Raw genomic sequence first — 57671 nt, 5'->3', positions numbered from 1 at the left:
TTGTCATGCAAAAGCAATCGTTACTTGATGAAAAAGTAGAAAAGGCTAATGAATCTTTTGCAGCAACGAAAGAAAATGTAATGGCTGTAAAGGAAAATTATCACTTAAAAGACGAAAAGTATGAAGAACAGTATGAGCTTGAAAAAAGTCTCGACCAATTAAGTAAGAAGGCAACGAGATTGAAGTCAATGATTACGCATGAAGACCAACCTTACTCTACAATTAGACTAGACCTAGAGGAATGGCAAAAGGATTTTGAAGCATGGGAAGAAAAGCAATCTAAATTCGACGCTCACCTTTATAATTTAAGGAAAGATGAGTTGAATGCTAGGGAGCAAATTAATGATTTAAAACAGAAAATAATCAATGTTCGTCAAAAATTACAAAAAAGTAATTTACCTGGAATACCAAATTATATTATTGATTTAGTTAACCAAGCCCGTGATTTAATTGAGCAGTCTAATGAAAAAGTGAATGAGCAACCATTAGATGTAGATGAAGTATCTAAAGTGTTGGAAGAAGCAGATAAATGTGTCGCAAGGGCAGTAGAACAAACTAATCTAATCTTAGAGCAAGCAGAATTTGCTGAATACGTGATTCAATATGCAAACCGTTATAGAAGTAGTTATCCTGTATTAGCTGCAAAGATTGCAGAAGCTGAGAATCACTTTAGAAAAAATGATTATGAAACAGCTTTGGAACAGGCTAGCCAAGCATTAGAAGAAGTGGAACCTGGTGCTCTTAAAAAGATTGAGGATCAGCTGAAGTTAACTGCATCATAAAATAGGAGTGATGTAGATGGAACGCGTAATTGTCGTATTAAGTGGTGTCTTATTTTTGGCAACTTGGGCGGTTGTTATTCTAGTGTGGGTCGATGTTAATCAGCCGACATATACTGCTAAAAATCATCATATTTCCAAGGAAATAACGTTGAACTATAAATTAAACGATCAAGCAATGGTGTTAAACACTAATTTAAGTACTTATGAAAAAAGTTCTTCAACCGAGAGTGAACAACGTAGTACATCCAATGATGAAATAAAGCATGAGTTAGAATTAATTGATGATTCATCTCTAGACCCTTGGAGAGATTATTTCAGTAATGAAGAACAAAATGTGTCAATTGATGATTTACTTCACATATTTGAAGAAGTTGATGAAGCTGTCTCAGAATCTTAAGAGGTGGCTTCATCTTTTTATCACCGGCCAATCAATTGAATATTGATCCTTTATTGTGGTATGATTACTCGATGGATACTGACTAAAAGGGGTTTATAGAACCAATGATATATTTAGATAATAGTGCTACTACAAAACCTCATGAAGATGTTTTAAAGACGTTTCATACCGTGTCTTCGAAATATTTTGCAAACCCTTCATCAATTCATAGAATGGGTGGACAAGTAGAAGACTTGTTAACAAAATCCCGTCAACAAATAGCTGACTTATTAGGGGTTAGACTACAAGAAGTCGTCTTTACTTCAGGGGGCACAGAAAGCAATAATTTAGCGATCAAAGGTGTAGCAGAGCAATACAAAAATCGTGGTAAACACATTATTACTACTGAAATTGAACACCCTTCAGTTTTAGAAACGTGTCGCCACCTTGAGGAAACTGGCTATGAAATCACTTATTTGCCAGTAAACGACAAAGGTGAGGTGTCAGTAGATGATGTTAAAGAGGCAATTCGTCCAGACACTATTTTGATTACAATTATGCATGTGAATAACGAAATAGGAAGTGTTCAACCAATTGAGGAATTGGCTAATATAGTTGAACATTATCCTACTGTGTTATTTCACGTTGACCATGTTCAAGGTTTTGGTAAAATCACGGTTCCTTATGATCATAAAGGAATTGATTTAATAACGATCTCAGGTCACAAAATCCATGGACTTAAAGGGTCTGCGTGCTTAATAAAAAAACAACACATCAATTTAACACCATTACAACATGGTGGCGCACAAGAAGAACGAGTTCGTCCAGGGACGGAAAATGTAGCTAATGCGGTTTCTTTAGCAAAGGCAATCCGTTTAGCATTGGAAGAACAAAAAAACTATCATCAACTTCAACAATTAAATCAAACTATAAGAGAAGAGCTTAAGTATTATCAGCAAATTACAATTAATTCTCCACAAAACGGAGCGCATCACATTTTAAACTTTTCTGTTCAAAACTTTAAACCAGAAGTGTTAATCCATGCTTTCAGTGATGAAGGAGTAGTTGTTTCTACGAAGTCAGCTTGTTCATCGCGTCAAAGTGAAGCAAGCCATGTATTGAAAGCATGTGGGAAAACTGATGAGGATGCTTCAGCAGCAGTTAGGGTAAGCATGAATGTTCATCAAAGCCAAGATGATATTAATGCCTTTATCTCTGCTTTTAAAAAGATTATGTCAAAGTATGAAAAAGTAATGGGGTAATGTTATGAAATACGATCATATTTTAATTAGATACGGTGAACTAGCGTTAAAAGGAAAGAATCAAAAGTTCTTTATCAATACGTTACGTTCTAATGTTCAACGAGCTTTAAAAGACTATCCGGATTTATCAATTAAAGGAAAACGCGATCATATGTATATTTTGTTGGATGGGCGTGATCCTGACCCAATAGTTGATAAGTGTAAAGATATATTTGGAATTCAATCGTTTAGTCTTGCTATGAAGGTAGAGAACGATGAAGAAAAAATAAAAGAAGCTGCTCTAGAAGCTTTGAGGTTAGAAAATGGTCAAACATTTAAAATTACTTGTAAGAGACCAAATAAAAGTTTCGCAGTTCGCTCTCAAGAAATGAATCAAATTTTAGGCGGGCATCTATTAAGAAACACAGAGGGCTGGACAGTAAATGTGCGTGAACCTGATGTAGAAATAAGAGTGGAAATTCGTCATGATGCTACTTATATTACAGCTCGTAATATTCCAGGTATGGGTGGTTTACCTGTAGGTTCTACTGGTAAATCATTATTATTAATGTCAGGTGGTATCGATAGTCCAGTAGCAGGTTATTTAACGATGAAACGTGGAGTGAAAATTGAAGCAATCCATTTTCATTCACCACCGTTTACGTCTGAGCGGGCTAAGCAAAAAGTGGAAGATTTAGCTCAAACGTTAACTAAATTCGGTGGAGAAGTGAAGCTACACTTAGTACCATTTACTGAAGTGCAACAAAAAATCTTTAAAGAGGCTCCTGAAAACTATGGTATGACTATTATGAGACGTCTTATGTTGCGTATTAGTGAACAAATCGCTCAAAAAGAGGAGATCTTATCGCTAACAACAGGAGAAAGTTTAGGTCAAGTTGCCAGTCAGACGATGGAAAGTATGCACACAATCAATGAAGTAACGAACTATCCAATTATTAGGCCGTTAGTCGCCATGGATAAATCGGATATTATCGATATATCAAAAGAAATTGAAACGTATGAGATTTCTATTCGTCCTTATGAGGATTGTTGTACGATTTTTGTACCTAAACAACCAAAAACAAGACCAAAGCGTGACAAAGTAAATCAATTCGAAGCCCCTATTGATTTTACTGAAGATATAGCAAAAGCTGTTGAAGGTACAGAAACGGTTGTGTTTAGTCCTTCGAAACCAAGTCATGAAAGTGAATTTGACGACTTATTATAGGCTTGTAAAACTTCCATGATTTGCATTGTATGAATCACCCCTAGTTATCTCAAAATAGTTAACGAGGAGGTGAAAGAAATGGCTAACAACAACTCTAACAACTTAGTAGTACCAGGCGTACAAGCAGCATTAGACCAAATGAAGACTGAGATCGCTCAAGAATTTGGTGTACAACTAGGACCAGATTCTACATCTCGTTCTAACGGTTCTGTAGGTGGCGAGATTACAAAGCGTTTAGTACAACAAGCGCAACAGCAAATGCACTAAGTAGAAAACAATAAATAGTGAATTGAAGCTTTATAACATTCTAATCAGTTGTAAAAACGATGATCACAACTTTTAAACTTAAAAGTGTATGTTTTTACAGCCGTATAGAATGGTGGAGGGGGCAGTTAATTAAGCTGCCCTTTTCATATGTTTAAAATGGGAGTTATGGGAGGATTTAATATGGGGAAAATGTGGTATGGTGGAACAATATACACAATGGATCGTGAAGGAGAAACAGTAGAAGCGATTTATGAAGTTGATGGAAAGATTGCCGATATGGGCGCTGTTGATCAATTAATGGAGCGTTATAATGAAGAGATTATAGAAAAAGTTGTTTTTGATGGTGTCATGTTGCCTGGTTTTATAGATAGTCACTTACATATTATAGGTCACGGTGAGCGTTTAATTAGATTAGATATAACATATGCTCACTCTAGAGAAGACCTTTTGAACAAAGTTTCAGATTATGCAAATTCATTAGACCATGGTAAGTGGTTAATTGCTGAGGGGTTCAACGAAAATCATTGGGATGAGCCAGAAGTGATCCATCGTGATGAATTAGATGCTATTTGTCCAAACCATCCAGTTATTTTAACACGTGTTTGCCGGCATGCAATGGTCGCTAACAGTAAAGCAATGGAGCTTGCAGGAATTGATGAACTAACTGAAGAACCTGATGGTGGTGTTATTGAAAAAGATGATCAAGGACGGTTAACAGGGTATTTTCATGACCAAGCTCAAGAATTGTTAAAAGAAGCAATGCCTGAACCAAACCAAGCCTATTTGGAACGTGCTATTAATGCCTCAATTGATGACTTATTATCATATGGTTTAGTCAGTGGTCATAGTGAGGACTTAAGTTATTATGGTGGGTATGGAAAGACAGTACAGGCTTTTCATAATACGATTAAAAAGGATCAGCGTTTCCGTGCTCATTTATTAGTTCACCATGAAATTGTAGAGGATTATGTGGAAGACCAAGGGAAAGGTCATACTACTGACGATTGGTTAGAATTTGGGGCCATGAAGTTGTTTGTTGATGGAGCGTTAGGAGGAAGGACTGCACTTTTATCCCAAGCTTATCATGATGATCAAACAACAAATGGGGTAGCAATTCACACTGATGAAGAATTAGAGAATTTAATCCAACAAGCAAGAAGTTATGATATGGCTGTAGCTGTTCATGTTATTGGAGATTTAGCAACAGAGAAAGTGTTAAATACAATTGAAGCAAATCCTCCTAAACAAGGCTTGAAAGATCGTATCATTCACGCACAAATTATGCGTTCAGATATTATTGAACGTATGAAACAACTACCGATTATTATTGATATTCAACCAACATTTGTTTCTTCCGATTTTCCGTGGGCTATTGAAAGAGTCGGCTACTCATTAATAAAGACTTCATATCCATGGAAAACATACTTAGAAGAAGGAATATTGTGCGCAGGCGGCTCTGATGCTCCTATTGAAGAGGTAAGTCCGATTAACGGAATTGCTGCATCCGTTAATCGTCGTTCAATGTTTGATGGCAATATTTATTTAAAAGATGAGTCATTATCTGTTTATGAAGCGATTAAACTTTATACTGTGAATCCAGCCCAGGTGATTAATAAACAAGATGTACAAGGAAAAATTAATCCAGGGTATCTTGCGGATTTCGTAATCTTAGACAATGATCCGTTTAAAGTTGAGGAATCAAAACTTGAAACATTAAAAGTCCTTCAAACGATTGTAAATGGAAAAGTGGTATATGACGATCAAGCAGTAAATGTATAATAAAATAACTTAAGTGCTTTTACCCTTTTAGCGACGTGTAGTTAAAAGGGTTTTTTATTTAGGTTAGGCAGTTACTAAATTTATTTTATATGTATAATTTACCAATTTAAGTTGAATATATAAGCAGAAGGTAGGTGAATTTTGTTGGTTATTGTTGGGGGTATACTAGCCATTTTATTAATTACGATTATTTTCATTATGTTTAGCAAAGTAACCGTTGAATTAATGGCTACATATGCAAATAAACAAAATGACATCTTTATTACGGTGAAATGGATGAATATAAAGGTGTTTCGCAGATCTATACCTGTTATAGATCTTAAAAGTGATTTATCTGTTGATATTGTAGAAAAAGATGAAATGTTGAATCATGAAATACCAGATAAAGAAAAGCATTACACCCCTCAATACATTGAAGAACAATATCACATTATACAAAAAGTAGTCGATACAACAAGAGATGTTATACCACATGTGTTAAATGTTGTTCGAGCCTTCCGATTACATCACTTTAAGTGGGTGAGTGAATTAGGTGTTAAAGCAGCTAATCAAACAGCTGTTCTAGTAGGGACAGCTTATTCATTAAAAAGTATGGGGTGTCATTGGATGGTTGTTTTAATGCAAAGTGACTATAATCCTGAATTTGAAGTTAGACCAAATTACCAAAAACCGACCCTTCAGTCCGAGCTAGAATGCATATTATCAATCAGAATCGGTCAAATTATGCGTAATGCGTTATCTATAGCGTGGCAATATCAAAAATTAAAGAGGTGGAATGGAAATGAGCGAGCATCCAATTCATAATATGATGGAAACAGCAATGGAGAACTTAAAAGAAATGATTGATGTCAATACAATCATAGGAGATCCAATTGAAACACCAGACAAATCTGCGGTTATTTTGACCGTCTCTAAAGTAGGTTTCGGTTTTGCTTCTGGTGGTAGTGAATTTAATAATTCAGGAGGGAACCATGACGACTCTTCACAGTCTAATATGCCTTACGGTGGAGGTGCTGGCGGTGGTGTATCTATTACACCAATTGCTTTTTTAATTGTCAGATCACACGATGTAAAAATGGTGCATTTAGATGAGGGAACTCATATTGTTGAGAAGTTAATTGACTTAGCTCCTCAAGCAGTCGAGAAAATTCAGCATATGGTTCAACAGAATAAGCATACAAACCATTATGGTACGACAAATACGCCTGACTAAAACGCTTAAACTATCATAGTCCCTTCAAGTTTGCTAAAATAAATAATGTATAAAATAGTGACGGAGGGACTTTAATGGAGCAACAAATAAATGAGTTGTTCAATTGGTTAGATGAAACAAGTTCAATCATTGAGCAAGAAGAGAACACACCATATATTGAAGCATTAATAGCGAGTAGTAATTTATTATTTGAACAACAGGTCCCTGAAGACCTTGAACCGACTTATCACAAGCAGTTAACAGATAAGGTCAATCAAATACAGTTTAATCAGTATGATCGTGAATCTAGACGTAAAGCGATGCAGCTAGCTATTTTGAAAGGAATGAAAGGTGCTACTCAACAGCATCACTATATTACTCCTGATACAATTGGCGTATTTGTTGGCTATCTTATTAATAAGTTTTTAGAAGGGGAACAGTCATATCGTTTATTTGACCCAGCATGTGGTTCGAGTAATTTGTTACTGACCATACTAAACCAACAAGAACACTTAACTGTAGATTCTTACGGAAGTGAAGTTGACCCTACCTTAATTCGCCTAGCTTTTAATAATACGAATTTGCAAGAACGTAAGATTGAGTATTTCCACCAAGACAGCTTAAAGCCGATTCTTCTAGAGCCAGTAGATGTTGTGACATCTGATTTACCAGTGGGTTATTATCCTGATGATGAAACGGCTAGTTCTTATGAGTTAAAAGCAGAGGAAGGACATTCTTTTGCACACCATTTATTTATAGAGCAAAGTGTTAAGTATACTAAAGAAGGAGGGTACTTATTTTTTGTTGTACCTAGCTTTCTTTTTGAAAGTGAACAGAAAGAGCAACTACAAGCTTTCTTAAAAGATCAAGTTCATATTGTTGGTGTGTTAGAATTACCGAAGACGATGTTTAAAGATGAAAAGTTTTCAAGAAGCATATTAGTTTTACAAAAGAAAGGTGAAAATACAAAAGACCCGAAAAAGGTCATGTTAGCACAATTACCTTCATTTAAAGATGTTCATGCAACGAACAATGTCATTAAACAAATCGATCACTGGTTCAAGAATGACCGATAAAGGAGCCGTGTTTTAATGGGAGAGGAACGCGTCTTACAGGAGATTAAACGTTGGGAAAATGAAGTGTCTTCTTATGTGTCGAATGATTTTGAGAAAGTGTATGAACTGTGGGTACAAGATCAGTTTGATAAGCTACCAAAGCCAGTCCAACGTAAGTTTTTTGAAAGTATTGATCAATGGATTTTGTATACGTATACGTTTTTACAAGGGACAAATGCACAAGCAGAAGCTTATAACCGTATTATGCAAGTCGCCAGAACATATGATGAGAATGTTCAACAAGTTGAAGATTTAAAAAAGTTATCAATTGAGAAGTTGACATACTTAGCGGATCAACAAGTCGCTCGTAATCGTGTCTATTCATTTGTTCAAGGTGGAGCAACTGGAGCTGGTGGCTGGTTATTACTAGGTGTTGATTTACCTATGATGATCGGGTTAAATTTGAGAACAGTTCAATTAATAGGAACAAGTTACGGGTATAACATGCATAATCCCATTGAGATGGTAATAGCACTTAAAGTGTTTCATGCAGGTGCTTTACCAAAACGACTTCAGTATGAAGCATGGGTAGAGTTAAAAGAGGATATTGACCAATATGATCGATTAATGTCACAAGAAAAACAACTAACGAACACGACTTGGATTGAACAACCATTAAGAAATGTGTTTAAGACAATAGCCATTTTAATGTTCCGCAAAAAGTTATTCCAAGGTGTACCAATCATTAGTGTTGGGATTGGTGCAACGGTCAATTACAAAACGGCTAAAAATGTAAGTGACTTTGCTAAACGATTTTATCAATATCGAGCTATTCAAGAACGTCATGATTAAAAATTGGGGGTGTCTCACCCCCAATTTTTTATTTAGAATCTTCTGGGCGTATAACTAACACATCAACTTTTGAGTAGCGAGTAATGTGTTCAGAGACACTGCCAATAAAAAAACGTTCAACGGTGTTCATTCCTGTAGCACCGCAAATAATTAAATCGGCATTATGTCGCGGAGCAACTTCTTTAGCAATTTTGACTTTTGGAGAACCATGTTCAAGGTCAGTCACCACATTTTCAACTCCAGCTTCTTCAGCTCGTGTTTGATAAGTTCGTAAAAGTTCAAGAGCATCATTTTGCACACGGTCAGAAACGCTTCGATCATATGCTTCAATCGTGGAGTAGACTCGAGTGTCGACTACGTGTGAAATAATGAGTTTGGCATGATTTCTTTTGGCAATGTCGATTGCTTTTAAGAAAGCATATTCTGACGCTTTAGACCCATCTACCGCAATGACAATGTCATGATATTCAAATGCCATCAAGACACCTCCTTGTCTAATTAATTGTATTGTACCATTATTATCTGAATATTCATACTAATATTAATATAGACTTTGAAGTTGTTTCGTTCATTTTCCAAAACAATCATGGTAAAATATATGTTGGTAGGTCAAAGAATGATTGGAGGCCTTTAAATGAGACATGCAATTGTAACTGCTGGAACAAAAGGCTTAGGTAAAAAAATGACAGAAACCTTATTAAAAAAAGGTTATAGTGTAACGGCTACATATAGAAGTGACCGAAACAAAGCAGAAGCTTTATTAGAGGAATTTAATGTGGAGCATGACCGTTTACACGTTATTCAGTTAGATACGATGGACGTATCATCCATTAATAATGCGGTGGATCAAGCATACGAACAGTTTGGACGTGTGGATTGTTTAATCAGTAATGCAGGTCCATATATATTTGAGCGCAAAAAATTGTTCGATTATACAGAACATGAGTGGAATGAGATGGTGAGGGGGAACCTCGATGCTTCATTTTATTTATTGAAGCGTTGCTTACCAATTATGAGGAAACAACAGTATGGTAGAATCGTCTTCTTAGGATTCCAAGGCGTTGACCATAGTTCTGGCTGGATTTACCGTTCAGCTTTTGCATCAGCTAAAGTTGGACTAGCTTCGCTAATGAAGACAGTAGCATTAGAAGAAGCGGAGAATAGAATTACCGCAAATATGGTCGCTCCAGGCAAAATTGTTGATGAGATGAAGGAAGCAGATATTGTAAATGCTAGAGAAATTACTGAAACAGAAACACCGATCGGAAGGCCTGGTACAGGTGAAGATATCGCAAGAGTTGTATCTCATCTAAGTGATGAAGACTCAGATATGATTACAGGTACGGTTGTTGAAGTTACTGGGGGCCTAGATGTGATTCACCGTCATTTGTAGATGTAGTTTCCACTTTTTATATATCATGTTATAGTTAAAGCGGTTACATAAATTTTATAACTTTTAGCATAGGAGGATTAATTATGAAAATAGGTGTACCAAAGGAAATTAAAAATAATGAAAACCGTGTTGCATTAACCCCTGCTGGTGTTATGTCCTTAATAAAAGCTGGACATGAACTGTTTGTAGAAACAAATGCAGGAGAAGGTTCAAACTTCACGGATGAACAATATAAGGAAGCTGGCGCGACGATCGTTTCCACAGCTAAGGAAGCATGGAGTCAGCAGATGGTTATGAAGGTTAAAGAACCATTGCCTGAGGAATTTGATTACTTCTATGAAGGTCAAATTTTATTTACATACCTTCATCTTGCAGCAGAGCCTGAGTTAACTAAAGCATTAACAGAAAAGAAAGTGATCGGGATTGCATATGAGACGGTTGAGTCTAATCAAGGTACATTACCGTTGTTAACGCCTATGAGTGAAGTAGCTGGACGAATGGCTTCACAAATTGGTGCTCAATTTTTAGAGAAATCTCGTGGTGGAAAAGGCATTTTATTAGGTGGAATTCCTGGTGTTACACGAGGCAAAGTTACGATTATTGGTGGTGGCGTAGTTGGAACTAATGCAGCAAAGATTGCAGTCGGTTTAGGTGCGGATGTTACAATAATCGACTTAAGTCCAGAGCGTATGCGTGAACTTGATGATATCTTCGGTAAACAAATTAAAACAGTTATGTCTAATCCATTAAATATTGAAGAGCATGTGAGAGAGTCTGATCTGTTAATTGGTGCTGTTTTAATCCCAGGAGCTAAAGCACCAAAGTTAGTAACAGATGAAATGATTCAACAAATGAAACATGGATCAGTCGTTGTTGATGTAGCCATTGACCAAGGTGGAATTGTTGAGACAAGTGATCGTATTACAACACACGATAACCCAACATATGAAAAGCACGGCGTTCTCCATTATGCTGTAGCAAACATGCCAGGTGCAGTTCCAAGAACGTCAACAATTGGCTTAACGAACGTAACGGTACCTTATGCCTTACAACTAGCGAACAAAGGGTACAAGCAAGCTGTTCTAGACAACGCTAGCTTGTCTAAAGGTGTAAACACACTTGACGGATATGTGACATACAAAGCAGTAGCCGATGCACATGAGTTAGAGTATAAAGATTTAAACGACTTACTATAAAATCGAATTTCAAAAGTACTAAGTAAGAAGTGATCTCATTTATGAGGTCACTTTTTTTATGTTTATAAAGGGTCTCTTTCAACTAACTACAAAAAAATTATCACATTCTATTGAATTTTTATACATTAATATGTATTATTATAAATTATCGAAAGACGAATTACTAAAGGTTTAGGAGGATCTATATGCACCAAGATCAAAGTTGGGTTAAGTTAACAGAATCAATCGGGGATTATTTAGCACCAGGGATGGCTAAAGACCACCCCAATCTTCCAGTTGAAAAGGCTGAAGGTTGCTATTATTACGGAATAGATGGAAAGAAATATTTAGATTTCACCTCAGGAATTGCTGTTGAAAATGTTGGACACAGGCATCCAAAAGTAGTTCAAGCCATTAAAGATTCAGCAGATCATTTAGTTCATGGACCATCAGGGGTCATTATATATGAACCAATTCTTAAACTAGCAGAACAATTACAATCCGTACTACCTGATCCATTAGATAATTTCTTCTTTGGAAACAGTGGAACTGAAGCTATTGAAGGTGCGATAAAGTTAGCAAAACATGTAACAGAACGTCCTTATGTCATATCGTTTACAGGGGGCTTTCACGGTCGTACAGTAGGCGCTTTAAGTGTTTCAACATCTAATAGCAAGTACCGTAAATTTCTCCAACCATCGTGGTTAACATATCAGTTACCATATGCTGATCCAAGTAGTTGTCCTGATGGTGCAGATCCAGATGTTTATTTTGCCAATCAACTAGAAGAAGCAGCTGAGAGCTTATTTAATCACCAAGTTGAAGCGGAAGAAGTCGCATGTATGATTGTTGAACCTGTACTAGGTGAAGGTGGTTATGTCATTCCGCCTAAAGGTTGGCTACAAAAAATGAGAGAAATTTGTGACCGTCATGGGATTTTACTTATCTTTGATGAGGTTCAAACAGGTTTTGGACGTACAGGTGAATGGTTTGCAGCTCAAACATTTGGAGTAACACCTGACATTATGGCAATTGCTAAAGGAATCGCTGCTGGCATGCCATTAAGCGCTACAGTTGCTTCAAAAGAATTAATGTCTAAGTGGCCATTAGGCTCTCATGCGACAACTTTTGGTGGTAACCCAATTGCTTGTGCAGCATCAATCGCATCATTAGATGTAATTAAAGAAGAGAATTTATTAGAGAACACGAAAGACGTCGGTCAATATGCATTTGAACAGTTGCAAAAGTTAGCTGAAAAGCATGATGTCATTAAGGATGTCCGTGGTGTGGGATTAATGATAGGGATCGAAATACAATCTCAAGGTGAACAAGACGTAGGCGATCTCGTTATGGATATATTAAATAGTTGTTTACAAAAAGGTGTCCTATATTACTTGTGTGGTCAAAAAGGCCAAGTAATCCGTATGATTCCACCGTTAGTCGTAACGAAAGAAGAGATTGATTTTGGACTTAATGTATTAGATGAAGTGTTGACTGAATTAACGAAATAAGGGGAGAAGTTTTATGGGGGAATTACAACAAACGTATGATGTTGAAGAGAATATTAAAGGATCAAATTCATTAAAAGTAAAGCTGACGTTTCTTATACCATCATTAATCGGTATTTTACTATTTTTAGTTCCAATCTCTGTTGATGGACAGTACACAATTGGGATTGGGCTATTAGCAGACTATTTGCTAGAGACATTTAGTGACCATATGCCGTATTTTGTCGTCGGGCTTTTAGGGACATCCTTTATCTTGTCGTTAATAGCTACATTTATGAAGGTAGAATTTATAGAGAAGAACGACTTTTTAACTAGCTTGTTTAAAGTAACACCACTCGGTTTGCTAGTAAGAGGCTTTGGTTTTTTAGTTGGTTTATTAACAATTATGGCCTGGGGTCCGACGATTATCACCTCACCTGGTACTGGTGGCGTTGTGCTTTTTGATTTAGCCCCTGTCTTATTAACATGGTTTTTATTTGCGGGTTTGTTTTTGCCATTACTTATGCAATTTGGTTTAATGGAATTTATCGGTTCATTATTAAATAAAGTGATGCGTCCGTTATTTACTTTACCAGGCCGTTCATCAATCGATAGTATGGCTTCTTGGATGGGTGCAGGTCCAGTAGGTGTATTAGTAACATCCAAGCAATTCGATGAAGGGTATTATAATCGTAGAGAAGCAGCCGTTATTGCGACAACATTTTCAGTAGCTTCGATCGCCTTTAGTTTAGTAATTGCAAATGTTATCGGAGTCGGTCATTTATTTATACCTTTCTATTTAACAGTTGTAGCGGCTAGTTTAGTTGCGGCAATGATTATGCCTAGAATTCCACCACTATCAAGAAAGGAAAACACTTATAGAGAAGAGGTTGGAAAGCAAATAAATGATGCAAGTCCTGAGGGTGTTTCAGCACTAAAATGGGGTTGGATTCAAGCGATACAAAAAGCAGGTCAAGCTAAAGGATTCATTCACCAATTGAAAAGTGGTTTAAAGACTGTAGCAGATATTTGGTTTGGGTTAATTCCGCTAGTGATGAGTCTAGGTGTCATAGCCCTTATACTAGTAGAATTCACACCAGTTTTTAATATTTTATCGTACCCATTTGTTCCTTTATTGGAATTGTTGAGAATTCCAGAAGCAAGTGCAGCAGCTCCAGCGATGCTCGTTGGTTTTGCGGATATGTTTTTACCAGCTGTAGTCGGTAGTGGTATTGAAAGTGAGCTAACACGATTCGTCATTGGTGCATTGTCAGTTGCTCAAATTATTTATATGTCTGAAATTGGTGTGTTGATTTTAAAATCTAATATTCCAGTTAAATTACACGAACTATTTATTATTTTCTTGCAGCGTACGTTAATTACATTGCCGATCATTGCGTTAATTGCACACTTATTAATATTCTCTTAAATAAAGCCCCTTTCCCAATAGGAAGGGGCTTTAAGCTTATTAAACTTTCTGTAATGATTTTGGGAATTGTGTTAGAGTTTTTGGACCGTTCTCTGTCATTAATACATCATCTTCAATGCGAACGCCTCCAACTCCTGAAACGTATATGCCAGGTTCAATAGTAAAAGCCATTCCAGGTTTTAATGGATCTTCGTTATTTGAAGCCATCGATGGAAACTCATGAACATCAATGCCAATGCCATGACCGATCCGGTGAGTGAAGTATTCGCCGTAACCAGCGTCTTCGATCACACTACGTGCAGCACGATCAATTTGTCCTAACGGTGTACCAACTTCACAAACATTAAGTGCTTTTTGTTGTGCAGCAAGGACAGTATTATAAACTTTTTCTTGTTCTTCATTAACTTCCCCAACAGCTACTGTACGTGTAATATCCGAACAATACCCTTTGAAAACAACACCTAAGTCCATTAAGACAAAGTCTCCATCTTCTATTGGCTTCATGCTCGGTGTTCCGTGGGGAGCAGCTGTTTTTGCACCTGAAAGAACTAACGTTGAAAAGGACATGTGACGAATACCTTTTTCTTTAAGGGCATATTCAACTTCTGCGATAATTTCTAGTTCTGTTTTCCCCGGTTTTATATGTTTAACTGCCGTTTCAATTCCGTAATCAGCGAAGCGAGCTGCTTCTTGTAAAATTTTAACTTCATCGTCGTCCTTAATGACACGTAGTTCGTTTAAAAGTCTCTGACCGTACTGAATATCTCCGTTTTTAGTAAGTGTTTGGAGTTGTTGGAAACGTTCAACGTTTAAGTTCTCCTCTTCAATTGCTAGATTACTTGGTAAGCCACCTGAGTGTGATAACCATTTCTCGAATTTTGCCCATGGGTTTTCATGGTCGAAGTATGTAATGATTTCGCTTGTCCATCCAGCATTTTTAATATCTTCTAATTCTAAAGCAGGAGCAATAATTGTCTTTCTGCCTTGTACGTCTATGTATAAAGCAATGAGGCGTTCATGTGCTTCAGCGTACAGATTACTAAAATAAAAGACATTAGCTTTTGATGTGATGAAAATACTTTCTAAGTTATTATTTTGTAAACTTTCAATTAACTGATTGATTCTTTTCTCCATATAATTCACCTCTAAATTTTTTTGCCTTTATGTGTTATCTTAACGGATAAAGGGAAATAAATGAATGATGACGAAGTAATTATTTAAGAAAAATTTCAAAAATTCAGGAGGTTGATTGTGATGAAAGTATCTTTTCACGGTCATTCAGTAGTTAAAGTTGAAACATCAAACCACACTATTTTAATTGATCCATTTATTTCTGGTAATGATCACTGTGACTTACAAGCAGAAGGTTTAAAAGCAGATGTGATTTTGTTAACCCACGGGCATAATGACCACGTCGGTGACACAGAAAAGATTGCAAAAGACAATGACGCGTTAGTTGTTGCACCATTTGAGCTGGCCACTTATTTAGGGAATAAAGGTTTAAACACTCACCCAATGCATATTGGTGGCGGTCATAACTTTGAATTTGGACATGTTAAGTTAACTCAAGCATTTCATGGTTCAGCCTACACAGAAGATGACGGAACGATTGTTTATACAGGTATGCCTGCTGGTCTTCTATTAACAGTGGAAGGAAAAACAATTTATCACGCTGGTGATACCGCGTTATTCTCTGATATGAAATTAATTGGTGACTTAAATGAGATTAATTTAGCCTTTTTACCAATAGGTGATAATTTCACAATGGGACCTAAAGATGCGAAGTTAGCAGCTGAATGGATTAAGGCTGACCGAGTGGTACCGATGCATTATGATACATTCCCATTAATTGAACAAGATGGTGAAGCTTTTGCTAACTCCTTGCAATCAGGTGTTGGACACGCTATGAAACCTGGTGATGAAATCGACTTATAGGGAGTTTAATGAGGATGGAACAAAAGGGGCGAAGTGTTGTGAAAACACGAACATTTGATATTCCATCCTAGTTAAGCGTAATTAGCGGAATCAAATGCGCAGACTCCAGCGGGAACAGCACGAGTCTCGAGACCCCACAGGCCCCGTCTTTTGGGCCGAGGAGGCTCGAACCGTGCCCGCGGAAAGCGAAGCATTTTGATGTAGCGCTGATAAAAGATAAACCCGAACGAAGTCAAAACATGATCTCGTTCGGGTTTTGTGTATTAGTACTTAGTTTTGTCCCAGCCTCTTCTCGTCTATACAGCAATTGCTGAACAGCTTAACTCAAGGTATAATGTTAAACATATATGAATGCGGAAGAAATTGGGTGAGGTGTATGAGTACAAAGCATGAACAAATATTAAATTACATAGAATCGTTGCCAGTTGGCGCGAAAATCTCAGTTCGAGCTGTCGCAAAAGAGTTAGATGTTAGTGAAGGAACAGCCTATCGTGCTATTAAAGAGGCTGAAAACATCGGATATGTTAGTACGATTGAACGAGTAGGTACGATCAGAATTGAACAGAAGCGTAAAGAAAATATCGAAAAACTAACATTCGCAGAAGTCATTAATATCATTGATGGTCAAGTATTAGGTGGACGAAGTGGCTTACACAAAACTTTAAATAAGTTTGTAATCGGTGCAATGAAACTTGAAGCGATGATGAAATATACTGAAAAAAGCTCTCTTTTAATTGTCGGTAACCGTGTCAAAGCACAAGAGAAGGCATTAAATGCAGGTGCAGCCATTTTAATTACAGGTGGTTTTGATACGACTGATTATGTAAAAAGCTTAGCTGATCGTTATGAACTTCCTGTTATTTCATGTTCATACGACACTTTTACTGTCGCAGCTATGATTAATAGAGCCATTTATGACCAATTAATTAAAAAAGAAATTGTCATTGTTGATGATATTTACACGTCGATTGATGAGACACATGTGTTGTATGAAGATGATTTAGTGTCTACTTGGCATGCCTTAAACGAACAAACCAAACATAGTAGATATCCAGTGTTAAATAGACAAAATCAAGTCGTTGGAATTGTAACGTCAAAAGATATTATTAATAAGCGGATCGATCTAAAAATTGAAAAAGTGATGGCAAAAAAGCCAATCGTAACGAAGGCGACAACATCGTTAGCTAGTGCTGCGCACACAATGGTTTGGCAAGGTATTGAGCTAATGCCAGTTGTCGATGAGGACTACACGTTCTTAGGCGTTATTAGTCGTCAAGATGTCATTAAAGGGTTGCAAAGCAGTCAAAGACAGCCGCAAATCGGCGAGACAATTGATGATTTAATTCATAAGCAACTCGTTTCAAATGATGAATTTAGTGGCTTTTCTACAGAAATAACACCTCAAATGACGAATCAGTTAGGGACACTATCATACGGCGTGTTTGCTTCATTTGTAGCGGAGGCTTGTAACCAAACGTTGAAAAAAGAAAAGACAGGAGACATGGTGATTGAAAATTTATCAATCTTTTTCATGAAACCTGTCCAGATTGGAAGTCAACTTAGAATTGTTCCACAAATACTTGAACTAGGTAGAAAGTTTGCTAAGATCGATGTTCAAGTATTATCAGACGAAGAACTTGTAGGCAAAGCGATGGTTATGACTCAATTTATTAATCGTTAATTAGCCATTTGCTCAGCTTTTAAAATTTCTTGACGGTAATGTTTAAAAATCTTAAAACCGAACACAATTTGTGCAATCCCAACAGCTAAGAAAATAATGGTTAAATATAATACGATTTGTGTTGGGAAGGCAACGTATTGGTTCATACCAAATGTAGCCATAAAAACACCTAAAGCAATGCGTGCCTTACCGTTTGTATAATGCATATATAGTGGATTTTTGTAATTTAATATTCTTACTTTAAAATATAAGTACAATACAATTGATATAACAAAGATGCTAATTAAAATTGGCAATGTTAACTCTCCTTTTTCACTTCAAGTCGATGTCTATTGTAACGATTTTTGAGTAAAATTGCTAGTGTATTGTGATGAAAGGGTGCTTAAAATGAAATCAGAAATTATTAAAGCAATTAGTGAATACAACACCATTATTATCCACCGTCACGTTAGACCTGACCCTGATGCATACGGGTCACAGGTAGGTTTAGCCAAAATCATTCAAGAAACCTATCCTAATAAAGACGTCTATGTTGTAGGAGAAGAAGATTCTTCTTTGAATTACTTAGCACGCTTAGATGATATTGAGGATGATAAATATAAAGATGCCTTAGTCATTGTATGTGACACGGCCAATGAAGAACGTATATGTGATCAAAGATACAATCAAGGTCAAAAATTAATAAAAATTGATCATCACCCTAATAGAGAACCATATGGTGATATAATGTGGGTTGATCCAGATGCCTCATCTACGAGTGAAATGATTTATGAACTGTACTTAGAAGGCAAATCTGACGGTTGGACTTTAAATCAAGACTCTGCAAAGCTTTTATATGCTGGAATTGTCGGCGATACTGGCAGGTTTTTGTTTCCGAGTACAACAGAACGCACTTTTAATGCAGCGCAAGAGTTAGTCACTCATAATTTCGACCGAAAAGCCTTGTACGACAATATGTATCAAGTTCCTATTAATATAGCTAAATTTAAAGGTGAATTATTAAGTTCACTTGAGCCTCGTGAAAGTGGTTTAGCAGTATTTAAATTACCTAAAGAGTTATTAAATGAGTATGGTGTATCAGCGGATGAAACACATACTTTTGTTGGTATAGCAGGTGATATTAAAGGTATTCATGCTTGGGTGTTTTTTGTTGAAGAAGATGATGTAATTAGAGTGCGTCTAAGGTCTAAAGGTCCAGTCATCAATGAAGTTGCAGCACAATTTAACGGTGGAGGCCATCCAATGGCTTCTGGGGCGAAAGTGTTTAGTTGGGAAGAAGCGGATCAGTTAATAGAGGCTTTAGATCAAGTCTGTCATGCGTTTGAAGGCTAATTTTAAAAAGCTGCTCTTAAGTTAAGAGCAGCCTTTATTAAAAATATTGACTTCTAGGAATAAACCAGCAACCAATATCCGTTTGGTCTTCATAAATATCAAGGTTGTTTGAATTAATTCTACGTTTCATTAGTCGGATGAGTTCTTCAGTTTCTGCATAAGCGGAGTAACCGTTTCTTAGAGTGTTGACCTTCTCATTAGCCATGCGTCTTCTACATACAACAAACATACATCACTCACCTCTTTTTGACATTTGTCCCTCAATTGGTGTTAGTTTTTAAGGGGTCCTACTATATATTGTACCCCAAAACTTAAGAAAAATAGCTTTTCTTACAAAAACTTCATAAAAAAGTCAAATAAGTAAGTGATCTATGAACTTGTTATATGGACTTTAATGGTAATAATTAGCGTTGTAGAAATCGTAATGTGGTGAACTTCTAGTTGATAACGAATGTCTCGAATATTATAAAGTTTATTCTCAATTGTTCTAATAAGTAATTCCCTTTGGTCAGACACAGACTGAATGTTTCGACCCATTACAGTTTGCAGTTCTTGTAACACGTTTTCGTTTAATTCATGTAAAGTGAATCGGTCAAGGTCTAACTCATCAGCATTATGCCAATCAAGCTCAATATCTTGAACGGTTAACCTTTCTTCATTGGCGCGATTTAAATCATCTTTATCTTGTTTTAATAGTTCATTTTCTTGTTTAACCTGATTTAATTCATTTCGCAGCGTCAGGTTCTCCTCAATCCATCTTTCAGTATGCTGTCCATATACATATAAGAAAAACATATAACCAATGACAACACCTGTTAAAATCCCAATAAAAAATGCTTGCCATGTTGTTTTCTTATAAAATGGGGGTATGTGCATGTTAAAGGTCCCCTTGTGTAATCCAGCTAATTAACATAAGGGCTGACTTGACCCCTCCCATAGCTGAAATGATTAATAAGATTTGTTTAATTAAATCGACTGTAGATGCTTCAAAGATCCCTTTTTCAAAAGTTGAAATCGCATCAAAGGTACCACCGATCGCTGCTACAATAGCCCAAATTCTTAATTTATTTGCCGCTAACATCATTTCAGAGATTGGTGGTTGTCCAGTTAAATAAGCACTTAAACTACCAAATAAAGCTCCGCCAGTTAATACGCCAAAAGCAATAAAGAAACACTTTATAATTGATGCAATAAATCGTTCTTCCATATAATCTACGACCTTTCAGTGTAGAAGTTGTCTTATAAACTATATGATTTCTAAGGCTTTTATATGTGAATGAATTCAATAGGAATGTATAATAAGAAGTGAATGAAATAGATTCACATGATTGAAGGTGAATAATTTATGGACTTTGTTCATTTACAAGTGCACTCTAGCTATACATTAATGAAAAGTGCTATTCATATAGAACAATTAGTCAAGAGGGCTTCTGAACTGGGCTTTGAAGCCATTGCTTTAACTGATGAAGAAGTGTTACATGGGTCTTATCAGTTTATTAATGTTTGCCAGCGTTACAACATTAAACCTATTACTGGTATGACTTGTCACGTTTATTTACCCGAAGAGCAACGACCGACTAAGTTGATTCTTATAGCCAAAGATGAAGTTGGTTATCAGTCACTCGTTAAGCTATCAAATGCTATACATATAAATGAAGAGCAGCCCACTTTGTCACAATTAATGGAATTAGAAGGTATTATACCGATTGTGTCTTTTTATCAAAACTTCATGGAAGAGTTAATTTATTTAAATGATTTTACTAGACTGCACCAACTTGTTCATCACATTAATGAATCATTTGATCAGTGGTATATCAATGTCCAACCAAACCAACAAGGACACGTTATAAATTGGCTGCAAAATGAAGGAAAACAGTATTTGGAAAGAGCAGTTGTTACCGATGATGTCCGTTATGTCAATGAAAAAGATCGAGTTGGCTATGAAGCTTTAAGGGCTATGGAACATGGTGCTACGATTAACCAAAGGTCTTCAAAAGAGGATACAGCAACTTACTTAAAACGTGTTTCTGATTTTGATCCATCGTTCGTTAAACAATGGGAAGGGGCAATTAGTAGAACTAAATTTATTGCTCAACAATGTGATGTCCCAATCACAAATAAGTGGTTTACATTGCCTACTTTCCCAAATGACAAGGATCAATCATCAGAACAATTGTTAAGTGAATTGTGCTATAAAGCTTTATATGTAAAATACAGTGACGACCAAGAGCAAAAAGCAAAAGATCGTCTCGAACATGAGCTATCTGTTATTAATAGTATGAAGTTCGCTGATTACTTTTTGATTGTTTGGGATTTAGTTAAATTCGCGAAGCAATCAAACATATTAACTGGTCCAGGCCGTGGTTCGGCAGCGGGTTCAATTGTAGCTTATTTATTAAACATTACAGAAGTTGATCCAATAAAACATAACTTACTGTTTGAGCGATTTTTAAACCCTGAAAGAAAAACGATGCCTGATATTGATATCGATTTTTCAGATTATCGACGAGATGAAGTTTTACATTATGTCAAAAATAAATATGGCGAAGATTATGTTGCACAAATCATTACGTTTGGTACGTTTCAGGCCAAATCAACCATACGTGAATTAAGTAAAGTATTCCAGCTTAGTCGTGAGCAATTAACTTACTTGTTAAAACAGTTGCCACAACAAATGTCATCACTGAAAGAAGTCATTTTAAACAATGATTCATTGAAACAATATATAAAGCAATCACAACAACTAATAGAAATGTTCCAAGCGGCTTTTGTTATTGAAGGGTTACCTAGACACCATTCTGTTCATGCTGCCGGGGTCATTATTAGTAACCGCCCAATGCTTGAAAAAATTCCGATGTTCAAAGGTACAGAAGGTGTACTATTAACTCAAATGCCGATGAATGAGTTAGAGTCATTAGGTCTGCTTAAAATGGACTTTCTCGGATTACGTAATTTAACATTAATTGAACGCATAATTAAACAAATTGAAGAGCGAGAAGGTAAAAAGATTTCTGTAGAGCAGATTCCTAAACAGGATGAGAAAACATTCCGCCTATTACAAACCGGATATACAACAGGTGTATTCCAATTAGAATCAGACGGGATGAAAAACGCATTTAAGTCGATTAAACCAACAAAATTTGACGATATCGTAGCGGTTATTTCACTTTACAGACCAGGTCCAATGCAATTCATAGAGACTTTCTCAGATCGTAAACATGGCAAGACACCTGTAGAGTATATCCATACTGATTTAAAACCCGTTTTAAATGAGACGTATGGGGTATTAATATACCAAGAACAAATCATGCAAATTGCAAGTAGGCAGGCAGGTTTTTCACTTGCGCAAGCCGACCTTTTAAGAAGAGCTATTAGTAAAAAAGATCGTGAAGCTATTGAACAACTTAAAGCTGCATTTATTAACGGTTCATTAGAGAATGGCTATGACCAAAATGTTGCAGAACAAGTTTTTGATTGGATTGAGCGCTTTGCAGATTATGGCTTTAATAAAAGTCACGCGGTAGCTTACTCGATAATCTCTTATCAAATTGCTTATTTTAAAGCCAATTATCCTGCTTACTTTTATGCTGAACTGTTAACATCGATGATGCATGATTCAAATAAATTAGAACGTTATTTAAAAGAAGCAAGGCAAGTAGGATTAAGAGTACTTCCGCCTTCTGTAAATGAAAGTTTTGGAAAGTTTACCGTAAAAGATCAACAAACAATCCGTTTTGGCTTGTTAGCAGTGAAAGGTTTTGGAAAACAAGCTTTAGATGAAATTATTCGCGCACGGAGGCAAAAGCCGTTTAAAAGCCTTTTTGACTTTTGTATGCGCGTTTCATTACAAGTGGTTAATCGTCCTATACTTGAATCATTAATTATCGTAGGAGCCTTTGATGACATTCATCCTAATCGTGCTCAATTACTTGCTTCAATTGTCCAGGCCATGGATCAAGGCGAATTATTCTCATCTATGGATGATCAACTAAATTGGGAAGATGATTTATTTAATATGGAAGTTGAGTACACTAAGGTTGATGCCTTCCCGGTCTTAAAAGAATTGAGTATGGAAAAAGAAGTAATGGGCTTTAGAATTAGTGAACATCCAATTAGTCAAATAAGACGCGCGCTTGTAAGAAATCGTTTTAGTTCAATTAATGAACTGTTAAAACAGCCAATCAAAAGTAACCACACGATTGTTGCGTCCATAAGTCGAATGAAAGATATTAGAACGAAGCGTGGGGAGCAAATGGCCTTTGTTACTTTAGAAGATGAAACGAATGAAATAGAAAGCGTTGTCTTTCCTAAGATGTACCGACAATTTGGTCGTGAACTAAAAGAAGAGCAAATGGTGAACGTTTATGGTCAATTGGATGAAAGGCAAGGGTCAAAGCAATTGATTGTTGAAAAAATAAAGCCTTTTGATTATGAATCTGTACCTAAAGATTGTAATGAACAACTATACATCAAGTTGTATTCTGACGACGAAGAAGAGCAGTTGTCCTATATTAAGAAAGTTCGTGATCAATTCCCAGGTTCAGTTCCCATTGCTGTGTATTCTTTAAAGTATAAAAAGGTTTATCAATTATCACCTTATTATGATATTGATGTATCGGAGGAAAGTTTGAGTGAATTAAGAAGTTTCTTTCATGAGGAACATGTCGTCTTAAAATAGGAGCATGTAAAGTGTTACTAGTGGATACAAATTAATTAGGTGATTTTAAATAACACTTTACATGCATTCACTATTTGTTATAATAAATTCGATTAGTGGTCAGACCATTTTTGAAATTAAAGGAGCGGTATAAGTGGCTAACTTAAAAGCAGAAGCATTACACATTCATAAGGCAAACCAAGGAAAACTAGCAACACACTCTAAAGTTCCAATCAAGAACGCTAGGGATTTAAGTTTAGCTTACTCACCAGGAGTCGCTGAACCTTGTAAAGCTATATATGACAATAAAGAATCAGTTTATGATTATACAATGAAAGGTAATATGGTAGGTGTTGTGACTGACGGTTCTGCCGTATTAGGACTGGGCAACATTGGAGCAGAAGCTTCACTACCTGTTATGGAAGGTAAATCCGCATTGTTTAAAGGGTTTGCTGGTGTTGATTCTTTTCCAATTGCATTAAATACTCATGATGTTGACGAATTTGTACAAGCGGTTAAATTAATGGAGCCTACTTTCGGCGGTATTAACTTAGAAGATATTGCAGCACCAAACTGCTTTATAATTGAAGAACGTTTGAAGAAAGAAACCAATATACCTATTTTCCATGACGACCAACATGGAACGGCAATTGTTACAGTTGCAGGTTTAATCAATGCACTGAAATTATCAGGTAAGAGCTTTTCTGAAACTAAAGTGGTCGCTAATGGTGCAGGAGCAGCAGGGATTGCAATTATTAAGTTACTTTATAATTTTGGTGTTCGAGATATGATCATGTGTGATTCAAAAGGTGCGATATTTGAAGGTCGTACATATGGAATGAACGAAGTAAAAGATGAGATTGCCCGTATGACGAATAAAGATCGTAAAGAAGGCACTTTAGAAGAAGTGATGGAAGACACTGATGTATTTATCGGTGTATCAGTTGGTGGATTACTATCTAAAGAAATGGTAGAGAGCATGAATGACAATCCAGTTATTTTTGCGATGGCTAACCCTGATCCTGAAATTATGCCAGAGGATGCAAAAGAAGCTGGAGCTAGTGTGATTGGTACAGGGCGTTCTGACTTCCCTAACCAAGTTAATAACGTATTAGCTTTCCCAGGGATCTTCCGTGGTGCGTTAGATGTTCGAGCAACTCGTATTAACGAAAAAATGAAAGTTGCAGCTGCTGAAGCAATTGCTTCACTAGTAAGTGATGATGAATTATCAGCGGATTATGTTATACCAGAACCATTTGATTCACGTGTTGCACCTGCTGTAGCCGGAGCTGTAGCTAGAGCTGCAATGGAATCAGGTGTTGCAAGAGTTCATGTCGACCCAGAGGATGTTGTAAGACATACTGAACAGTTAACTAACCAAGATTAATTATAATATTTATGAGGTGCGTAAAATGACGAATCAATCCAAGATGAAAGTATATCAAGAAGTGCTTAACCAAATTCGTCAATTCATTGAAGAGCAAGAGCTTAAAGATGGAGACCGATTACCTTCTGAGCGTGAATTATCAGAGCAATTAAACGCAAGTCGTGCATCTATTAGAGAAGCATTACGAGCAATTGAACTACTTGGTTTAATTGAAACACGTCACGGTGAAGGAACGTTTTTACGCACTTATAAACCTTACCATTCTGTAGAATTATTATCGACATTTGTTTTACGAGAAGTTAAAACGAAAGACGAATTACTTGAAGTGAAATTTCTGTTAGAACAAGTTTGTTTAAATCAATTGTTTGCTGATGAACAGTGGGATTATTCACAAGTTAAAAATTTATTGTTTGAGTCTAATGATATACATACAGAATTGTTTTTAAGGTTATTTGAGGAATATGGCAATCGACTGTTGTTAAAAATTTGGCATTTGGTTACAGGTTTTGTAGAAACAGTTGATCCAAAGGGAGCAAGTCAAGTTCAGTATGAAGAGCTTCTTAAACTAATTAGTCAACGTCAATATAATCAAGCATTAGATTATCACGCATCACTTTATGAGAAACAATGTAGTTAAATTATTTATGCTTGTCTAAAATACGACAGTTTTTTTATTTTTACTAAGTTATGATGTTTTGAGAGTGTCAGGGCTAAAAGGAGGAATCAGCTTGATTAAGGATATGTTTAATAAGAAAAGAAAATATGCCACCATTACCAAACAAGAAGAGCATGAAGATGTTCCAGAAGGATTAATGATAAAGTGCCCTTCTTGTCGAAAAATTTATTACCGAAAAGAAATCGAAAAGAACCTATTAACGTGCCCAAATTGTGATCACCATCATCAAATGTCTGCACCTGAACGTATTAATTACTTGCTAGATGATGGGTCATTCCAAGAGTGGGATGCAGACATGGTGTCAGAAAACCCTTTAGAGTTTCCTGATTACCTCAAAAAAATTGAAAAAGACCAAAAGAAGACAGGAATTAATGAAGGTGTCGTAACAGGTCAAGGAACGATTAACGGATACCCTACTGCAATAGCTGTTATGGATGCACGATTCCGTATGGGAAGTATGGGATCTGTAGTTGGCGAAAAAATAGCTCGAGCGATTGAGAAAGCAAACGAGTTGAACATACCATTAATTTTATTCACTGCTTCTGGCGGAGCTAGAATGCAAGAAGGCGTCTTAAGTTTAATGCAGATGACAAAAACGTCTGTAGCGTTGGAACGATTTGATCGTGCAGGAGGGCTATTCATTTCTTATATGACTAACCCTACTACTGGTGGTGTTTCCGCTAGTTTTGCATCTTTAGGTGACTATAACTTTGCAGAGCCACAAGCTCTTATTGGTTTTGCGGGCAGAAGAATCATTGAACAAACAATTAGAGAAAAGCTACCTGATGACTTCCAAACGGCAGAATTTTTATTTAAACATGGGCAACTAGACCGTGTCGTCCCTCGTCATGAGATGAAAGACACACTCTCAACCATTTTAGAAATCCACCATATTGGAGGTGGACAGTAATGAAACATGTATTACCATTTGAGAAACCAGTTGTCGAGTTAAGACAGAAAATCGCCGAATTAAAGAGTTTTACGAGTGAGAGTGACGTCGACTTAACTGAAGAAATCGCGACTTTAGAAAATCGTCTGGAGCGTTTAGAACAAGAAGTATATGGAAATATGACTCCTTGGGACCGAGTACAAATGGCTCGCCATGCTCAACGCCCTACAACACTTGATTATATTAATCATATTTTCACTGATTTTATTGAGATGCATGGTGATCGTTATTACGGTGATGATGAAGCAATTGTTGGAGGTATTGCCAAGTTCGGCAATCAACCGATTACGATTATTGGACATCAACGTGGTAAGGATACTAAAGATAATTTGAGAAGAAACTTCGGTATGCCTCACCCAGAAGGCTACCGTAAAGCGTTACGCTTAATGAAACAAGCTGAAAAATTCAATCGTCCAATCGTAACGTTTATAGATACGAAGGGCGCTTATCCTGGTAAGGCAGCAGAGGAACGTGGCCAAAGTGAAGCAATCGCTAAAAACTTGCGTGAGATGGCAGGTTTAACTGTACCGGTTATTTGTATCGTGATTGGTGAAGGTGGTAGTGGTGGCGCGTTAGGCATTAGTGTAGGGGACAAACTATATATGCTTGAAAACTCTACTTACTCTGTCATTTCACCAGAAGGCGCCGCTGCACTACTTTGGAAAGATTCAAACTTGGCACAAAAAGCCGCTGAATCAATGAAGATCACATCATACGACTTGAAAGAACTTAACATTATAGATGATGTTATTGAAGAAATTCAAGGTGGTGCACATCGTGACTTAGAGAACCAATCAAACTTTATTTCTAAGTGTATTGAAGACGGTTTAAAGCAACTAAAAACCTTACCGACTGAAGAATTGCTAGAAAAACGTTGGGAAAAGTATAAAAAGATTGGTGCTGTTACAACAGTTGTACAATCTTAATAAAACATGGAGCTGTTAATCAGCTCCGTTTTTATTTCTTAAATTAATACTACAAGCATTTTGAATGAATTTTCATAAAATTTATTCAATAAATATGTAATTCCTTATGCATGGCATTTCGAGAAATTTTAATTTACAATATGATATACAATTGATCGATAGTAAAACGAGGTGTGAATATGAAATCAATAGGTGTTTTGACTAGTGGTGGAGATGCTCCAGGGATGAATGCAGCCATTCGCTCAGTCGTAAGAAGTTGCATTTACCATGATGTTAAAGTGTTTGGAATCTATTACGGTTACCAAGGTCTAATTAACGGTAATATTGAAGAGTTAACAATAGGCTCTGTAGGTGATATTATTCAAAAGGGTGGAACAATGTTGTATTCTTCTCGTTCAGAAGAATTCAAAACCCCAGAAGGTCAAAAGAAGGCCATTGAACAATTAACCAACTATGGTATTGAAGGTTTAGTCGTTATTGGTGGGGACGGTTCATTTAAAGGAGCGACGAAACTAACTGAACAAGGATTTCCTTGTATCGGAGTGCCAGGAACAATAGATAACGACATACCAGGAACTGATTATACCATTGGATTTGATACGGCGTTAAACACGGTCATTCAAGCTGTTGACAAAATTAGAGATACAGCAACTTCACATGAGAGAATTTATACAATTGAAGTGATGGGTCGAGATGCTGGTGATCTTGCACTTTGGGCTGGTCTTGCTGGTGGTGCAGAGAGTATTTTAATACCAGAACGTGAATCGAATATGGATGAAGTTCTTGAAAAGATCCAACGCGGCCATGAACGTGGTAAGCGTCACAGTATTATTATGGTGGCGGAAGGTGTAGGAAGTGCAGTTTATTATGCTGAACAAATCCAAGAGAAATTGAATTTATCGACTCGTGTTACAGTACTAGGTCATACGCAACGAGGTGGTTCACCAACAGCTAATGATCGTGTCTTAGCAAGTCGCTTAGGAGCTGCAGCCGTTGATTTATTGTTAAGCAATAAAGGTGGATTAATGGTAGGGATTGAAAATAACCAAGTTGTTCACCATGATATTATAGAAGCATTGCAAAAAGAGCATAAAGTAGATGAAGGTCTTTATCAGTTGTCTAATCAACTCTCTATATAACCTTTAACATATTTTAGGAGGAAGTAAAACATATGAAAAAAACAAAAATAGTATGCACAATAGGACCAGCATCAGAGTCAATTGACACTCTAAAACAATTAATAAGTGCAGGGATGAATGTCGCGAGGTTAAACTTCTCTCACGGTGACTACGACGAACACCGTGCAAGAATTAAAAATATCCGACAAGCAGCAGATGAGATGAACGCTACAGTCGGAATTCTTTTAGATACAAAAGGACCAGAGATTAGAACAGGTACTTTTGCGGAAGAAGAAGTTGAACTTCAAGAAGGTTCAACGGTTTATTTATCAATGGATGAAGTAGAGGGAACTGCTGAACGCTTCTCAGTCACTTATCCAGGCTTAATCGAAGACGTTGGGCCAGGTAATACAATTCTTTTAGATGATGGTCTAATCGGCTTAGATGTCGTTTCAGTTGATCAAGATAAAAAAGAGATCGAAACGAAAGTCATGAACACAGGAATAATCAAAAACAAAAAAGGGGTAAACGTCCCAAATGTGAGCGTTAATTTACCAGGTATTACTGATAAGGACGCAAATGACATTTTATTCGGTATTGAAGAGGATATTGACTTTATTGCAGCTTCATTTGTAAGACGTCCATCTGATGTGTTAGAAATACGTGAATTGTTAGAGAAACATCAAGCAGATCATATTCAAATCATCCCAAAAATTGAGAACCGTGAAGGTGTAGAAAATATTGAACACATCATCAAAGTAAGTGATGGTTTAATGGTTGCACGTGGTGACTTAGGTGTAGAAATACCAGCAGAAGAAGTACCACTAGTTCAAAAAGATTTAATTTACCAATGTAATGTTGCAGGCAAACCAGTTATAACAGCTACTCAAATGTTAGATTCAATGCAACGGAACCCTCGCCCTACTCGTGCAGAAGCGAGTGATGTTGCGAATGCGATTTTTGATGGAACAGATGCAATCATGCTTTCTGGTGAAACTGCAGCTGGTGATTACCCAGTCGAAGCGGTAAAAACAATGAATAACATTGCTGTTTATACTGAAAATTCAATTGAAGAACAAGTATCGGTTAATGCTTATTTGGAACATGGTGACATGACCATTACAGATGCCATTAGCCACTCAGTTGCAAATCTAGCTGAAGACTTAAGTGTTAAAGCAATAGTAACTCCGACTGAAAGCGGAAATACGGCTCGTAACGTATCAAAATATCGACCAAAAGCTAACATCGTAGCAGTTACGTCAGAAGGTTATGTTAACCGCCAGCTTTCATTAGTGTGGGGTGTTCATGCTATGAAAGGTGACCAAGTTTCTTCAACAGATGAAATGTTGGCTCTAGCAGTAGAAAAAGGTCTAGATTCAGAACTGTTCCATCACGGAGACAGAATTGTCATTACGGCTGGAGTGCCTGTTGGCGAAAGTGGTACAACGAACTTAATTAAAGTCCATGTTGTAGGTAATATCGTAGCTAAAGGTCAAGGTATTGGAAAAGTTGGTTCTGTAGGTAAAGCAGTCCATGCGAAAAATCTAGAAGAACTAGAAAAAAACTTCAATGATGGAGATATATTAGTTGCCCATGGTACTGATAAAGAGATGATGAATTATATTGAGAGATCAGGTGGGATCGTTGCAGAAGAAGGTGGCTTAACGAGTCACGCAGCAGTCGTTGGCATTAATGTTGGGAAGCCAGTGATCGTTGGTGTTTCTGGAGCTATGAAAGCTATTGAAAATGGAGAAGAAATTACGATTGACCCAACGAACGGAAATATCTATCAAGGGCGTACCACGATCCTGTAAAAAACCAATGGTGACTAGCTCGAAAGGAGCCAATTATGTTTCGCTTATTATTTGTTTTAATTATTGTCGTCTCATCTATTGAGATAGCATTATTCGTATGGCTAGGTAATATATTGAATATTTGGTTTGTGTTGTTAGGGATTATTACAACAGGGTTTTTAGGAGCTATATTGGCCAAGCAACAAGGTATAGAAACACTTAATCGTGCTAGGTTAGAGATGGCTAATGGACGAGCACCTAAAGAAGAAATCTTTGACGGAGTATCCATTTTATTAGGTGCTGTCGTATTGTTCACTCCAGGGTTTTTAACTGATGCTTTCGGTTTTATGTTACTGATCCCTGTAACACGGCGCCCAATAAAAAAATGGGCACAAGGTGTTGTATATGCCATGATTAAGAAGGGAACAGTCACCGTTATTAGAAGGTAATTAGAGGAGTACATGAACGAAAGTTTGTGTACTCCTTTACTTTGTCCTACTTAACAATATAATTCTTTATGTGTGTCAAAAGGTTTGCTCGCATGAGAGCGACTATTATAATCATAATAATTGGGCTTAAAAATATACCTAAAATGCCAAATGTACTTATTAATATGAACAGTAAAATTAGTACAAAGAACGGATGAGTACCTAGTTGGGCACCAATCAATTTTGGTTCTAATAAGTTACGAGTTATAATAATAACGATTAATAATAGGCTTAGCTGTATAGTTAACGTAAATTGATCCGTCATAAATAAGTAAATGAGCCATGGAATAAATAACCCACTAACTCCAACGAGAGGTATTAAGTCTAAAAACATAGCAACAAAAGCTATCGCTAATGCATGTTCAACAGAAAAGAATAGTAAGCCAGCATAGACAATGAAACCGGTGATGACGATTAAGAGGAGCTGTGCTAATAAATATTTTTTAATTAAGTAAGTAATTTCCGACTTTGTTTTTGAATAGACCGATAACGTTCTTTCAGGCATGTGTTCCAGAACGTTTCTAAACCATCTTGGACCGTCTTTACTTAAAAAATAAGTCCCGATTAAAACAAAAAATAAAATATAGCCACCTTGTATGACGTAACTTAATTGATTCATAGCCGATTGTAATAAGTTTATTAACCAATCTTTACTTACTTCTTTTACAGAGTTTGTCATGTCTGATAATAAGTTTTTCATTAACTGGCTAGATTCTGGATGAATCGTTGAGGCGAAATTTTCAATCGTTTGGTAGACTTGTTCAACCGTTTGTGTCGTATACTGTTCAACTTGTCTGAACAAATCTTCAAGTATGACAGGAGTTGTCATTGTTAGGTGCTGGAGTAAATGAATAAATTCTACAATACTCAAAGAAATAATTGAAATAAAACTTATAAAGAAAAAGCATAATACAAAAAGGACAGATAAAGCTCTATTTCTTAAATAAGCTTGTACAAAATTAACGAGAGGGTTTATGAGAAAAGCTAGTACAATACTTAATAAGATTGGAAATAAGTAATAAAATCCAAAATACATAACTGTGAAGAAGCCAATTAAGAAGGTAATCAGTTTAATTAAATTAGGGTAATTTAATTCCATACTATAACTCCTAAACAGATGATCGACTTTGATATGGATTAATTATAGAAAAAAATTAGCAAAGGTTGGTATTATTGTGTTATCATCTTCGACTTTATTTTTGCTTGTACTTTTAGCGTTAGGTTTTATCGCAAAAAACCAAGCGATATTAATCGCTGTTTACATATTGTTAGGAATAAAATTGTTAAACTTAGAAGATCGTGTATTACCGTTATTTGAGTCTAAAGGGATCTTTATAGGTGTCGTTGTTATTACAATTGCTGTCTTGGTCCCGATAGCTAATGGTGAAATTGGATTTTCAGATCTATTTGAGAGTATGAAATCGTACTATGCATGGATTGCAATTGCCGCTGGTGCATTTGTAGCTTACGTTGCCAAAGATGGGGTGGACCTTATGGCAAGTGATCCCCATTTAACGGCAGCTTTAATAGCCGGCACCATTTTAGGGGTTGTCTTATTTCAAGGAATCGCTGTTGGTCCTGTCATTGGTGCTGGAATTGCTTATTTAGTCATGCAATTAGTTGATGGTTTTATGAAGTTCTTTTCATAAATTGCAAGATGTTTAAATACACATTCAAAGGGAATATATATTAACAGATATGCAGTATTGTTGATATTTATGAATTTTGTATAGCGAAATAGTTTCACTTCTACAGAATTTTGTTTATAATGGTCATTGGGATGTATAATAATAGCTATGTAAATAGAAGTGTATACATACACACTAATGTTTTCATTATTTTTAGAGAAGGAGAGATTGTATGTCTAGCACTAAAGGTCTTGAAGGTATCGTTGCAACACAATCATCGATTAGCTCAATCATCGATGACAAACTAACTTATGTTGGTTATGACATTGATGATTTAACTGAGAACTGTAGCTTTGAAGAAGTCGTTTATTTACTATGGAATTTAAAGCTACCTACTAAAGAAGAGTTAGACGCTTTTAAACAAGAAATCGCTAACGAAATGGAAGTTCCTCAAGGAATTATTGATCATTTAAAATCTTATGATTTAGATTCTGTACACCCAATGGCTGCACTTAGAACAGCAGTTTCAATGTTAGGTTTATACGACGATGAAGCGGATGAAATGAATGAAGACGCTAACCGTCGTAAAGCACTTCGTTTACAAGCTAAGATTTCAACAATCGCTACAGCATTTGCGCGTATTCGTAATGGTAAAGAACCTGTAGCCCCAAAGAAAGATTTAAGCTTCGCAAGTAACTTCTTATACATGCTAAATGGTAAAGAACCAGAAGCAATTGAAGAAGAAGCATTCAATAAAGCACTAGTGTTGCATGCTGATCATGAATTAAACGCATCAACATTCACTTCACGTGTATGTGTGGCGACATTATCTGATGTATATTCAGGTGTAACAGCAGCAATCGGTGCTCTAAAAGGTCCGCTTCACGGTGGTGCTAACGAGCGTGTGATGCAGATGCTTTCAGAAATTGGCGAAGAAGAGAATGCAATCCCTTATATTAAAGATAAGTTTGCTAACAAAGAGAAAATTATGGGTATGGGCCACCGCGTTTATGAAAATGGTGACCCTCGTGCAAAACACTTAAGAGAAATGTCTCGTCAATTAACTGAAATTACTGGTGAAACTAAGTGGTACAACATGTCAGTTAAAATTGAAGACTTTATTAAAGAAGAAAAAGGTTTACCTGCAAACGTTGATTTTTATTCAGCGTCTGTATATCACAGCTTAGGCATTGATCATGATCTATTCACACCAATCTTTGCTGTAAGTCGTGTATCAGGTTGGTTAGCTCATATTTTAGAGCAGTACTCTGATAACCGTCTAATCCGTCCTCGTGCTGAGTACATTGGACCAGGTAAACAGCAGTTTGTCTCTTTAGAAGAAAGATAATGAATTCCAAAAGCCGGGAAACCGGCTTTTGTGTTGTTCATTCCTTTAATATATAATGGCTCTAGAACATAATAGGAGGTTTTGAAATTGACACAAGGTGAAAAAATCACAGTAGAAAACGGACAAATGAACGTTCCAAATCAAGCAATTATTCCATTTATCGAAGGAGACGGTACAGGTCCTGACATTTGGGCAGCAGCGTCTCGTGTATTAGAAGCAGCAGTAGAGAAGGCTTACAACGGTGAAAAAGGAATTGAATGGACAGAAGTATTAGCTGGTCAAAAAGCTTATGACAAAACAGGCGAATGGTTACCAGAGGAAACTTTAGAAACAATTCGCGATTATAAAATTGCAATTAAAGGGCCTCTAACAACGCCAATTGGTGGAGGAATCCGTTCACTAAACGTTGCTTTACGTCAAGAGTTAGACTTATTCACTTGCTTACGTCCAGTACGTCACTTTAGCGGTGTACCATCTCCAGTTAAGCGTCCTGAAGATGTAGATATGCAAATCTTCCGTGAAAACACAGAGGACATTTATGCAGGTATTGAATGGCAAGAGGGTACTGAAGAAGTAGGTAAAGTGATTGACTTTATCCGTAATGAAATGGGAGTAGACAAAATTCGCTTCCCTGAAACTTCTGGTATCGGTATTAAGCCTGTATCAAAAGAAGGTACTGAACGTCTAGTTCGTTCTGCAATTGAATATGCATTAAATGAAGGTAAACAGAGCGTTACTTTAGTACACAAGGGTAACATTATGAAGTTTACTGAAGGTTCATTTAAAGCATGGGGTTATGACTTAGCTGAGCGTGAATACGGCGATAAGGTATTCACTTGGAAAGAGTATGACCAAATCACTGAAGAAAAAGGTCGCGATGCAGCAGATCAAGCTGAAAAAGAAGCTGTTGAAGCTGGTAAGATTGTAGTTAAAGATGCTATTGCTGATATCTTCCTACAACAAATCTTAACTCGTCCAAAAGAATTTGATGTAGTTGCGACGATGAACTTAAATGGTGACTATATCTCAGATGCTCTAGCTGCACAAGTTGGTGGTATTGGTATTGCACCGGGTGCGAATATTAACTACGAGTCTGGTCATGCTATTTTTGAAGCTACTCACGGTACTGCACCGAAGTATGCTGGTCAAGACAAAGTTAACCCATCTTCAGTTATCTTATCTGGAACACTTATGTTAGATCACTTAGGTTGGAGAGAAGCTAGTGAGCTAATTCATAAGGCGATGGATAAAACAATTGGAAGCAAAGTTGTAACTTACGACTTCGCTCGTCTAATGGATGGTGCAAGAGAAGTTAAATGTTCTGAGTTCGCTGATGAACTAATCAAGAACATGGACTAATAAAAATCTTATAGTGGAATATTGAGGAGGAGTGCAATGACGATTAAACGTAAGAAAGTATCAGTTATTGGCGCTGGTTTTACAGGGGCAACAACAGCACTGATGACCGCTCAAAAAGAACTAGCTGACGTAGTGTTAGTGGATATTCCGGATATGGAAGATCCTACGAAAGGTAAAGCACTCGATATGTTAGAAGCTAGTCCGGTACAAGGGTTTGATTCAAACATTGTAGGTACTTCAAATTATGAAGAGACAGCTAACTCCGATGTAGTAGTCATTACAGCCGGTATCGCGAGAAAACCTGGTATGAGTCGTGATGATTTAGTTGCAACAAACTCTAATATTATGAAACAAGTGACACAACAAATTGTGAAGTATTCGCCAGATTGTTTCATAATCGTATTAACGAACCCAGTTGATGCTATGACTTATTCTGTGTTTAAAGAGTCAGGTCTACCGAAGAATCGTGTCATAGGTCAATCAGGGGTATTAGATACAGCTCGTTTCCGGACATTTGTTGCTCAAGAGCTAAATGTTTCTGTTAAAGATGTAACAGGTTTCGTTCTTGGTGGTCATGGTGATGATATGGTACCAATGCTACGTTATTCATTCGCCGGAGGTATTCCACTTGAAAAATTAATTTCCGAAGAACGTCTAGATGCGATTGTTGAACGTACACGTAAAGGTGGCGGTGAAATCGTTGGATTGCTAGGCAATGGTTCAGCTTATTACGCACCAGCTGCGTCAATAACTGAAATGGTTGAAGCCATTTTAAAAGACCAACGTCGTATTTTACCGTCAATTGCATATTTAGAAGGTGAATATGGTTACCATGATATGTACTTAGGTGTTCCAACAATTTTAGGCGGTAATGGAATTGAGGAAATTCTTGAGTTAGACTTAACAGAAGAAGAAAAACAGCAACTAGATCAATCTGCTGATTCTGTTAAAAATGTCATGCAAGTATTAGCCAATAATACTGAAGCTTAAAAAAAGAACTTATGATTTAATAACATAGCGATAGACACACCGTAAATAACGGTATGTCTATCGCTTTTTCTATTGAGAAGAGTTATGAAGTTGGTATTTCATTAGTATAAAGGTCTTCCACAAATACAATGTCTCTTTCTAAAACAAGTGTTGGATAATAATTCACAACACCTTGGTTTAGGTTTCGGTTTACAAACAAATTCTATATGACATGTACATTTACATTTGCAACAACATTTTGGTTTATAGTGGTGATCGCCATGATGACCAAAGTGATCATCATGATGGTGGTGTCTATCGTGGTGTCTTCTGTGATGGTGATGATCGTGTCGATGACCCCAGCCCATATCCTCTCCCTCCTTTTTTCCTTTTACTATATTCTATAGAATTTTTATAGATTGATTTATATTAAATGTCTAGTTTAAAGAAAAATTTTCATATAATTTTTTTGCTCTTTAGACTCATACTAATGTTAAATGAAATGAAAGGTGGAGCTAATGATGTACTTTGAGCAAAACCATAATTTTGAACCTGGTGATATTGTGTATGTTTTATATAGAAACCCACATGCTCAAAATGTTGCGCAAGTCCAAGAAGCGGCTGTAGTAGAAAACCCAAATCAACCTGGTGAATTTAACTTATTTATGTACGATACTTATTATCCTTTAGATGATGAGATTGCTGTTTTCCCAACTGAAGTAGAAGCGATGCGTGCTTACAATTATCACTTTGGCGAAGATGGTAACTTGTATGGTTAAGCCATTTATGCCAGAGTTAGTATACGTTGAACCGAAGGCAATGGAGTATCCTTTAGGAAAGAAACTGATAGATCGTTTTAAAGATATGGATGTTGAGATCCGTGAGACGACATCACATAACCAAGTGCGTAACTTGCCTGGAGATAACCATTTTCAAAAGTATAGGATGGCTAAATCGACTTTAGTTGTCGGTTTAAGAAAAACGTTAAAGTTCGATACATCAAAACCGTCCGCAGAATATGCAATTCCGCTCGCTACGGGGTGTATGGGGCATTGTCATTACTGTTATTTACAGACGACCATGGGAAGTAAACCGTATATTCGAACATATGTCAATGTTGAAGAAGTGCTGGAACAAGCAGAAAAATATATGGCAGAACGAGCGCCGGAGATTACTCGTTTTGAAGCTTCATGTACGTCTGACATTGTAGGTATTGATCATTTAACTCATTCATTAAAACATGCTATTGAATACTTTGGCGAGTCGGAGTATGGAAAATTACGATTCGTCACGAAGTTCGCGCACGTTGACCACTTGTTAGATGCTAAACATAATGGGAAAACACGGTTTCGATTTAGTATTAATGATGACTATGTTATTAAGTATTTTGAGCCTGGAACTTCAAAGTTGGATGAGCGTCTTGAAGCGGCGCGAAAAATTGCAGAGGCTGATTATCCTTTAGGTTTTATTGTTGCTCCAATATACCTTCATGATGGATGGAAAGAAGGGTACGCAGAGATGTTTGAGAAGTTAGATAATCAGATTCCTGAGTTTGCAAGGAAAGATCTCACTTTTGAATTTATACAGCATCGCTTTACTCAACCAGCTAAAAGAACGATTGAACAAAACTATCCAATGACGAAATTAGAATTAGATGAGACAAAAAGAAAAAAGAAGTTTGGTAAATACGGAATTAGTAAGTTTGTTTACAAAGATGAAGAACAAGAGGAAATGAAAAATAAAATGCAGGAGTATTTACAAAGGCATTTTCCTACAGCTAAATTTGAATACTTTACTTAATAGTAGCGAAACACAGTCAAACAGGCTGTGTTTTGTTTAGTTTGAGCATTAGACGTATACTTATTGCATAGCCATGTAATTACGCAAGTTAAAAAAGTTTAAAAGGATTTTCGTACTACCATAACGAATTACTAATATTAACCTAAAAATATAAGCATGATGTTTTCATTGTTTACAACAGTTTTATATTATGAAAGTATGGAATACATACAAAAACTTAATGATCTTTTAGGGGCTGTATAAAATGACAATAAAAGTTTTAATTGTAGATGATGAAGAATCAATTACCACATTAATAGAGCATCATTTAAATCAAGAAGGGTATATGACGACAATTGTTCATGATGGTGAAAGTGCCATTCAAAGTTTAGATCATAATTCTTTTGATTTAGTCGTACTTGATTTAATGTTACCTAAGTTAAGTGGCATAAAAGTATGTGAAAAGATGCGATCAAATCAAAATGATACTCCAGTCATTATGTTAACAGCAAAAGGAGAAGAAGAAGATAAAATTAAAGGGCTGAATGTTGGAGCTGATGATTATCTTACAAAGCCTTTTAGCCCAAAAGAATTAGTCGCTCGCATTCAAGCTGTTTTAAGAAGGTTTAATCGAGGTGAAACAGAGAGCAGAAAAGTTATAAATATACAAGATGTAGAAATTCATGAAGATTATTATGAAGTTTATAAACAAGGTAAACATGTAAGCTTTACTCGTAAGGAGTTTGAATTACTTCTGTATTTAGCTAAACAAATTGGAAAACCAGTAAAACGAGAAGTGTTACTAAGAGATATTTGGGATTTCGATTATATTGGAGATACGCGAATTGTCGATGTTCACATTAGTCATCTTCGTGAAAAATTAGAAGATGACCCTAAAAAACCGACATTAATTAAAACGGTAAGAGGTGTCGGATACAAAATTGAGGGATAAAACATGAAGAATATTATTGAAAAAAGAACAATCATTTTATATATCATTTTAAGTATTTTATTTATTGTAGTGATTGGAGCGATTTTTAACCAAATCGCGAAACATTATGTTATTAGTTCGTATGAAAGCCAGTTGCAATCTAATGGTGAGTATATTTCTGAACAATTAGAAATGACGTCAATTGAATCTTTTCAACATGACTTAGTATTTTACCACGAACAATTTAATGTCGATTTGTTTTATGAATCTGAAGTAGAGGAAAGACTCCTACATACTTTTAATACAACAGAGCTTAATGTATTGCGCCATTTAAGAGGTAACTTAGACTATGTGGGTGAAATAGAGCTTATAGAAGATCGTCTCATCACGACTTATCAACTAGAAGATGGTGAGTTTTTAACAATAGCGACTGAAAAATTACCGTTAACAGCCTTAAGTACTACAATTTGGTGGGGTGTATTTTTCTTCTCATTATTTGCAACTGTGTTGCTATGGAGCTTCGGTAACCGTTTATATGACAGTTATGTAAAACCAGTGATTAAAGCAACTGAGACTTCAAAAGAATTAGTAGATGGTAATTATCAAGCGCGAATTCATGATGCGCCTTATGGTATAGCTTCTAGCTTAAGTCAGTCCATTAATCGATTAGGGCGATATTTAGAGTATATTACGTCAAAGTATGAAAACCAAAACTCAAGATTAAAAACAGTTGTAAATAATATGGAAAGTGGTGCTCTGTTAATTAACGAAAAAGGCGTCACCCGTCTAGTCAATGAATCATTTTTACAACAGTTCTCAATCGAAACGACGCCATTTATTGGTGAAATCTATTACGAAGTAGTTGATCAAGATGAATTGAATGGAGTTATTCAAGAAGCAATCTTTACCGAAACAAAACAACATCAATCGATTGAACTGAAGGATGGACGCTTTATTGAAGTGTTTGTGGCCCCTATTAAAGATCAAGAAAGTCATCATGCACGTGGTGTTGTAGTCGTTTCACACGATATTACTGATTTAAAGAGACTTGAACGTGTTAGAAAGGATTTCGTAGCTAACGTATCTCATGAGTTGCGTACGCCAATAACATCCATTCAAGGCTTTGCAGAGACGTTATTAGATGACGATTCTATTGATGAACAAAAACAAAAGCAATTTTTAAAGATTATGAAGAAAGAAAGTAAACGTTTAAATATTCTCGTCCAAGATTTATTAGATTTATCTGTTTTAGAAAAGGATGAGTATGAGTTAAAACGCTCTACGTTTACAGCATCTAAATTAGTTAACGATATAAAGGCTATTGTAGAACAACCAGCTCAAGAGAAAAAATTAAACTTAAATTATAATGTTGACGAAGATTTAGAGATTCATGCTGATTATTACCGCTTATATCAACTAGCATTGAATTTAATCTCAAATTCAATTCAATACACAAATGAAGGCGGAGAAATCACGTTAATCATTGAAAAAGAAGATGCGGATGTTCTAATTAAAGTACAAGATGATGGGATCGGAATTGCAGAGAAATTCCACAATCGAATTTTTGAACGTTTCTACCGCGTTGATAAAGCAAGAAGTAGACATTCAGGCGGAACGGGACTTGGGCTGTCAATTGTAAGGCATATTACAGAAGCACATGATGGTCACATTCAAATCGAAAGCCGTGAAGAGGTAGGAACAACAATAAAGGTTTCACTTCCACAAAAATAAACTAATCATTTGTTATAATAGTTACATCAGGATATAAAGAGGTGTTTGGTCGTGTCAAAAGAATTAGTATTAATCGACGGTAATAGTATTTTATATCGTTCGTTCTTTGCTTTACCTTTATTAAGCAATGATCAAGGTGTGCATACGAATGCAGTGTTTGGATTTACGAAAATGATGTTAAAAGTTTTAGAGGATCACGAACCATCTCATATTTTAGTCGCATTCGACGCGGGTAAAACGACTTTTAGACATGAAACGTATAAAGAATACAAAGGTGGTAGACAAAAAACACCACCTGAGTTATCAGAACAATTTCCTATTATACGAGAGCTTTTAGATGCTTTCGGCGTTAAATATTATGAGCTTGATCAATACGAAGCGGATGATATTATCGGTACCATGGTTAAAGAAGCGGATGCTAAAGGTCAAAAAACGACCGTTTATTCAGGTGATAAAGACTTATTGCAGCTCGCTTCAAACCATACAACTGTATCTTTAACAAGGAAAGGAATCTCAGAGATTGATCATTTTACCCCTGAATCGATTGAGGAAAAGATGGGAATTTCAAAGGAACAAATTATTGATTTAAAAGCTTTGATGGGTGATCAGTCAGATAATATTCCAGGTGTACCAGGTGTGGGGGAAAAGACAGCTGTTAAGTTGCTTAAACAGTTCGGTACGTTAGAAAACATATATGAAAATATTGATGATGTAAGTGGTAAAAAGTTAAAAGAAAACTTAATTAATAATCAAGAAGAAGCGTTAATGAGTAAAGAACTCGTAACCATTAACCAAAACTCCCCACTGAAAATTTCACTAGAAGACCTAAAATATGAAGGTTATCATTCACGTGAACTAGTGTCAGCCTTTAAAGCTTATGGCTTTCAATCATTGATGGGGCAAGTTGAAGGAGAAGACTCTGAACAAGAGTATGAAGAAATTGAATTTGAAGTATTAAGTGAGTTTGATCAATCACTAGTAGATGAATCACAAAATATTCTCTACGTTGAAATGTTAGATGACAATTATCATAACAGTCATATTGTAGGGTGTAGCATAATTAATGAAAAAGGTTATTATTATATTCCGACTGACTTGTTAGAAGATCAAACATTCATTAATTGGTTAGAAGATGACCAATCGCCTAAAACAGTTTTTAATAAAAAACAATTATTAGTTGCATTAAAATGGCGGGGAATTGAAGTAAAGGGAATTACTTTTGATATGCAATTAGCTGCATATATTGTAAACCCTGCAAGCCACGATGGTGATCTTTCATCAATTTCACATAGCTATGGGTTAACTGAAGTCTCCTATGATGAAGAAGTGTACGGTAAAGGCGCAAAACAGCAACTACCTAATGAAGAAGTCTATCAAGAACATATTGTACGTAAAGGCTTAGCTGGGTTTAAATTAAACCAACTTCTAAAAGACGAATTAAAACAGAATGAACAAGAAAACCTTTATTACGAGTTAGAAATGCCATTATCAGCTGTGTTAGCAGAAATGGAATATACAGGTGTGAAAGTTGATGTCGATCGGTTAGATTCAATGCAAAAAGATCTAAGCAATCGATTATCAGATATTGAAGCGAAAATCCATAACTTAGCAGGTAGTGAATTTAATATTAATTCACCAAAACAGTTAGGTAAAGTTTTGTTTGAAGACTTAGAGCTTCCTGTTATTAAGAAAACTAAAACAGGGTATTCAACATCAGCTGACATATTAGAAAAGTTGCAACATGAACATGAAATCGTTGAACAAATTTTACACTATCGTCAACTTTCTAAGCTACAATCGACTTATTTAGAAGGATTACAAAAAGTTGTTCATCAAGATACACATAAAATTCATACACGATTTAACCAAGTGTTAACTCAAACAGGACGTCTAAGTTCAGTTGAACCTAACTTACAAAACATACCGATTAGATTAGAAGAAGGACGTCGAATAAGGCAAGCCTTTGTACCTTCTGAAGATGATTCGGTCATTTTGGCTGCTGACTACTCACAAATTGAATTACGCGTATTAGCTCATATTGCAAAAGATGAAAAACTTGTACAAGCATTCAACGAAGGCAAAGATATTCATACGCAAACCGCGATGGATGTATTTGATGTTAAAGAAGAAGAAATCAATGATTTAATGCGACGACAAGCCAAAGCAGTTAACTTCGGAATTGTTTATGGTATTAGTGATTATGGTTTAAGCCAAAGTTTAGGCATTACACGTAAAGAAGCTGAGCAATTTATTAATAAATATTTTGATAGCTATCCAGGTGTTAAAGCTTATATGGATGATATTGTTGCTCAAGCTAAACGGGATGGTTATGTTGAAACCATTATGAACCGTCGTCGTTATTTACCTGACATTAATAGCCGTAACTTTAATCGCCGTAGTTTTGCAGAGCGTACCGCTATGAATTCACCGATTCAAGGTAGTGCAGCAGATATTATTAAACAAGCGATGCTAGATGTTGTTCAAAGTATGGAAGGAACGAACTTGAACGCAACGATGATTCTTCAAGTTCATGACGAATTAATTTTCGAAGTGAAAAAATCAGATGTTGAGGCACTTCAGAAGTTAGTTAAAGAAGCTATGGAACAAACAATCGAACTATCTGTTCCGCTGTTAGTTGATAGTTCTTATGGGAACACGTGGTATGATGCAAAGTAAAAAGGGGTAAAAGACATGCCAGAATTACCAGAAGTCGAAACAGTAAGAAAAACATTAGAACCAATTATTACCGGAAAGACAGTTGCAGATATAGATATACGCTACCCTGGAATTATTAAAGAGCCAGAAGATGTAGAGCGGTTTAAATTTCAAATAAAAGGCCAAACGTTTCGTTCTATTAAACGTTTAGGCAAATTTTTATTGTTTTATTTAGATGAGGATGTGTTAATCTCCCATTTACGTATGGAAGGAAAATATGGATTATTTAACGAAGAAGAGAAAAACGATGCCCATACACATGTGATTTTTAAGTTAGACGACGGGCAAGAATTAAGGTATAAAGACGTACGTAAGTTTGGGACGATGCATTTAAAACCTGTGAAGACAGAATTCAATACACCACCGATTAATAAGTTAGGTTTAGAGCCTTTTAGTGAAGAATTTACTGTCGATTATCTTTACGAAAAACTACAAAAAACATCCCGATTGATCAAGCCAACATTGTTAGATCAAACGATTGTAACAGGCTTAGGGAATATATATGTTGATGAGGCATTGTTTAAAAGTCAAATTCATCCAGAGAGAATAGCTTCATCAGTTTCGTATGAAGAATGTCACAAACTCCAAAAAGCAGTTGTAGAAGTGTTAAGTCGAGCAGTTGAAAAAGGTGGAACATCGATTAGGTCTTATTTAAATTCACTTGGTGAAATTGGAATGTTTCAATTAGAATTAGCTGTCTATGATCAAACTGGAGAGCCCTGTGTCGTTTGCCTAAGTCCTATTACGAAAACAAAAGTAGGCGGAAGAGGCACCCACTTTTGTCCAACATGTCAAGTTATTAGTGATTAAACACAGTATTTAAGCTCTTTTCATAAGATATTTTGAACCCTTATGGAAGGAGCTTTTACTGTTGCTTGATTTAATACTCCTGACGTTGTTATTAAGTTTTGCTGTTAGTTTTGATAGTTTCTTTTTCGGTTTAACGTATCGAGTTAGGTCGATTACTGTAAAACCGCATACGGTTTTGATGATCGGTGCGTTTACGGCGTGTAGCTTTTTATTAGGTGGCTGGATTGGTGAGCTTGTGATGTTCATTATGCCGTTTATTTCTCATATTTTAGGTGGATTGATTTTCATTGCAATTGGTTCTTGGGTGCTTTGGCAATGGTTACAAGACCAAAAGCAAAAGGTGAAGTACTATTATCGGGTTCAAGAAATGAAATTAAACATCCGAACAATATGGGAAATCTTGAAGCGACCACAAGTTGCTGACCGTGACCAGTCCGGTTCCATTAGTGGGATGGAAGCAGTCGTTGTTGCGATCGCATTATCGTTAGATTCATTTGCAAGTGGAATTGGTGCTGCCTTTTTTGAAATCCCTGCATTAGCTGTCGCAATCGTTGTTGGGTTATCATCAATGTTTTTCTTAATGTGTGGAATTGGACTTGGAAAATGGATGCACCGTTTCACTTGGATACATCCACTTTCATTTATACCAGGGTTAATTTTAATCAGTTTAGGAATTTGGAATTTTATAAGGTAGGCGTTGAACTATGACACTAGTAGTAGGATTAACAGGAAGCATTGCAACAGGAAAATCAACTGTATCAAATATGTTTGTACAATGGAGAGTTCCAGTCATTGATGCAGACAAAATTTCAAGAGAAATTGTTCAAGTAGGTGAAGAAGCTTATGAACAAATTGTTGCCACATTTGGTAGGCAAGTATTACATGAAGATGGTGCTTTGAACCGTGAAGCTTTAGGTAACATTGTCTTTCAAGATGAAGCAGAACGAAAGAAACTAAATAATATCATGCACCCACAAATACGTAAGCGGATGTTACAAAAACGTGATCAGTATGTCGTAAATAAAGAACCGTTAGTTGTAATGGATATCCCGTTACTATTTGAAAGTGAATTATTTCATTACGTTGATCAAGTATTAGTAGTTTATGTAGACCCGGACATTCAATTAGACCGATTAACTAAACGTGATGAAGTATCTGCAGAGAAAGCATTAGAACGGATAAATTCACAAATTCCTATTACAGAAAAGCGAGATCGTGCTGATGCGATAGTGAATAATGGTGGTTCAGTTGAAGAAAGTGAAGAGCAATTAAAGGCTATATTAAAACAATGGGGTATTGAAATGAACACATAATTTTTTGTTTAATTTTTAAAATTTGCCCTCACAATTTATCGCCAATGTGTTATACTAATCATAAATAAAGATAAAAAAAGTATAACATAAAGCGATAAGGGGGCTTTTAAATGAGTGTAACAAAAATTGCAATAAACGGTTTTGGACGTATCGGTAGAATGGTGTTTCGCCGTGCGATGAAAGACGAGAAAGTAGAAATTGTAGCAATTAACGCTAGCTATCCTTCAGAGACGTTAGCTCATTTAATTCAGTATGATTCAGTACACGGAGCTTATGACGGTTCTGTTGAAGTCATAGATGATGAAATTGTTATAGACGGACAAAGTATCGTGAAAGTTTCTAGCCGAAACCCAGCTGAATTGCCTTGGGATGAGTTGAATGTTGATATTGTTGTAGAAGCAACAGGAGTGTTTAACTCAAGTGACAAGGCATCAGCACATATAGAAGCGGGTGCTAAAAAAGTTGTACTTACTGCCCCAGGGAAGCCAGCTGATCAAACGATTGTTATGGGAGTTAATGAAGAATCGTATAACCCAGAAGAACATCATGTCATCTCAAATGCATCGTGCACGACAAACTGTTTAGCACCAGTAGCTAAAGTGCTTCATGAAAACTTTGGAATTGAAAACGGTTTAATGACGACTGTACACGCATTTACGAATGACCAAATGAACTTAGATAATCCACATAAAGACTTAAGAAGAGCACGTGGCTGTACACAATCAATTATTCCGACATCAACAGGTGCAGCTAAAGCAATTAATGAAGTGTTACCAAGCTTAACTGGTAAATTACACGGTATGGCTTTACGCGTCCCAACTCCAAACGTCTCGTTAGTGGATTTAGTTGTCGATGTTGAGAAGGATGTAACAGAAGAAGAAGTTAACCAAGCGTTTTATGATGCAATGAATGGCGATTTAGAAGGGTATTTATCGATTAACAATGACCCGCTCGTTTCAATCGATTATACGACTTCACCGTACTCTTCAATCGTTGATGGATTATCAACGATGGTAATGGAGGATCGTAAAGTGAAAGTTCTAGCTTGGTATGACAATGAGTGGGGTTACTCATGTCGTGTTGTAGACTTAGTAAAATTGGTTGGCAATCAGCTATACGTTCATCAATAATTTAATCTAAATTATTTTAGTAGCTTTAACAGAGTATTATAGAAATGATCCCGAATATTATTTGGGATCATTTTTTTTGTTTAATAATGTAGTCAATTTAAGAAAGGAATAAGGCTCTATAGTAAATGTGGTGATGTCCATTACAGATCAATTTTCAAAACGTGTGGCTTCACCACATGCTTTAGTAAGAATCAACTTAAGAAAGTGTAAGTTATTATGCATTTCGTGTGGGCATACGTTCTAAGCGGAATCAAAATGCGTAGACTCCAGTGGGAACAGCACGTGTCTCGAGACCCCAAAGGCCCCGTTTTTTGGGCCGGGGGATGCACCTGCGTCTTCTAGCAATGCTTCGAAGCAGGCTTCCTCGGTGCAAGTTTCAAAGATGCAATTTCGATGAAGTTACCTGGCTCGAGCCGTGCCCCGGCAAAGAAAACACTGCGACAAACGACCGATAGGGAGTTTGAGCAGATGTTGCACTTGTGCCCTGTGGATGAAAGCGAAGCATTTTGATGTAGCGATGTTAAGGAACACAAAGAAGTTATTATGAGAGGTTTATCGATCGACAGTCGTTTTCTGACCAAAGTCTATGCGTTAAAAGGGTAATATGTGGATGGTGTAAATCTTTACACCCACCAAATTTAAAATAGAAGCAGAAATAATTCGTTATAACACGTAATAAATGTAAATTTCTTATATGGCTTGGCTATTCCTTCTTTTATTCTTTATAATAAAATTAGGTAGAATCAACTAAAAATAATGAACTTTTTGTTATAATAAGTAGAATAGTAAATTGAAATCAACGTTGAGGTGGCTAATATATGAAATGCCCAAATTGCGACGCTAAAACGACAAAAGTATTAGACTCAAGGCCAATTGACCAAGGTAAATCGATTAGACGTCGTCGAGAGTGTGATGATTGTCAGTATCGTTTCACTACATTTGAACGTGTCGAAGAAATTCCACTTATTGTCGTAAAAAAAGAGGGGACGAGAGAAGAATTTAATCGTGAGAAATTAAAGCGAGGTTTAATTAAAGCTTGCGAAAAACGCCCAGTTTCATTAGAACAAATTGAACAAGTCGCTTTTGAAGTAGAGAAAGACTTAAGGGACCAAGGTAATTCAGAAATTTTAAGTCAAGATATCGGCGAACATATTATGGACCGTTTAGCTGAAGTTGACGAAGTTGCTTATGTCCGTTTTGCTTCAGTTTATCGACAATTTAAAGATATTAATGTTTTTATGAAAGAATTACATGATATGATTAATCGTACAAAGAATACCTAGATCAAAAGAGGGGAGTGGTGATTGTGCAAGAACGGATGAAGCATCTGCTACCGAATGACCAATTAAAAATTATTAAACAAACAACATTTTTTGAAGATGCTGACTCTGTTTTAACCTTACTTTATCAACCTTTAATTGGTATGGAGAGTGTATCAGTATTCCAAGCTCTATGGCGAGAAGCTGACTCTAGTTCCTCTCAATCACAAAACTCTCATCATTACTTAATGAGTATATTAGATATTACATTAGATGATTTGTATGAAGCAAGAAAGAAACTAGAAGGTATCGGGTTGTTAAAAACGTTTAAAGAAGAAGGAAGCGTTAGAACATTTTATTATTTAATCCGCCGTCCTGCATCTGCCTATCAGTTTTTTGAAAACCCGACTTTATCAGTTTTATTAGAGCATCATGTTGGTAAAGATGTTTTTCAACAATTACAAAAGAAATTAGCACCAAAACCAACAGTGTCATCTTCTGTAGAAGAAGTTACTCATCATTTTGATGACGTATTTACGACTGTTGCACATAAGAAGCAACCACCGAAAAAAGACTCAGATGAATCAGTAGCGATTAAAACAGATCTTCCATTAGAATGGTTGTATAAAATGTTAACTCAACAAAAAGTTGAACCGAAAAACATTTTAACGAATCATAATTTAAATTACATGGAAAAAATTATTAAAATTTATGATGTCGATTATTTAGAGTTAGAGAAAGCGTTGTTATGGGCAGTGAATGAAGATGCTGAATTTGATCGGCAAGAGTTTTTGGATATGTGTAAAGATATTTATTATAAAAAACATGGGTCCGTACCACCACGGTTGTATACAAAAGGACAAGTCCAGGAGTCTGAAGAGCAACCAAAAGATACAAATATAAATCAACAACCAGAATCTAAAGAAGAGCTAATTATTCAACACTTTAACGATATAACTCACCGTGAATTATTAGAGGACCATTCAAATTCAGGTGTTGCATCGATGAAAGAAGTTGAAATGATTACTGATTTAATGGAAGAACACGGGCTATCTCAACCAGTTATGAATGTTTTAGTTCACTACGTCTTAAGAAAAAATGGTAACAAATTAAACCGTAATTATATCGATACAATTGCAGCTCATTGGAGTCGTGAAGGGGTTACAACAGCAAAAACAGCTATGGATATGGCAAAGCGTGAACATAAAATGTATCAAACATGGCAGCAAAAGAAGCAACAAAAACAACAAAAGCAGTCTAAAACGGCCGGTAAATCTAAAGAAGTTCTTCCGAAGTGGTTTAAGGAACAGAAGCAACAACAAACAGAGAAGGAACCTGAACAAAAGACAGAAGATAGTGAAGCTAAAAACGAAGAGTTAACCGAATTCTTTAAAAGCTTTTCACAATCGAAACAATGAATGAAGGATGATTTAAATGGAACACATCCAGTCGGCACTCCAAAGCTGGTTGAAAAACAATGAAGATTTTCAAACCTCTTTTAATGAAATGAGAAAAAAGATTTTATCCTCAGATCGTATTAAAGCCTTTTTAAAGGAGCATCCAGAGTTAACTGAAAAACAGATCGATTCTCAACTTATGAAGCTGTATGAGTATGATTATCAGTCAATTAAGTGCGAGAAGTGTGCTTCGTTAGACAGTTGTATTAATGTCATTAAAGGCTATGTACCAGGAGCTCGTGTTCAAAATGGAAGAGTCAAATTAATTTATCATGAATGCCAACGAAAAGAGCGAGAATTACAATTGCAAAAACAGCGCTCCTTTGTCCAAAGCTTGCATATGCCAAAAGAAATCCATGATGCCACTTTCTCGCAAATTAAGTTGGAGGCAAACGGAAGAGAAGAAGCGCTGCAAAAGGTTCGTCAGTTTTATGAGGAAAGTGGTGACACTCCACCAAAAAAAGGCGTTTACTTACACGGAAGTTTCGGTGTCGGTAAAACTTATTTATTAGCTGCACTAGCTAATGAATTAGCCAAAAAACAAATCGATACTTTATTAATTTATATGCCAGAGTTCGTTAGAGAAATGAAAGCATCTATTACTGATTCAACGATTAATCAAAAGATTGATCAATTTAAGCGTGCTTCGGTTTTAATTTTTGATGATATTGGTGCTGAATTTTTATCACCATGGTTTCGTGATGAAGTGCTAGGTGCAATATTACAATTTAGAATGATGGAACGACTGCCTGTATTTTTTACATCCAATTATGACTTGAGTGAGTTAGAATCCATGTTATCAAAAGCAGGTCGTGGAGACGTTGAAGAACTAAAAGCAGCAAGGATTATGGAGAGAATTAGACAAATTAGTGAACCAGTTGAAGTTACTGGCCAAAATCATCGCGACCAATAATTTTGGTCGCTTTTTTCATGTTTCCACTCTTTCTTTCATAAAATGTATTACCTTGTTCTATGAAAGAGGGATGTGTAGTGAAAGAAACAGCATTTTTATTTAGAAATGAGCAAGAAGCTAGACAGTTCTACTTGTACTTATTAGCGGCCAATTTTAAAGGCCAAATAAGGCTGGATGAAAATTTCGTTTGGTTGTCCAATTTCTTATTTGTCAAACGGACAAGTTTAGTTGATTTAATTTTCCCGTTTATTTTAGAAGCATATGTGCCTAAAATATCACAAAAAATTTTGCGAGACACTTATTATTTTGATGACGATGAAATTGAGCAAATTATTCCATTCGTTGTCTCTTTAAGTACCGCCCCAAAGATGTTGCATAGTGAATTAAATGATTCATTATACGAAAAGTTAGTTCACTTTATTTATGGACAAGATGATGTCACTAAGGTCAATATGGATTACATGTATAATGAATTGTTTTTAAGAGAAGATGATTGGCTAGAAATTGTCGGGTTTGGTATTGAAGAATGGCAAGATGAACTTCATTTTCAAGACCGGATGGAACAGCTGAGGAGTTTTATTGACGGACAAGAACCGTATTATAACCATGTAACCGTTTATTATAAAAATGAAGCACTTTTGTTTGATGATCACGGGAAATTAATTCAAGACCAGCTAATTACGTCAGCATCAACACCTTTTCAAGAAATAATGGACCAAACGAAAGTCATAGGGAAGCTATTGGCGATAGCGCCAGAACGAGTAGATGTTTATGCTTCAAATGATCGGATTCATGAAATTTATAGCGTAATGAATATTTTCCAAGAAAGAGTATATTTGTACCCGATTAATCAGTTTCCGTACGTTCAGGAATTGAAAAATATTTTTAAGTAAGTGGTATTGAATTAAACGTGTAAAGAAAGCCCTTGATTTTCCTCGTTAACATCGTTATAATACGTACATAATATAATGAATACGTTTTATGTTTTGACGAGGACAAGAGCAGTTTGAAACAGCTTTACAGAGAAGGAAGCCTTGGCTGCGAGCTTTCTAGCATGACAAATTGTTTACCACCTCTGAGCATTCATTGTGAACTTGATTATAATACTAGCCATGAACGTAGGTCGGCGTTAACGACTTCTTGAGAGCTGCATTATTTGCAGAATCAGGGTGGAACCACGGGTGTAACACTCGTCCCTTTTATATAATTAGGGACGAGTGTTTTTTGTTTTATATGATTACAATTTAATTAGAAAGGTGGAAGCAGAATGAGTGATGTGATTCAAATTACGTTCCCAGACGGAAATGCTAAGGAGTTTCCTAAAGGGACAACGACTGAAGATATAGCTGGCTCGATTAGCTCAGGACTTAAAAAGCAATCCTTAGCAGGAAAATTCAATGGCGAACCGGTCGATTTAAAAGCTGAACTACATGAAGATGGTGACATTCAAATTATTACTTATCGGGATGATGAGGGTTTAGAAGTACTAAGACACTCAACAGCTCACTTAATGGCACAAGCTGTTAAGCGTTTATACGGAAACGACGTAAGGTTAGGTGTCGGTCCTGTTATTGAAGGTGGCTTCTATTATGACATTGATATGGAAGAAACGATTTCACCTGAAGACTTACCAAAAATAGAAAAAGAAATGAAAAAAATCGTAGATGAAGCGTTAGAGATTAGAAGAGTAGAAGTATCTCGCGAAGAAGCAAAACAACGCTATGAAGAAGTTGGAGATCAACTTAAGTTAGAACTATTAGATGACATTCCAGAAGGTGAACAAGTTTCAATCTATGAACAAGGCGAATTTTTCGACCTTTGTCGTGGTGTCCACGTACCTCATACAGGTAAAATAAAAGTTTTTAAACTACTTTCAATTTCAGGTGCTTATTGGCGTGGCGATAGTAAAAATAAAATGCTACAACGCATTTATGGTACTGCATTTGAGAAAAAAGGAGACCTAGACGAGCATTTAAGGTTGTTAGAAGAAGCGAAAGAGCGTGATCACCGCAAGCTAGGTAAAGAATTAGAAATCTTTACTGTTTCACAAAAAGTCGGTCAAGGACTTCCACTTTGGTTACCTAAAGGTGCAACAATCCGTCGTACAATTGAGCGTTATATTGTCGACTTAGAAGAGCGCCTAGGTTATGATCACGTCTATACACCAGTGCTTGGTAGTGTCGATCTATATAAAACAAGTGGACACTGGGATCATTATCAAGACGATATGTTCCCAACAATGGAGATGGATAACGAAGATTTAGTTCTTCGCCCAATGAACTGTCCACACCATATGATGGTTTATAAAAATCAATTATACAGCTATCGTCATTTACCGGTACGGATTGCTGAATTAGGTACGATGCACCGCCATGAAATGTCAGGTGCACTAGCAGGTTTACAACGTGTTCGTGGTATGACATTAAATGATGCACACATCTTTGCAAGACCTGATCAGCTTAAAGAGGAATTTACACGTGTTGTTCAATTAATTCAAAACGTGTATAAAGACTTTGGTATTAACGATTATTACTTCAGACTTTCTTATCGTGATCCAGAAGATCAAGAGAAATATGTCGATAACGATGAAATGTGGAATAAAGCTGAGGCATTGTTAAAAGATACAATGGAAGAGATGGACGTTGAATACGTTGAATCGACTGGGGAAGCAGCGTTCTACGGTCCGAAATTAGACGTTCAAGTGAAGACAGCCTTAGGAAAAGACGAGACACTTTCAACTGTTCAATTAGACTTCCATTTGCCTGAACGTTTTGACTTAACGTACATTGGTGAAGATGGTAAAGAACATCGTCCTGTTGTAATCCACCGTGGTGTCGTTTCAACGATGGAGAGGTTTGTCGCTTTCTTAATCGAAGAATACAAAGGGGCATTTCCTACATGGTTAGCGCCAGAGCAAGTTCGCATTATTCCTGTTTCATTAGAAGCTCATATGGATTATGCGAAAAAAGTTCAAGAGAAGTTACAGTATGCAGGAGTACGTGTTGAACTAGACGTACGTGATGAAAAACTTGGTTATAAAATTCGTGAGTCACAAACACAGAAGATTCCATACTCTCTAGTATTAGGTGACAATGAAATGAACGATGAAGCGGTTAATATTCGTAAGTATAGTGAAAAAGACAGTGAAACGATCTCATTAGATGAATTTACACAATCTATTGTTGACGAAATTAATCATCGTAAGCTATAATTTTGAGGCAGCCTTAATTAAGGGCTGCCTTATTTAGTGCTTGACATTTATATAAGTACTCGTTATACTAGGTAAGGTAATTAAATAAGGCGAATTAAAGACAAGTAGAAGCACCCGCTTCTCACCTGCTTGACGCTTAATGCAGTTGACAGGTCAGATTAATTTTCTACTTTATACGTTATGAATACGTATAGATTAATGAAATTAGTGTGTGTGGGTGCAGTATGTGTACCGACACTTTTTTTGTGGTTAAAAACCTAAATTAAATTCTACAGTCACTTGTCAGATGACGCCTTAATTTTCTAAGATTTTTTGGAGGTGGCTCACTATTAGCAAGGATAATAATCTCAATGAGAACATTCGCGCCAAGGAAGTGCGACTCATTGATGTGAATGGTGAACAATTAGGAGTAAAATCACGTCAAGAAGCATTGGACATTGCTGAACAGGCAAATTTAGACCTTGTCTTAGTTGCACCAAATGCAAAACCGCCAGTTGCTCGTATTATGGATTATGGTAAATACCGTTTCGAACAACAGAAGAAAGAAAAAGAGCAACGTAAAAAGCAAAAAATTATTAACGTTAAAGAAGTACGCCTAACACCACAGATTGAAGAGCATGACTTTAATACAAAAGCGCGTAACGCACAAAAGTTCCTTCAAAAAGGTGACAAAGTAAAAGTTAGTGTTCGTTTCCGTGGTCGTGCAATCACGCACAAAGATTTAGGTCAAAAAGTACTTGAGCGTTTTGCGGATGCATGTAGTGAATTAAGTACTGTCGAAACGAAACCTAAAATGGAAGGTCGTAACATGTTCTTAATGCTTGCTCCAAAGAACGAAAAATAAAGTGAGCAACAAACATCATTTAAGGAGGAATAAATCATGCCAAAAATGAAGACGCATAAAAGTTCACAGAAGCGTTTTAAGAAGACTGGTACTGGAAAGTTCAAGCGTTCTCACGCTTTCACAAGCCACTTATTCCGTAATAAGACAAAGGCTCAAAAACGTCGCTTAGCTAAGAGCAATCTAGTTGATAAGAGTGATGAAGGTCGTCTAAAGAAATTAATGCCTTATAAATAGGTTCGTATAAAACTAGAAAGATTCAGGAGGGATTACCATGCCACGTGTAAAAGGTGGAACAGTTACTCGTCAACGTCGTAAACGTACGTTGAAGCTAGCTAAAGGTTATTATGGTTCTAAAAGAACGTTATTCAAAACAGCAAAACAACAAGTGATGAAGTCAGGTCAGTATGCTTATCGTGACCGTCGTCAGAAGAAGCGTGACTTCCGTAAGTTATGGATCACTCGTATTAACGCAGCAGCACGCATGAATGACTTGTCATATAGCCGTCTAATGCACGGTTTAAAGCTTGCTGGTATTGAAGTTAACCGTAAAATGCTAGCAGATTTAGCTGTAAATGATGAAAAAGGCTTTGCTGAACTAGCTGATAAAGCTAAAGCAGCTTTAAAATAAACGTTTTAAAAGAGTTGTCCCATATTAGGGCAACTCTTTTTCTATATAATGATAAAGAGGGATGAACCGTGGAGATTTTTTTATTTGTGTTAGTAGGGGTTGCAAGTATAATTGCATTTATTATGATGGGATTGGATAAGAGTTACGCTAAAAAAGGAAAATGGAGAATACCAGAACGAACGTTGTGGGTCACTTCATTGGTTGGTGGCGCACCAGGAGCTTGGTTTGGTATGATTTATTTTCGACATAAAACGAAACATAGCTTATTTCAATTTGGTATGCCATTGTTAACGATCATTTGGATGATTATGTTACTCTAGCTTTTCTATGTCATAAAGGCTCGTCTATTGTCATATGGTTTATTGATACCTTTAAATAATGGAGGGCTCAGTATGGAAAATATCATGACTTGGATTCAACAAACTGATCATCATGTTGCCTTATTTGCGCCTGCTGTGTTTATTTTGTTCCATATTATACGCCCTTTTTTATTTATACCTGTTGCCTTTATATGTATAATGGGTGGGCTTTTTTTCGGTATTACTTATGGAGCGATCTACTCCATGATTGGGATTACGTTGTCGAGTATCATGTTTTACTTAATGATGCAAAAAATGCCAGTTGTTTGCGATAGAATGAAACACCTTAAAGAAAAGATGTTCGGGCAACACCGTCAATTGAGTGTTCCTCAAGTTGTTTTATTAAGAATTACACCATTTATTCATTTTCATCTAATTTCATTACTTATTATTGAAATGACGAGGAACTTTAAAGAGTACACGAAACTTTCGATTTTATCGAACATACCGTTAGCAATTATTTATACGACTTTTGGTCAGTGGATTCAATCTTTACAATGGCAATATATTTTAACGATTTTAATTACAATCTTATTGTTATTTTATTTATTACGTAAAAAGGAAATCGTACTTAAATGGGATGATTTTTTTGCAACAAATGCTGAAAGGTGACACAATATAGCTAAAAACTAAAGGTGGTAATGAAAGTGGATTGGAACCGATTATATGACTTACAACAACATTTGGATGAAAGAATTCTTAATACCATCCCACAGTCACGCTCTGACATTTACTTAGATAAAGTACTTGCTTTAAATGTTGAAGTTGGGGAGTTAGCCAATGAAACTCGTTGTTTTAAATATTGGAGTCAAAAAGGTCCAAGTGATCGTGAAGTCATCCTTGAAGAGTATGTTGATGGCATTCACTTTATTTTATCGCTTGGACTAGATTTTGGCTATCGTTTTAATGATGACAATAAAAGCAGCCAGTCAATTAGTACATTAACTGAAGGGTTTCATTTAGTTTATAAGCATATAGAGCTCTTTAAACAAAGTAAATCACAAGATGATTATATAACGTTAATGAACAGTTATTTAGCTTTAGGTGAGCAACTTTCCTTCTCTACAAATGAAGTTGTACAAGCTTACCTTAGCAAAAACGAAGAAAACCATAATCGTCAACAAACAGGATACTAAAAGCGAGAAGCTGCCCTATAATTAAAGAAATTTTGAGAAATTGCCGTAAAAACGTTATAATGGACAAGGTGTCGAAAAATTTAAAAAGAGGAGGTTTCAGCATGGTAAAATTAGACGAACAATTAACAATGCTGAAAGACTTAACGGACGCAAAAGGGGTTCCGGGTAATGAAAAGGAAGCTCGCGAAGTAATGGAAAAATACATAAACCCTTATGCTGATGAAGTTAAGACAGATCATCTTGGAAGCTTAATCGCTAAAAAGGTTGGTAAAGAAAATGGTCCTAAAATTATGGTTGCAGGTCACTTAGATGAAGTAGGCTTTATGGTCACTCGAATTGATGACAAAGGCTTTTTATACTTCCAAACAGTAGGTGGTTGGTGGAACCAAGTGATGCTTGCTCAACGTGTAACAGTTACGACACGTAACGGTGATGTAACAGGTGTCATTGGTTCAAAACCTCCACACATTTTATCTGCTGAAGCTCGTAAAAAGCCAGTAGAAATTAAAGATATGTTTATTGATATTGGTGCTTCTAGCAAAGAAGAAGCAGAAGAATTTGGTGTACGCCCTGGTGACTCTGTTGTTCCTTACTTTGACTTTACAGTAATGAATAACGAAAAGCTTTTACTAGCAAAAGCTTGGGATAACCGTATTGGGTGTGCGATTGCCATTGATGTATTAAAGCAATTACAAGGTGAAGACCATCCAAACGAAGTGTACGGTGTTGGTACAGTGCAAGAGGAAGTAGGCCTACGTGGTGCACGCACTTCCGCTCATGCCGTAAAACCAGATATTGGCTTTGGTGTTGACGTTGGTATTGCTGGTGATATGCCAGGTGTGTCAGACAAAGATGCAGCAGCTAAATTAGGGGATGGCCCTCAAGTTATTCTATATGATGCATCTATGATTTCTCATAAAGGTGTACGTGATTTTGTTGTTAATACTGCAGAG

Annotated in this window: 57 protein-coding genes and 2 other annotated features (2 of these 59 only partly in view); of the genes, 50 read left to right on the top strand and 7 right to left on the bottom strand. The window is 36.3% G+C overall.

The annotated features are described in order from the left end of the window. The 10 genes from ezrA to J2R98_RS05300 form a co-directional block, all read left to right on the top strand. On the top strand, positions 1 to 782 hold the final stretch of the coding sequence (gene ezrA / locus J2R98_RS05345; protein WP_307066808.1) for a septation ring formation regulator EzrA. The gene continues 913 nt to the left of window position 1, outside the view; only the last 782 of its 1695 coding nucleotides appear in the window; its start codon lies off the left edge, out of view; the stop codon is at positions 780 to 782. 16 nt (positions 783 to 798) lie between these two features. Next, a complete protein-coding gene (locus J2R98_RS05340) occupies positions 799 to 1179 on the top strand; it encodes a hypothetical protein (protein ID WP_307066806.1) in 381 nt (126 codons plus the stop codon). Between the two features lie 104 nt (positions 1180 to 1283). Then, positions 1284 to 2420 (top strand): cysteine desulfurase family protein, encoded by a 1137-nt coding sequence (locus tag J2R98_RS05335; protein ID WP_307066804.1) that lies wholly within the window; start codon positions 1284 to 1286, stop codon positions 2418 to 2420. A gap of 4 nt (positions 2421 to 2424) precedes the next feature. Then, positions 2425 to 3627, top strand: coding sequence for a tRNA uracil 4-sulfurtransferase ThiI (gene thiI, locus J2R98_RS05330; protein ID WP_307066802.1), 1203 nt, complete (start codon positions 2425 to 2427; stop codon positions 3625 to 3627). Positions 3628 to 3705: 78 nt separating this feature from the next. Then, on the top strand, positions 3706 to 3894 hold the full coding sequence (locus J2R98_RS05325) for an alpha/beta-type small acid-soluble spore protein (protein WP_017186443.1): 189 nt from the start codon (positions 3706 to 3708) through the stop codon (positions 3892 to 3894). Positions 3895 to 4074: 180 nt separating this feature from the next. After that, positions 4075 to 5673, top strand: coding sequence for an amidohydrolase (locus J2R98_RS05320; RefSeq protein ID WP_307066799.1), 1599 nt, complete (start codon positions 4075 to 4077; stop codon positions 5671 to 5673). Between the two features lie 144 nt (positions 5674 to 5817). Beyond that, positions 5818 to 6477: a DUF2953 domain-containing protein gene (locus J2R98_RS05315; protein ID WP_307066797.1), complete on the top strand. Its 660-nt coding sequence runs from the start codon at positions 5818 to 5820 to the stop codon at positions 6475 to 6477. Beyond that, positions 6455 to 6886, top strand: a complete 432-nt coding sequence (gene ytfJ, locus J2R98_RS05310; RefSeq protein ID WP_146816255.1) for a GerW family sporulation protein — start codon at positions 6455 to 6457, stop codon at positions 6884 to 6886. The genes J2R98_RS05315 and ytfJ overlap by 23 nt, the downstream gene beginning before the upstream one ends. A gap of 74 nt (positions 6887 to 6960) precedes the next feature. Next, positions 6961 to 7941, top strand: a complete 981-nt coding sequence (locus J2R98_RS05305) for a class I SAM-dependent methyltransferase (protein ID WP_307066795.1) — start codon at positions 6961 to 6963, stop codon at positions 7939 to 7941. A gap of 15 nt (positions 7942 to 7956) precedes the next feature. After that, positions 7957 to 8772: an EcsC family protein gene (locus tag J2R98_RS05300; RefSeq protein ID WP_307066792.1), complete on the top strand. Its 816-nt coding sequence runs from the start codon at positions 7957 to 7959 to the stop codon at positions 8770 to 8772. Positions 8773 to 8800: 28 nt separating this feature from the next. On the opposite strand, the gene J2R98_RS05295 is transcribed toward J2R98_RS05300, so the two are convergent. Continuing rightward, positions 8801 to 9250, bottom strand: a complete 450-nt coding sequence (locus tag J2R98_RS05295) for a universal stress protein (protein ID WP_146816249.1) — start codon at positions 9248 to 9250, stop codon at positions 8801 to 8803. Between the two features lie 156 nt (positions 9251 to 9406). On the opposite strand from J2R98_RS05295, the gene J2R98_RS05290 reads away from it, so the two are divergent. The 4 genes from J2R98_RS05290 (at position 9407) to J2R98_RS05275 (ending at position 14256) form a co-directional block, all read left to right on the top strand. Beyond that, positions 9407 to 10165, top strand: coding sequence for an SDR family oxidoreductase (locus J2R98_RS05290; protein WP_307066789.1), 759 nt, complete (start codon positions 9407 to 9409; stop codon positions 10163 to 10165). An 83-nt stretch (positions 10166 to 10248) separates the two neighbouring features. Continuing rightward, positions 10249 to 11361, top strand: a complete 1113-nt coding sequence (ald, locus tag J2R98_RS05285; protein WP_307066787.1) for an alanine dehydrogenase — start codon at positions 10249 to 10251, stop codon at positions 11359 to 11361. A gap of 185 nt (positions 11362 to 11546) precedes the next feature. Continuing rightward, entirely contained in the window at positions 11547 to 12851 is a 1305-nt protein-coding gene (locus J2R98_RS05280) for an aspartate aminotransferase family protein (protein WP_307066785.1), read from the top strand. 13 nt (positions 12852 to 12864) lie between these two features. Beyond that, a complete protein-coding gene (locus tag J2R98_RS05275; protein WP_307066783.1) occupies positions 12865 to 14256 on the top strand; it encodes a YjiH family protein in 1392 nt (463 codons plus the stop codon). Positions 14257 to 14295: 39 nt separating this feature from the next. Here the strand turns inward: J2R98_RS05275 and J2R98_RS05270 are convergent, their stop codons facing one another. Beyond that, complete coding sequence (locus J2R98_RS05270; RefSeq protein WP_307066782.1) at positions 14296 to 15390, bottom strand: M24 family metallopeptidase; 1095 nt, start codon at positions 15388 to 15390, stop codon at positions 14296 to 14298. 120 nt (positions 15391 to 15510) lie between these two features. On the opposite strand from J2R98_RS05270, the gene J2R98_RS05265 reads away from it, so the two are divergent. Then, positions 15511 to 16191, top strand: coding sequence for a metal-dependent hydrolase (locus J2R98_RS05265; protein ID WP_307066780.1), 681 nt, complete (start codon positions 15511 to 15513; stop codon positions 16189 to 16191). Between the two features lie 376 nt (positions 16192 to 16567). Further along, positions 16568 to 17872, top strand: a complete 1305-nt coding sequence (locus tag J2R98_RS05260; protein WP_307066778.1) for a DRTGG domain-containing protein — start codon at positions 16568 to 16570, stop codon at positions 17870 to 17872. Here the strand turns inward: J2R98_RS05260 and J2R98_RS05255 are convergent. Next, positions 17869 to 18168 carry a YtpI family protein gene (locus J2R98_RS05255; protein ID WP_307066777.1) on the bottom strand — a complete coding sequence of 100 codons (300 nt, stop codon included), beginning with the start codon at positions 18166 to 18168 and terminating at the stop codon, positions 17869 to 17871. The two genes, J2R98_RS05260 and J2R98_RS05255, sit on opposite strands and share 4 nt — an antisense overlap. Positions 18169 to 18259: 91 nt before the next feature. Between J2R98_RS05255 and J2R98_RS05250 the strand changes: the two genes are divergently transcribed. Next, on the top strand, positions 18260 to 19204 hold the full coding sequence (locus J2R98_RS05250; protein ID WP_307066775.1) for a DHH family phosphoesterase: 945 nt from the start codon (positions 18260 to 18262) through the stop codon (positions 19202 to 19204). A gap of 37 nt (positions 19205 to 19241) precedes the next feature. On the opposite strand, the gene J2R98_RS05245 is transcribed toward J2R98_RS05250, so the two are convergent. The 3 genes from J2R98_RS05245 to ytrH all read right to left on the bottom strand — a co-directional run bounded on the left by J2R98_RS05245 (position 19242) and on the right by ytrH (position 20411). Further along, positions 19242 to 19433 (bottom strand): YtzJ family protein, encoded by a 192-nt coding sequence (locus tag J2R98_RS05245; RefSeq protein ID WP_307066773.1) that lies wholly within the window; start codon positions 19431 to 19433, stop codon positions 19242 to 19244. Positions 19434 to 19573: 140 nt separating this feature from the next. Next, complete coding sequence (gene ytrI / locus J2R98_RS05240) at positions 19574 to 20080, bottom strand: sporulation membrane protein YtrI (RefSeq protein WP_307066771.1); 507 nt, start codon at positions 20078 to 20080, stop codon at positions 19574 to 19576. Between the two features lies 1 nt (position 20081). Then, positions 20082 to 20411 (bottom strand): sporulation membrane protein YtrH, encoded by a 330-nt coding sequence (gene ytrH, locus J2R98_RS05235; RefSeq protein WP_307066769.1) that lies wholly within the window; start codon positions 20409 to 20411, stop codon positions 20082 to 20084. A 138-nt stretch (positions 20412 to 20549) separates the two neighbouring features. Between ytrH and dnaE the strand changes: the two genes are divergently transcribed. The 8 genes from dnaE (at position 20550) to J2R98_RS05195 (ending at position 31159) form a co-directional block, all read left to right on the top strand. Then, on the top strand, positions 20550 to 23882 hold the full coding sequence (gene dnaE / locus J2R98_RS05230; RefSeq protein ID WP_307066767.1) for a DNA polymerase III subunit alpha: 3333 nt from the start codon (positions 20550 to 20552) through the stop codon (positions 23880 to 23882). 133 nt (positions 23883 to 24015) lie between these two features. Continuing rightward, positions 24016 to 25248, top strand: a complete 1233-nt coding sequence (ystJ, locus tag J2R98_RS05225) for an NADP-dependent malic enzyme (RefSeq protein WP_307066765.1) — start codon at positions 24016 to 24018, stop codon at positions 25246 to 25248. 25 nt (positions 25249 to 25273) lie between these two features. Further along, the gene (locus tag J2R98_RS05220) at positions 25274 to 25885 is read left to right on the top strand and encodes a FadR/GntR family transcriptional regulator (protein WP_307066762.1); all 612 of its coding nucleotides are present in this window, start codon (positions 25274 to 25276) and stop codon (positions 25883 to 25885) included. A gap of 91 nt (positions 25886 to 25976) precedes the next feature. Continuing rightward, positions 25977 to 26834, top strand: a complete 858-nt coding sequence (gene accD / locus J2R98_RS05215; RefSeq protein ID WP_307066760.1) for an acetyl-CoA carboxylase, carboxyltransferase subunit beta — start codon at positions 25977 to 25979, stop codon at positions 26832 to 26834. Next, positions 26834 to 27799 carry an acetyl-CoA carboxylase carboxyl transferase subunit alpha gene (accA, locus tag J2R98_RS05210; protein WP_307066758.1) on the top strand — a complete coding sequence of 322 codons (966 nt, stop codon included), beginning with the start codon at positions 26834 to 26836 and terminating at the stop codon, positions 27797 to 27799. Before accD ends, accA begins: the two co-directional genes overlap by 1 nt. Before the next feature lie 179 nt (positions 27800 to 27978). After that, a complete protein-coding gene (gene pfkA / locus J2R98_RS05205; RefSeq protein ID WP_307066756.1) occupies positions 27979 to 28938 on the top strand; it encodes a 6-phosphofructokinase in 960 nt (319 codons plus the stop codon). A 32-nt stretch (positions 28939 to 28970) separates the two neighbouring features. Continuing rightward, positions 28971 to 30731, top strand: coding sequence for a pyruvate kinase (pyk, locus tag J2R98_RS05200; RefSeq protein WP_307066754.1), 1761 nt, complete (start codon positions 28971 to 28973; stop codon positions 30729 to 30731). A 35-nt stretch (positions 30732 to 30766) separates the two neighbouring features. Next, positions 30767 to 31159 (top strand): FxsA family protein, encoded by a 393-nt coding sequence (locus J2R98_RS05195; RefSeq protein ID WP_307066753.1) that lies wholly within the window; start codon positions 30767 to 30769, stop codon positions 31157 to 31159. A gap of 46 nt (positions 31160 to 31205) precedes the next feature. Here the strand turns inward: J2R98_RS05195 and ytvI are convergent, their stop codons facing one another. Further along, on the bottom strand, positions 31206 to 32297 hold the full coding sequence (ytvI, locus tag J2R98_RS05190; protein WP_307066750.1) for a sporulation integral membrane protein YtvI: 1092 nt from the start codon (positions 32295 to 32297) through the stop codon (positions 31206 to 31208). Positions 32298 to 32373: 76 nt separating this feature from the next. Between ytvI and J2R98_RS05185 the strand changes: the two genes are divergently transcribed. The 25 genes from J2R98_RS05185 to J2R98_RS05065 form a co-directional block, all read left to right on the top strand. Next, positions 32374 to 32847 (top strand): DUF441 domain-containing protein, encoded by a 474-nt coding sequence (locus J2R98_RS05185; RefSeq protein ID WP_307066749.1) that lies wholly within the window; start codon positions 32374 to 32376, stop codon positions 32845 to 32847. A gap of 211 nt (positions 32848 to 33058) precedes the next feature. Further along, positions 33059 to 34174 carry a citrate synthase gene (citZ, locus tag J2R98_RS05180; protein WP_307066747.1) on the top strand — a complete coding sequence of 372 codons (1116 nt, stop codon included), beginning with the start codon at positions 33059 to 33061 and terminating at the stop codon, positions 34172 to 34174. Between the two features lie 87 nt (positions 34175 to 34261). Beyond that, positions 34262 to 35533, top strand: a complete 1272-nt coding sequence (gene icd / locus J2R98_RS05175; RefSeq protein ID WP_307066745.1) for an NADP-dependent isocitrate dehydrogenase — start codon at positions 34262 to 34264, stop codon at positions 35531 to 35533. A gap of 36 nt (positions 35534 to 35569) precedes the next feature. Next, the gene (mdh, locus tag J2R98_RS05170) at positions 35570 to 36523 is read left to right on the top strand and encodes a malate dehydrogenase (RefSeq protein WP_307066743.1); all 954 of its coding nucleotides are present in this window, start codon (positions 35570 to 35572) and stop codon (positions 36521 to 36523) included. Between the two features lie 500 nt (positions 36524 to 37023). After that, positions 37024 to 37281 carry a transcriptional regulator SplA domain-containing protein gene (locus tag J2R98_RS05165; protein WP_307066740.1) on the top strand — a complete coding sequence of 86 codons (258 nt, stop codon included), beginning with the start codon at positions 37024 to 37026 and terminating at the stop codon, positions 37279 to 37281. Next, complete coding sequence (splB, locus tag J2R98_RS05160; RefSeq protein WP_307066738.1) at positions 37274 to 38302, top strand: spore photoproduct lyase; 1029 nt, start codon at positions 37274 to 37276, stop codon at positions 38300 to 38302. Before J2R98_RS05165 ends, splB begins: the two co-directional genes overlap by 8 nt. Before the next feature lie 244 nt (positions 38303 to 38546). After that, positions 38547 to 39233: a response regulator transcription factor gene (locus tag J2R98_RS05155; protein ID WP_307066736.1), complete on the top strand. Its 687-nt coding sequence runs from the start codon at positions 38547 to 38549 to the stop codon at positions 39231 to 39233. A gap of 3 nt (positions 39234 to 39236) precedes the next feature. Beyond that, positions 39237 to 40943 carry a two-component system histidine kinase PnpS gene (gene pnpS / locus J2R98_RS05150; protein ID WP_307066734.1) on the top strand — a complete coding sequence of 569 codons (1707 nt, stop codon included), beginning with the start codon at positions 39237 to 39239 and terminating at the stop codon, positions 40941 to 40943. 51 nt (positions 40944 to 40994) lie between these two features. Then, entirely contained in the window at positions 40995 to 43619 is a 2625-nt protein-coding gene (gene polA, locus J2R98_RS05145) for a DNA polymerase I (protein WP_307066732.1), read from the top strand. Between the two features lie 15 nt (positions 43620 to 43634). Beyond that, positions 43635 to 44468 (top strand): DNA-formamidopyrimidine glycosylase, encoded by an 834-nt coding sequence (gene mutM, locus J2R98_RS05140; RefSeq protein ID WP_307066730.1) that lies wholly within the window; start codon positions 43635 to 43637, stop codon positions 44466 to 44468. A gap of 61 nt (positions 44469 to 44529) precedes the next feature. Continuing rightward, entirely contained in the window at positions 44530 to 45162 is a 633-nt protein-coding gene (gene ytaF, locus J2R98_RS05135) for a sporulation membrane protein YtaF (protein WP_307066728.1), read from the top strand. A gap of 10 nt (positions 45163 to 45172) precedes the next feature. Next, positions 45173 to 45781: a dephospho-CoA kinase gene (coaE, locus tag J2R98_RS05130; protein WP_307066726.1), complete on the top strand. Its 609-nt coding sequence runs from the start codon at positions 45173 to 45175 to the stop codon at positions 45779 to 45781. 110 nt (positions 45782 to 45891) lie between these two features. Then, positions 45892 to 46911, top strand: a complete 1020-nt coding sequence (locus J2R98_RS05125; protein ID WP_307066724.1) for a glyceraldehyde-3-phosphate dehydrogenase — start codon at positions 45892 to 45894, stop codon at positions 46909 to 46911. 818 nt (positions 46912 to 47729) lie between these two features. Beyond that, positions 47730 to 48194, top strand: a complete 465-nt coding sequence (gene nrdR / locus J2R98_RS05120) for a transcriptional regulator NrdR (RefSeq protein WP_307066722.1) — start codon at positions 47730 to 47732, stop codon at positions 48192 to 48194. Positions 48195 to 48217: 23 nt separating this feature from the next. Continuing rightward, positions 48218 to 49588: a replication initiation and membrane attachment family protein gene (locus J2R98_RS05115; protein ID WP_307066721.1), complete on the top strand. Its 1371-nt coding sequence runs from the start codon at positions 48218 to 48220 to the stop codon at positions 49586 to 49588. Positions 49589 to 49604: 16 nt separating this feature from the next. After that, complete coding sequence (gene dnaI / locus J2R98_RS05110; RefSeq protein WP_307066719.1) at positions 49605 to 50540, top strand: primosomal protein DnaI; 936 nt, start codon at positions 49605 to 49607, stop codon at positions 50538 to 50540. 77 nt (positions 50541 to 50617) lie between these two features. After that, a complete protein-coding gene (gene ytxC, locus J2R98_RS05105) occupies positions 50618 to 51433 on the top strand; it encodes a sporulation protein YtxC (RefSeq protein ID WP_307066717.1) in 816 nt (271 codons plus the stop codon). 84 nt (positions 51434 to 51517) lie between these two features. Then, positions 51518 to 51741: a binding site (T-box leader), on the top strand. A 66-nt stretch (positions 51742 to 51807) separates the two neighbouring features. Continuing rightward, positions 51808 to 53751: a threonine--tRNA ligase gene (thrS, locus tag J2R98_RS05100; protein WP_307066715.1), complete on the top strand. Its 1944-nt coding sequence runs from the start codon at positions 51808 to 51810 to the stop codon at positions 53749 to 53751. A gap of 96 nt (positions 53752 to 53847) precedes the next feature. Further along, positions 53848 to 54001: a sequence feature (ribosomal protein L20 leader region), on the top strand. 57 nt (positions 54002 to 54058) lie between these two features. Then, positions 54059 to 54595: a translation initiation factor IF-3 gene (gene infC / locus J2R98_RS05095; RefSeq protein ID WP_307066931.1), complete on the top strand. Its 537-nt coding sequence runs from the start codon at positions 54059 to 54061 to the stop codon at positions 54593 to 54595. 36 nt (positions 54596 to 54631) lie between these two features. Further along, complete coding sequence (rpmI, locus tag J2R98_RS05090) at positions 54632 to 54829, top strand: 50S ribosomal protein L35 (RefSeq protein WP_017187020.1); 198 nt, start codon at positions 54632 to 54634, stop codon at positions 54827 to 54829. A 37-nt stretch (positions 54830 to 54866) separates the two neighbouring features. Beyond that, the gene (rplT, locus tag J2R98_RS05085) at positions 54867 to 55223 is read left to right on the top strand and encodes a 50S ribosomal protein L20 (protein ID WP_017187019.1); all 357 of its coding nucleotides are present in this window, start codon (positions 54867 to 54869) and stop codon (positions 55221 to 55223) included. Between the two features lie 68 nt (positions 55224 to 55291). Next, complete coding sequence (locus J2R98_RS05080) at positions 55292 to 55543, top strand: DUF1294 domain-containing protein (RefSeq protein ID WP_307066711.1); 252 nt, start codon at positions 55292 to 55294, stop codon at positions 55541 to 55543. A gap of 72 nt (positions 55544 to 55615) precedes the next feature. Next, a complete protein-coding gene (locus J2R98_RS05075) occupies positions 55616 to 56194 on the top strand; it encodes a TVP38/TMEM64 family protein (RefSeq protein WP_307066709.1) in 579 nt (192 codons plus the stop codon). A 35-nt stretch (positions 56195 to 56229) separates the two neighbouring features. Further along, a complete protein-coding gene (locus J2R98_RS05070) occupies positions 56230 to 56718 on the top strand; it encodes a dUTP diphosphatase (protein WP_307066707.1) in 489 nt (162 codons plus the stop codon). Positions 56719 to 56819: 101 nt separating this feature from the next. Next, positions 56820 to 57671: the 5' portion of a M42 family metallopeptidase gene (locus tag J2R98_RS05065; RefSeq protein ID WP_307066705.1), read on the top strand. Its footprint extends 234 nt past the window's final position; the window shows 852 of its 1086 coding nt (coding positions 1-852); it begins with the start codon at positions 56820 to 56822; its stop codon lies beyond the right edge, outside the window.

It is taken from the genome of Alkalibacillus filiformis, from assembly GCF_030814115.1.
Classification (GTDB): domain Bacteria; phylum Bacillota; class Bacilli; order Bacillales; family Alkalibacillaceae; genus Alkalibacillus; species Alkalibacillus filiformis.
Note: the sequence above shows the minus strand (reverse complement) of the source record. Positions and strands in the feature narration are given on the sequence as shown.

Bases quoted from the DNA above. Each gene is read 5' to 3' on its own strand.
- J2R98_RS05340 (WP_307066806.1), top strand. From the start codon at position 799: ATGGAACGCGTAATTGTCGTATTAAGTGGTGTCTTATTTTTGGCAACT.
- J2R98_RS05335 (WP_307066804.1), top strand. From the start codon at position 1,284: ATGATATATTTAGATAATAGTGCTACTACAAAACCTCATGAAGATGTT.
- thiI (WP_307066802.1), top strand. From the start codon at position 2,425: ATGAAATACGATCATATTTTAATTAGATACGGTGAACTAGCGTTAAAA.
- J2R98_RS05325 (WP_017186443.1), top strand. From the start codon at position 3,706: ATGGCTAACAACAACTCTAACAACTTAGTAGTACCAGGCGTACAAGCA.
- J2R98_RS05320 (WP_307066799.1), top strand. From the start codon at position 4,075: ATGGGGAAAATGTGGTATGGTGGAACAATATACACAATGGATCGTGAA.
- ytfJ (WP_146816255.1), top strand. From the start codon at position 6,455: ATGAGCGAGCATCCAATTCATAATATGATGGAAACAGCAATGGAGAAC.
- J2R98_RS05305 (WP_307066795.1), top strand. From the start codon at position 6,961: ATGGAGCAACAAATAAATGAGTTGTTCAATTGGTTAGATGAAACAAGT.
- J2R98_RS05300 (WP_307066792.1), top strand. From the start codon at position 7,957: ATGGGAGAGGAACGCGTCTTACAGGAGATTAAACGTTGGGAAAATGAA.
- J2R98_RS05295 (WP_146816249.1), bottom strand. From the start codon at position 9,250: ATGGCATTTGAATATCATGACATTGTCATTGCGGTAGATGGGTCTAAA.
- J2R98_RS05290 (WP_307066789.1), top strand. From the start codon at position 9,407: ATGAGACATGCAATTGTAACTGCTGGAACAAAAGGCTTAGGTAAAAAA.
- ald (WP_307066787.1), top strand. From the start codon at position 10,249: ATGAAAATAGGTGTACCAAAGGAAATTAAAAATAATGAAAACCGTGTT.
- J2R98_RS05280 (WP_307066785.1), top strand. From the start codon at position 11,547: ATGCACCAAGATCAAAGTTGGGTTAAGTTAACAGAATCAATCGGGGAT.
- J2R98_RS05275 (WP_307066783.1), top strand. From the start codon at position 12,865: ATGGGGGAATTACAACAAACGTATGATGTTGAAGAGAATATTAAAGGA.
- J2R98_RS05270 (WP_307066782.1), bottom strand. From the start codon at position 15,390: ATGGAGAAAAGAATCAATCAGTTAATTGAAAGTTTACAAAATAATAAC.
- J2R98_RS05265 (WP_307066780.1), top strand. From the start codon at position 15,511: ATGAAAGTATCTTTTCACGGTCATTCAGTAGTTAAAGTTGAAACATCA.
- J2R98_RS05260 (WP_307066778.1), top strand. From the start codon at position 16,568: ATGAGTACAAAGCATGAACAAATATTAAATTACATAGAATCGTTGCCA.
- J2R98_RS05250 (WP_307066775.1), top strand. From the start codon at position 18,260: ATGAAATCAGAAATTATTAAAGCAATTAGTGAATACAACACCATTATT.
- J2R98_RS05245 (WP_307066773.1), bottom strand. From the start codon at position 19,433: ATGTTTGTTGTATGTAGAAGACGCATGGCTAATGAGAAGGTCAACACT.
- ytrI (WP_307066771.1), bottom strand. From the start codon at position 20,080: ATGCACATACCCCCATTTTATAAGAAAACAACATGGCAAGCATTTTTT.
- ytrH (WP_307066769.1), bottom strand. From the start codon at position 20,411: ATGGAAGAACGATTTATTGCATCAATTATAAAGTGTTTCTTTATTGCT.
- dnaE (WP_307066767.1), top strand. From the start codon at position 20,550: ATGGACTTTGTTCATTTACAAGTGCACTCTAGCTATACATTAATGAAA.
- J2R98_RS05220 (WP_307066762.1), top strand. From the start codon at position 25,274: ATGACGAATCAATCCAAGATGAAAGTATATCAAGAAGTGCTTAACCAA.
- accA (WP_307066758.1), top strand. From the start codon at position 26,834: ATGAAACATGTATTACCATTTGAGAAACCAGTTGTCGAGTTAAGACAG.
- pfkA (WP_307066756.1), top strand. From the start codon at position 27,979: ATGAAATCAATAGGTGTTTTGACTAGTGGTGGAGATGCTCCAGGGATG.
- pyk (WP_307066754.1), top strand. From the start codon at position 28,971: ATGAAAAAAACAAAAATAGTATGCACAATAGGACCAGCATCAGAGTCA.
- J2R98_RS05195 (WP_307066753.1), top strand. From the start codon at position 30,767: ATGTTTCGCTTATTATTTGTTTTAATTATTGTCGTCTCATCTATTGAG.
- ytvI (WP_307066750.1), bottom strand. From the start codon at position 32,297: ATGGAATTAAATTACCCTAATTTAATTAAACTGATTACCTTCTTAATT.
- citZ (WP_307066747.1), top strand. From the start codon at position 33,059: ATGTCTAGCACTAAAGGTCTTGAAGGTATCGTTGCAACACAATCATCG.
- mdh (WP_307066743.1), top strand. From the start codon at position 35,570: ATGACGATTAAACGTAAGAAAGTATCAGTTATTGGCGCTGGTTTTACA.
- J2R98_RS05165 (WP_307066740.1), top strand. From the start codon at position 37,024: ATGTACTTTGAGCAAAACCATAATTTTGAACCTGGTGATATTGTGTAT.
- splB (WP_307066738.1), top strand. From the start codon at position 37,274: ATGGTTAAGCCATTTATGCCAGAGTTAGTATACGTTGAACCGAAGGCA.
- J2R98_RS05155 (WP_307066736.1), top strand. From the start codon at position 38,547: ATGACAATAAAAGTTTTAATTGTAGATGATGAAGAATCAATTACCACA.
- pnpS (WP_307066734.1), top strand. From the start codon at position 39,237: ATGAAGAATATTATTGAAAAAAGAACAATCATTTTATATATCATTTTA.
- mutM (WP_307066730.1), top strand. From the start codon at position 43,635: ATGCCAGAATTACCAGAAGTCGAAACAGTAAGAAAAACATTAGAACCA.
- coaE (WP_307066726.1), top strand. From the start codon at position 45,173: ATGACACTAGTAGTAGGATTAACAGGAAGCATTGCAACAGGAAAATCA.
- J2R98_RS05125 (WP_307066724.1), top strand. From the start codon at position 45,892: ATGAGTGTAACAAAAATTGCAATAAACGGTTTTGGACGTATCGGTAGA.
- nrdR (WP_307066722.1), top strand. From the start codon at position 47,730: ATGAAATGCCCAAATTGCGACGCTAAAACGACAAAAGTATTAGACTCA.
- dnaI (WP_307066719.1), top strand. From the start codon at position 49,605: ATGGAACACATCCAGTCGGCACTCCAAAGCTGGTTGAAAAACAATGAA.
- thrS (WP_307066715.1), top strand. From the start codon at position 51,808: ATGAGTGATGTGATTCAAATTACGTTCCCAGACGGAAATGCTAAGGAG.
- rpmI (WP_017187020.1), top strand. From the start codon at position 54,632: ATGCCAAAAATGAAGACGCATAAAAGTTCACAGAAGCGTTTTAAGAAG.
- rplT (WP_017187019.1), top strand. From the start codon at position 54,867: ATGCCACGTGTAAAAGGTGGAACAGTTACTCGTCAACGTCGTAAACGT.
- J2R98_RS05075 (WP_307066709.1), top strand. From the start codon at position 55,616: ATGGAAAATATCATGACTTGGATTCAACAAACTGATCATCATGTTGCC.